Source organism: Mycobacterium sp. OAS707 (genome assembly GCF_014873705.1).
Lineage (GTDB): Bacteria > Actinomycetota > Actinomycetes > Mycobacteriales > Mycobacteriaceae > Mycobacterium.
Genome location: NZ_JADBDS010000002.1, coordinates 565,982 through 620,858 on the forward strand (window position 1 = coordinate 565,982; position 54,877 = coordinate 620,858).

Consider the following 54,877-nt stretch of genomic DNA (forward strand, 5'->3'; position numbering starts at 1 on the left):
GCGGCGCTCGACAGATTCGCCAAGGCGCTGCACGACAGCGGCTATGCGCCGTTGACCTTCGATGCCACCGACATGATGTGGGCGCAGGACCAACCCGGCAATGTCATCGCCAACATCACCATGAAGCCGGGTGGGCCGCAGGCAACCGGCAAGGACTTGAAGTTCCCGATGGAGTTCGCCCCGCAGCAGGACAACTGGCAGCTCACCCGGCAGACGGCGGACTTGCTGCTGCAGATGGGTCAGCAGCCCACGGTCGCCACACCGACGCCAACTCCTACCCGCTGAGCGGCCCGCCGTGTGGATCGGCTGGCTGGAGTTCGACCTGTTGCTCGGCGATGTGCACTCGCTGAAACAGAAGCGTTCTGTCATCCGTCCTGTCATCGCGGAACTGCAACGCAGATTCGCGGTTTCCGCCGCCGAGACGGGCGTGCAGGACTTGCACCGCCGCGCGAGCATCGGCATCGCGGTGGTTTCCGCCGATCGACATCATGTCGTCGACGTGCTCGACGCCGCCGAACGTCTGGTGGCGTCCCGGCCGGAGCTGGACTTGCTTTCGACCCGTCGCGCACTGCGACGTAGCAGCGACGACTAAATGCCGCCGCCCAGTTGACGCTTGCGCCGCAACGGCATCGGCGCGACGGCGCCCGGTGCCAATTTGCGCACGTTGATCAGAAACGCCGTATGCCCGCGCATCGTGTGCTGTGGGCGCACCGCGAGCCCGACGACATGCCAACCGCGCTGCATGCTTTCCCAGGCGCGCGGCTCCGTCCAGCACTGCTGCTCGCGCAGCGCCTCCACCGTTCGCGACAACTGCGTGACGGTCGCGACGTAGATCATCAACACCCCGCCGGCCACCAGGGCGTTGCCGACGGCCTCCAAGACCTCCCAGGGCGCCAGCATGTCGAGCACGACGCGGTCCACTTCGGGTCCGGCGTAGTCGGCGACATCGGCGGTGACGAGGTCCCAGTTGGCGGGTCGCTCACCGAAGAAGGTCTCGACGTTGCGGACCGCGTGCTGCGCATGATCGTCGCGGACCTCGTAGGACGTCACGCGACCCTCGGGCCCGACGGCGCGCAGCAGCGAGCACGTCAGCGCTCCCGATCCCGCACCGGCCTCCAGCACCCGTGCCCCTGGGAAGATGTCGCCCTCGTGCACGATCTGGGCGGCGTCCTTCGGGTAGACGACCTGAGCGCCGCGGGGCATCGACATCACGTAGTCGACGAGCAGTGGGCGCAACACCAGGAATTGGTCACCGCTGGTCGACTTCACCACGCTGCCCTCCGGCAGTCCGATCACGGTGTCGAGCGCGATGATGCCGCGATGGGTGTGGAATTCGCCGCCTGGCGTCAACAGCATCGTGTAGTGCCGGCCCTTCGCGTCGGTGAGCTGTACGCGATCACCGACTTCGAACGGTCCGGTTCTTGGCATAGCTGATCAGCCTGCCAGTTGACGCGCCGAGTCGGGTGCTCGGGGTTGTCGGACTGCGGTCATACGCTGACCTCATGAGCGATGAGACGGTTCCGCCCGTCCGTCGGCCTGCGTTGTCCCCGTCGCGGGCGAGTGACTTCAAGCAGTGCCCGCTGCTGTACCGCTTCCGGGCCATCGACCGGCTGCCGGAGCCGGCCTCGACTGCGCAGGTGCGAGGTTCGGTCGTGCACGCCGCGCTCGAGCAGCTGTACGGGCTGCCTGCAGAGCAGCGCGGGCGCGACACCGCGATGACGCTCGTCGGGCCCGCGTGGGACCGCGTGGTGGCGGCACAGCCGGAGTTGTCGGCCGAGTTCGAGCCCGCCCTACAGGCCGAGCTGCTCGACGAGGCGCGCGCGCTGCTGTCGGGTTATTACCGCCTCGAGGACCCCACGCGCTTCGACCCGCAAAGCTGCGAACAGCGCGTCGAGGTCGAGTTGGAGGATGGCACGCTGCTGCGCGGCTTCGTCGACCGCATCGACGTAGCACCCACCGGCGAATTGCGGGTCGTTGACTACAAGACCGGCAAGGCGCCGCCCGAGGCGCGGGCGCTTGCCGAGTTCAAGGCGATGTTTCAGATGAAGTTCTACGCGGTTGCGCTGTTGCGGTCACGCGGCGTGCTGCCCGCCCGGCTGCGGCTGCTGTATCTGTCCGATGGTCAGGTGCTCGACTACACCCCCGATCTCGACGAACTGCTGCGGTTCGAAAAGACGTTGATGGCGATCTGGCGGGCCATCCAATCTGCCGGTGTCACAGGCGATTTCCGGCCCAATCCGTCCCGGTTGTGTGACTGGTGTGCGCATCATGCGCTGTGCCCTGTGTTCGGTGGCACTCCCCCGCCGTATCCCGGTTGGCCGGAGGCACCCGACGAGGGTGATGATGACACCGTGCTGCACGCCTCGGAGCCTGCTGCATGATCGAATGCCTCTATCGGCGGCTGCCTGCCGACGGTGGATTCCAAGCGTTCGAATCCACTGACGGCACACGCAGCAACTGGGATCCCGAAATCCAGCACGGCTCACCGCCTCTGGCGCTGCTCACGAAATTGATCGAGGAGCTTGCCGCGGACTCCGGGCTGCGCGTCGGCCGGTTGACACTGGACATCCTCGGCGCCATCCCCGTCACGACGGTTCGCACACGGACGTGGGTCGAGCGTCCCGGCTCGCGCATTTCGATGATGGCGGCCGAGATGTTGGCGCCGCGACCCGACGGCGCCGAACGGGTGGTGGCGCGCGTGACCGCATGGCTGCTTGCCACGAGCGACACCACCGATGCCGTGACCGACCGCTATCCGCCGATCGTGGAAGGCGAGTCGCTGCCGATGCCCCACAACTGGGACACCAGCGGCTATCTGAGCGTGGTGAGCTGGCGCACTCAGCGGACCGCCGAGGACGAGTCGCACGTGGTCTGGCTCAGTCCTCTTGTGCCTCTTGTCGATTCGGAGCCTACGACAGAACTGCAGCGGCTGGCGATGGTCGTCGACTGCGCCAACGGGGCAGGCGCGGCACTGGACCCCGAGAAATTCGTCTTCATGAACACCGACACCGCCGTGCACATTCACCGCTTGCCGCTCGGCAGCGATTTTGCGGTCCGCAGCCGCGGCTCCATCGGCCCCGACGGGATCGGTGTGACAACTGCGGACATCTTTGACCGCCAAGGGTTTATCGGCACAGTGGCACAGACACTGCTGGTGCAGCGCCGCCCCTGATTTGTATATGTGCTTGCATCTATATAGACGGAGTGCAATACTCGTGGCATGGACGTCTTCGAAGCGGTCGCTGAGCCAAGCCGGCGTGCGCTGCTCGACGCGCTGATCGACGGTGAACGCACGGCCGGCGAGCTTGTCGCGACGCTGCCCGGCCTGACCCAGCCCACCGTCTCGCGGCACCTGCGGGTGTTGCGTGAGGTCGGCCTCGTCGAGGTCCGACCGGACGCGCAGCGGCGCATCTACGCGTTGCGTGCCGACGGGCTGGTCGCCATCGACGACTGGATCAACCGGTATCGCCACTACTGGGCCGACCATCTCGACGCCCTGCAGCGGCACCTCGAACGCAAGCACAAGGAGTCACGATGAGCGAACGCGACGGACGGCTCACCGTCGACGGCGATCACGCGGTGTTGAATTTCGAACGCCGCCTGCCCTTTCCGATCGAAGCGGTGTGGTCGGCGATCACCGATCCGCACGAACGAGAGCAATGGTTCGGCGAAACGACGATCGAGCCCCGCGAGGGCGGAACCATCGACATGGTCGCAACCGGTCCGCCGTTACCGCCCGAGCGCAAGCGGATGACCGGCCGCATCCTGGTGTGGGACCCGCCGCACGTGCTCGAACACGAGTGGAAGCAACCGATTGTCGAAGACGGTGTGGTGCGCTACGAACTCAGCGTCGACGGTGACGGCACGCTGCTGCGGTTCACCCACCGCGGGCTCGGCATCCGCAACGCATCGGGATTCTTCGGAGGCACCCACGCCTACCTGGATCGGCTCGAGGCCTACCTGTCCGGCGATGAGCTGCCGGACTGGACCACCCGTCGTCTTGAAGTAAACCAACGAATGGAAGCGAACTGACATGTCGCACAATGGTTCTGACATCGCCGCCCCGACCATCGCCATCGCCTACCACTCGGGCTTCGGCCACACCGCGGTGCTCGCCGAAGCCGTGGCCGAGGGTGCGCGTGAGGCGGGCGCCCATGTCCATGTGACTGCGGTCGACCGGATGACAGAAGAGGACTGGGACATCCTCGATGCCGCCGACGGCATCGTGTTCGGCAGCGCGACGTACATGGGCAACGTGTCGGCAGGCTTTCAGGCCTTCGCCGAACAGACCGGCAGGCGTTGCCTCAACGGCAGTTGGCGCGACAAGGTCGCCGGCGGGTTTACGAACTCCGGCGCCAAGAGCGGCGACAAAGTCAACACGCTGGTGTCGCTTGCGATCTTCGCTGCGCAACACCACATGCATTGGGTCAGCCTCGGTTTGGGCGCCGGCTGGAACAGTGCCGCGGGCAGCGAAAACGACCTCAACCGCCTCGGCTTCTGGCTCGGGGCCGGCGCGCAGACCGACGTCGACGCCAACGTAGACCAGGTACACCCTTCGGATGTGCAGACGTGCCGCCATCTCGGCTGGCGCGTCGCCGTCGTGACCCGGCAGGTAATGGTGGGCCGCTCCGCTACTCCAGCGGTGTCATCTCCTGCAGCATCGTCGGCACCAATTCACTGACCGTCGGGTGGATGTGCATCGTGCGGGAAATCGCGGTGTAGGGCTTCTTCGCGGTCATGATGTCGAGGATCGCGTGGATGACCTCGTCGCCGCCGACGCCGAGGATTGCGGCGCCGAGGATCTCTTCGGTCTCGGCGTCGACGACGACCTTCATGAAGCCCTGGGTCTCCCCCTTCTCCACTGCTCGCCCGACGCGTGTCATCGGTCGCTTGCCCACCAACGCTTTTCGGCCGGACTTGCGCACCTCGTCGACGGTCATGCCCGCTCGGCCAAGCGGCGGGTCGATGTACAGCGCGTAGGTGGTGACGCGGTCGCTCACCCGTCGCGGGTCATCGTCGAGCAGGTTGGCCGCGACGATCTCGAAGTCGTTGTACGACGTATGGGTGAAGGCCCCGCGACCGTTGCAGTCACCCATCGCCCAGATGTGCTCGACATTGGTCCGCAACTGATCGTCGACGACGATGTAGCCGCGAGCGTCGGTCTCGACGCCCGCCTGCTCCAATCCGAGGTCGTCGGTATTGGGCTGGCGTCCGACGGCCACCAGCAGGTGCGTGCCGGTGATCGGCTCGGCGCCGTCGGCAGGCGTCACCTGAAACCCGCTGTTGCGCTTGGCGAATCGGATCGCGCTGGCATTCACCACGACGTCGATGCCTTCGGCCTGCAGGATCTCCTTCACGGTGGCCGAGACGTCCTCGTCCTCCCGTGACGTCAGCCGCGGACCCTTCTCGATCACGGTGACACGCGCACCGAAGCGCCGGTACATCTGCGCGAACTCCAGCGCGATGTAACTGCCGCCGATCACCACCAAATGCTCCGGCACGGTATCCAGTTCGAGGATGCCGACATTCGTCATGTAGTCGATCTCGGAAAGCCCGGGCATGTCGGGCGCCACCGCACGACCACCGACGTTGAGGAAGATCCTGTCGGCTTCCAGCACGCGGCCGTCGACGCTGATGGTGTGCGGCCCCTCGAAGCGGGCGTGCCCGCGGATCAGCGTGCACCCCTTCATGCCTTCGAGCCATGACTCGACGCCACTTCGGTCGTCGAGCATGATCTTGTCCTTACGAGCCTTCACCTTCGCCATGTCGACGGTGATTTCGCCTGTGCCGACGCCGTATTCGGCTCCGCGGCGCGACAGGTGCGCGGCGTGCGCACTTGCGACCAGCGTCTTGGTCGGGATGCAACCGGTGTTGACGCAGGTGCCGCCGACCAGCTTGCGTTCGATCACCGCGACGGTCTGTCCGGCTTCTGTCAGTCTGCCGGCCAGCGGCGGTCCGGCCTGGCCGGCGCCGACGATGATCGCGTCGAATTTCTCTGGCATAGCCGGCTAGACGAGCGGAGCGAAGCTGACGAGGAACGCGATGAGGAAGCCGCCGCCGACAGCGATCACGTCTTCTCCGATCGCGACGGGCCGGTCCTTGCCACCGTTGGCGGCCACCAAGCGGCTGCGGCCTTCAGCACCGCCAAGGGTGCCGAGGACAGCGCCGATGATTCCGGCACCCATGCCGATGAAGGTGTGGTGGGACACGCTGCCGATGACCGCGCCCGCGAAAGCCCCTGTGATGAGTCGCGTGGTGAACTGCGGCGGGGTCCTGCGGCTCGGCGTCTTCGGCAACTGGTCGGTGACGAGCTCGACGAGCAGGAAGATGGTCAGCACGGTGACGGTGATCGGATGGGCGACCCATTCCGACCATTTGCCGTCGACGTCGATCCAGCCGAGAAACGCACCCCACGCGACCACCGCAGGGGCGGTCAGCGCGCGCAGACCGGCGATCACGCCGATCAGCACCGCGAGCACGATAACGACGACCTGCGTCATGGCAACCTCCGGAGCCGCGAAAAGGACACCCGGACGCTAACACGCACCCCGCGAATGATCCCGCCGAATCAGAAGCGGCAGAACCGGATGTCAGAGGCCAGAATCGCCTTGGCACCGATCGCCGCGAGTTCGTCCATGATCGCGTTGACATCTCGGCGCGGAACCAGTGCCCGCACGGCTACCCACTCCGGATCGGCAAGTGGGGCGATGGTTGGCGATTCGAGTCCCGGTGTCACCGCGGTGGCAGCGTCGAGCACGCTGCGCGGACAGTCGTAGTCGAGCATCAAGTACTGCTGCCCGAACACCACGCCTTGCACCCGCCCCGCCAACTGTTCTCGGGCCGCGGCATTCTCTTCGCTCGGCGTCTCGCTCTCGATGAGGACCGCCTCCGAATCACACAGCGGTTCCCCGAACGCGACGAGGTCATGCAGCCCGAGCGTCCGGCCCGAACCAACCACATCGGCGATCGCATCCGCGACTCCGAGCTGCACCGAAATTTCCACGGCGCCATCGAGCCGTATCACGGTTGCTTCAATCCCCCGCTGCGCCAAGTCTTTTCGCACCAGATGGGGGAAAGCCGTGGCAATGCGCTTGCCAGCGAGCTCCTCGATGCGCCACGGGTGCCCTGCGGGCGCGGCGTAGCGGAAGGTAGACGATCCGAAGCCGAGCGCCAGCCGCTCGCGAACAGGCGCGTCGGATTCCTGGGCCAGATCGCGACCGGTGATGCCGAGGTCGAGTTGGCCCGAGCCGACGTAGATCGCAATGTCCTTGGGGCGCAGGAAGAAGAATTCGACATTGTTGACCGGGTCGATGACGGTCAGGTCCTTGGGATCGGTGCGCCGCCGGTAGCCCGCTTCGGACAGAATCTCGGCGGCCGGGTCGGAAAGCGTGCCCTTGTTGGGCACGGCGACCCGCAGGTTTGCGTTTCCGTTCATAGCTTGGCGTACACGTCGTCGAGGGTCAGTCCGCGTGAGATCATCAGCACCTGCGTCCAGTACAGCAACTGGCTGATCTCGTCGGCCAGGGCTTCGTCACCCTCGTGTTCGGCGGCCAGCCACACCTCGCCGGCCTCTTCGAGAATCTTCTTGCCGAGCCCGTGCACGCCGCCGTCGAGCGCGGCGACGGTGCCGCTGCCCTGGGGGCGAGTGCGCGCCCGCTCCGTCAGTTCGGCGAACAGGGCGTCGAAGGTCTTCACGGCACGCGATTGTTCCACGTGCTGTTCGCAGCGGTCACGCGGGTTAACCGAGAAGTGTCATGTCTTCGCCGGGTGCGCGTCGTGATGCACCGCGTCGCGTTGCATGTCTTCGAGGTGTTTGCCCTTGGTTTCTGCGACCCACCGCCAAACGAAGATGAACGACAGCACCGCGCACAACGCATAGAACCCGTACGCCAATCCGAGCACGTTGCGCAGCCCCGGGAAGGTCACCGTGATCACCCAGTTGGCCGCCCATTGCCCGGCAGCGGCCAGCCCAAGGGCGGCACCCCGGATGCGGTTGGGGAACATTTCACCCAGCAGCACCCACACCACGGGGCCCCACGACATCCCGAAGGCCACCACGAACAAGTTGGCGGCGACGAGCGCGATCGGACCGGCAACAGGGCCGAGGTGAGGCTTCCCGTCGATGATCTCGGCTGTCTGAAAGACGACCGCCATCGTCGCCAACGTGACCGCCATGCCGCTGGAGCCGACCAGGAGCAGCGGTTTGCGCCCGACCTTGTCGATCAGCGCGATCGCGATCAGCGTGGTCAAGATGTTGGTGATCGACGTGATCACAGTGATCGTGAACGACGAGCTCTCCTTGAAACCGACCGCCTCCCACAGCACGTTGGAGTAGTAGAAGATCACGTTGATGCCGACGAACTGTTGGAAGACCGAGAGTCCGACACCGACCCACACGATTCCGTACAGGCCGCCGGTCGGCTTGCGCAGATCGCGCCACGACGGCGGCTTCTCGGACTTCAACGACTCCTGGATGCGAGTGATCGTGAGCTCCAGGTTCTTCTCGCCCAGCAACATCGTGAGCACTCGGCGGGCTTCCGGAATCCGGAATTTTGCAACGAGATAACGCGGCGACTCGGGAATCGTGAAGGCCAGTCCGCCGTACAGAACGGCAGGCACCACCATCACGAGGAACATCCAGCGCCACGCCTCCAACCCCAGCCACAACTCCTCCCGCGATCCTCCGGCGAGGTGGGCCAGCAGATAGTCCACCGCCAGCGATAGGAAGATTCCGGTCACGATCGCCAACTGCTGCAGCGAGCCGAGCCGACCACGGATGCGTGGCGGTGAGGTCTCGGCGATGTAGGCGGGGGCGATGACCGACGCGACTCCAACCCCGATGCCGCCGACGACGCGGAAGATCACCACCAGCCACACGTTGGGCGCAAGACCCGTGCCGATCGCACTGATCATGAACAGGACGGCAGCGATCTTCATGACGGACAACCGCCCGATCCGGTCGGCGAGCCGGCCCGCGGTGACAGCGCCGAGCGCGGCGCCCAGCAGAGCCGAGGCGACCGCGAAGCCGAGGGTGGTGTTGCCGATGCCGAAGTCCTCTTGAATGGACGAGACCGCACCGTTGATCACCGCGCTGTCATAGCCGAACAGAAAGCCGCCCAGAGCGGCGACGGAAGCGATCAACACCACCCGGCCGCTGTGTTCGGATTCTTCGTAGTCCAAGCCGGATGCAGAATCACCAACGGGCCCGTGAGTCATGTGACGCCCTTCCGCAGCATTGCGTGACGAGAATCACATTCAATCACTTACGCCCATGTCAGGCGGTGCGTTCCCCGAACTGTACGAGTTCTGCATGCACGCGCCGCAGATCGGCTACATCGATTCCGGCAAGCGAGCGAACGTGGCGGCGACGTGGACCGGTGGGCACAGCTACGTCGTTGGGCACCACCAAAACCGGACAGCCTGCGCCCTCGGCGGCCGCGGTCCCGGTCACCGAGTCCTCGATGGCCAGGCACAGATCGGGCGGCAGGTCCAGCAATTCTGCTGCCCGTAGGTAGAGATCGGGCGCGGGTTTGCCCTGTGGCACCTCGTCGGCGCACACAGTCGCCGAAAAGTAGTGGCGGCCAATGCTGTTCAACGCCCTGTCGGTGAGTGCCCGCGCAGTGTTGGTAACCAGCGCCATCGGGACTTCTTCTGCGGCAAGCGATTCCAATAACTCCTGCGCGCCGTCACACCAGGGCAGGCCGTGGTCGAACAGGTCCGCCGTGTAGTCGTGCAGCCAGCGGATGGAGTCCGTCACCGCAACCGGATCAGGTTCCAGGCCGAGGTCGGCGTACACGGTCTGCATCGTGTCTTCGGCCGAACCGCCGACCATCGACGTGCGCACTTCGTGGGACAGCGTGCCACCGAGATGGTCGTACAGCGCAGCCAGCGAAATGTCCCAGAGCTTTTCCGAGTCGACGAGGGTGCCATCCATGTCGAACAGCACCGCTTGCATGCCCCCGATTCTGTCAGAGGTCGTGCCTAGGGTGAAATCATGACCATTCTCGTGACCGGCGCCACAGGAAACATCGGCCGACGCACTGTCGATCATCTGATCGACCTGGGCGCCAACGACATCCGTGCTTTGACGAAGAACCCCGCGAAGGCGAACCTGCCCGAAGGCGTTACGGCAGTCACCGGATACCTCGGCGATCCAGACTCGTTACCGGCCGCGTTCGAAGGCGTCGAGCGTATGTACCTGGCTCCGCTGCCCGAAACGCTGGACGTCACGCTCGCATTGGCCAAAAAGGCAGGCGTGCAGTACGTCGTGGCGTTATCGGGAGAAGCGCACTGGCAGGCGCACGCCGACGCGGTGGCCAACTCGGGACTGGTCAACACCCAACTCGGCCCCGGCGAGTTTCTGGACAACTTCGGCATCTGGGCCGCGCAGATCAAGGCGACGCGCACGGTTCGCGAGCCCTACCCCACGGCTGTGGAAGCGCCCATCTCGATGGACGACATCGCCAGGGTGGCGGCCGCATTGTTGGCCAAACCCGATGAGGCCCACTTCGGCAAGATGTATCCCATCACCGGGCCTGAGGCGTTGACCCGTGCGCAGATCGCCGAACAGATCGGCATAGGCATCGGTGCACCGGTCACCTATCAGCAGTGCGACAGGGCCGAAGCCGAAGCGGCCTTTCAGGGCGCCCTCGGCCCGAATGCCGCGTGGTACCTCGACCAAATCGCGGACGCCGTGGACCATCCCCAGCGGGCCAACGACTTGGTCGCCGAACTGACCGGCGCGCCCGCCCAGTCGGTCGCCCAGTGGGCGGCGCAAAACGCCGAGCTGTTTCGGTGACTGCGGGTGCTCAGTCCTCCGGGTTGTAACCGAGATTCGGGGCGAGCCAGCGCTCGGCTTCGGCCAGAGTCCACCCCTTGCGCCTCGCATAGTCGGCCACCTGGTCCTGGGCGATCCGGCCGACCACGAAGTACTGCGACTGCGGGTGTGAGAAGTACCAGCCGCTGACGGCAGCCCCTGGCCACATCGCCATCGACTCGGTCAGCTCGATGCCGGTCCGCTTCTGGACGTCCATCAGCTCCCAGAGCGTCGCCTTCTCGGTGTGCTCCGGGCAGGCCGGGTAGCCGGGTGCAGGGCGGATGCCGACATATTTCTCACCGATCAGCGCCTCGTTGTCCAGATGCTCGTCGGGCTGATAACCCCAGAACTCCTTGCGGACCCGTTCGTGCATCCGTTCGGCGAACGCCTCGGCCAGTCGGTCGGCGATCGACTCCAGCAGAATCGCGCTGTAGTCGTCGTTGGCCGCCTTGAACTCGGCGATCTTGTCACCGCTGCCCAACCCCGCGGTGACGGCGAAGGCGCCGACGTAGTCCTGAAGGCCCGTTTCCCTGGGGGCGATGAAGTCTCCCAGTGACCGGTTCGGGATGCCGTCCCGATGCTCGCCCTGCTGGCGCAGGTTGCGCAACGTGGTCAGCACCTCGGTACGGCTGTCGTCGGTGTAGACCTCGATGTCGTCGCCGACCGCGTTCGCGGGGAAGAACCCGATCACCCCGTTGGCGGTCAGCCACTTCTCTTTGATCAGGGTGTCGAGCATCTCCTGCGCTTCGTCGTACAGCTTGCGCGCGGCCTCACCCGATGCGGGGTTGTTGAGGATGTCGGGGAAGCGGCCCTTCATCTCCCAGGCGTTGAAGAACGGCTGCCAGTCGATGTACTCGCGCAGTTCGGCGATGTCGTAGTCGAGAAATTCTCGTACTCCCGTACCTTGCGCGGGCACCGGCGGCGTGTAGCCGTCCCAGTCGATCGGCGTCCGGTTGGCCCTGGCCTTCTCCAGCGTCAGCATCGGCCGCTCGTTCTTCTGGGCGTGCCGTTCGCGCAAAGAGGCGTAGTCCTTCTCGGTCGCCTCCAGCAGCGCCGGCCGCTGCCTGTCGTCGAGCAGCGCGGCCGCGACCGGCACCGAACGTGATGCATCCTTGACCCAGACCACCGGGCCGCTGCGGCGCGGCGCCACCTTCACGGCCGTGTGCGCGCGCGAGGTGGTCGCGCCACCGATCAGCAGCGGGATCTCGAGGCCCTGGCGTTCCATCTCGACGGCGAAGTTGACCATCTCGTCCAGCGAGGGGGTGATCAGGCCGGACAGCCCGATGATGTCGGCGTCGTGCTCCTTGGCCGCGTCCAGTATCTTCTGGGCTGGCACCATCACACCGAGGTCGATCACCTCGAAGTTGTTGCACTGCAACACAACCCCGACGATGTTCTTACCGATGTCGTGGACGTCGCCCTTGACGGTCGCCATGATGATGGTGCCGTTGGTGTCCTTGGTGCCCTCGGTGCCCGACTCGACCTTCTCCGCCTCGATGTACGGCAGCAGGTACGCAACGGCCTTCTTCATCACCCGGGCCGACTTCACCACCTGAGGCAGGAACATCTTGCCCGAGCCGAACAGGTCACCGACGACGTTCATGCCGTCCATCAGCGGACCCTCGATCACCTCGATCGGGCGACCGCCTGCCGCGGCGATCTCGGCCCGCAACTCCTCGGTGTCGTCATCGACATGGGCGTCGATGCCCTTCACCAACGCATGCGTGATCCGCTCGCGGACCGGCAGGCTGCGCCACTCGGCCGCGGCAGGATCCTCGGTTTTCTCCGACTTGTTGTACCGTTCGGCGATCTCCAGCAGCCGCTCGGCCGCGTCCTCGCGGCGGTTCAGCACGACGTCCTCGATGCGGTCGCGCAATTCGGGGTCGATCGAGTCGTAGGGCACCAGCGCACCGGCGTTGACAATGCCCATGTCCAGGCCGGCCTTGATGGCGTGGAACAGGAACACCGCGTGGATGGCCTCGCGGACGGGATTGTTGCCGCGGAACGAGAACGACACGTTGGAGATACCGCCGGAGATGTGCACCCCGGGCAGGTTTTCCTTGATCCAGGCGCAGGCGTCGATGAAGTCGATGCCGTACGTCGCGTGCTCCTCGATACCGGTCGCCAGCGCGAAGCAGTTCGGGTCGAAGATGATGTCCTCGGCCGGGAAGCCGACCTCTTCGGTCAGGATCCGGTAGGCGCGACCGCAGATCTGCTTGCGGCGCTCCAGGTTGTCGGCCTGCCCCTGCTCGTCGAAGGCCATCACGACGACGGCGGCGCCGTACTTGCGGCACAGCCGTGCCTCGCGGATGAACTTCTCCTCGCCCTCCTTCATGGAGATCGAGTTGACGATCGGCTTGCCCTGCACGTTCTTCAGGCCCGCCTCGATGACCTCCCACTTGGAGGAGTCGATCATCACCGGCACCCGGCTGATGTCCGGTTCGGCGGCGATCAGCTTGGTGAACCGGTCCATCGCGGCGACGCCGTCGATCATGCCCTCGTCCATGTTGATGTCGATGACCTGCGCACCGACCTCCACCTGCTGCAGGGCCACCGAAAGGGCGGTGTCGTAGTCCTCGGCCTTGATCAGGTTGCGGAACCGGGCGGAGCCGGTGATGTTGGTGCGCTCACCGATGTTGACGAACAGGGAATCCTCGGTGATGTTGAGCGGCTCGAGGCCCGCGAGCCGGGTGGCAACCGGAATCTGCGGCACCTCGCGCGGCGGCTTGCCCTCGACAGCCTTGGCGATCTCGGCGATGTGCGCCGGCGTCGTTCCGCAGCAGCCGCCGACCAGGTTGACGAAGCCCGCCTCGGCGAAGTCGGCGACGTAACCGGCCTGGCGCTTCGGGGACTCGTCGTACTCACCGAAAGCGTTGGGTAGGCCAGCGTTCGGGTAGCAGGAGACGAAAGTGTCTGCGATCCGCGACATCTCGGCGATGTACGGCCGCATCTCCGGCGCGCCCAGTGCGCAGTTGAGGCCCACCGCGAGCGGCTTGGCGTGCCTGATCGAATTCCAGAACGCTTCGGTGACCTGACCGGACAATGTCCGGCCTGACGCATCGGTGATGGTGCCCGAGACGATCACCGGCCACCGGCGTCCGCGCTCCTCGAACAGTGTCTCGATGGCGAACACCGCGGCCTTGGCGTTCAGCGTGTCGAAGATCGTTTCGACGATGAGGATGTCGGCGCCGCCGTCGATCAGGCCGTTGGCGGCCTCCAGGTACGCGGCTGCCAACTGGTCGTAGGAGACGTTGCGGGCTCCGGGGTCGTTGACGTCAGGCGAGATGGACGCGGTCCGCGTTGTCGGCCCGAGCGCGCCCGCGACGTAGCGGGGCTTCTCCGGGGTGCTGAAGTCGTCGACGGCCTTGCGGGCCAGCGCGGCCCCGGCGTAGTTGAGTTCGTAGCTCAACTCCGCCATGTCGTAGTCGGAGAGCGACACCGCGTTCGCGTTGAACGTATTGGTTTCCAGGATGTCGGCGCCCGCCTCGAGGTACTCGCGGTGGATTCCCTCGATGATCTGCGGCTGCGTCAGCGTCAGCAGGTCGTTGTTGCCCTGAAGCGGGCTCGGCCAGTCCTTGAACCGCTCCCCGCGGTAGCCCGCCTCGTCCGGCCGGTCCCGCTGGATCGCCGTGCCCATCGCGCCGTCGATCACCATGATCCGCTGGCGCAGAGCAGCCGACAGTTCGTCGGTGCGGTCGGGACGGATGTTCGGCTCGAAGTTTGTCTCGACGGCGGTCACGTGCGTTCCTTCCTTAACGGAAGGCGTCCTTGACTCTGCCGAGCGTGGCGGATACCGGCAGGGACCGGGATCCGTTGCAACGCCTCTCGACGGTGAAAGTCTACGTCGTCGCCCGACAGACGTGTGGACGCCGGGTTTGTCGCCCCCGAGCCACAGCTCGCGGAACCAGTCGGCGATGTCGCGGTAACCAAGGTCAACCAGATTGCAGCCGAACGTATTTCGTCTCTGCGGAGTCGTGCGAGAGGTCCGTCGCCTGCAGCCGGCGGCTCATCGCGCCCTTGCCCACCATCACTCGCGTCGACAGCGTGTCGAGCAAATGGGTGTCGCAGGCCCGCTTGGTCACATCAGCCACAGATACAGGGTAGTAGTTCTATGCAAATCACTTCGTCGCGCGAGCGCGCCGATGCCCCTCACCCGCACGACGCAGGCCTTACGCTGAGGGTGTGACCCCGTCGGATGCGAGCGGCTACAAGCCGCCCGACCTGCCCAAACTCAACGACACCGTGATCGTCGCCGCCTTCGAGGGCTGGAACGACGCCGGTGACGCCGCCAGCGATGCGCTGGAGCACCTCGACGCGATATGGGAAGCCGAACCGATCGTCGAGATCGACGACGAGGCCTACTACGACTACCAGGTGAACAGGCCGGTCATCAGGCAGGTCGACGGCGTGACCCGCGAGCTTGTGTGGCCGTCCATGCGGATCTCACACTGCCGCCCGCCGGGCTCCGAGCGCGACATCGTGCTGATGCACGGTGTCGAGCCGAACATGCGCTGGCGCACCTTCTGCGCGGAACTGCTGGCGATCGCCGACAAGCTGAACGTTCAGACCGTGGTCATTCTCGGCGCGCTGCTGGCCGACACGCCGCACACCCGGCCAGTGCCGGTTTCCGGAGCGGCCTACTCCCCCGATTCGGCGAAGGCATTCGGACTCGAGGAAACGCGCTACGAAGGACCCACCGGCATCGCGGGGGTGTTCCAGGACGCGTGCGTGCAGGCTGGCATTCCTGCGGTGACGTTCTGGGCGGCTGTCCCGCACTACGTGTCGCAGCCGCCGAATCCGAAGGCGACGGTCGCGCTGTTGCGTCGCGTCGAGGACGTGCTCGATATCGAGGTGCCGCTGGCCGATCTGCCCTCGCAGGCCGAGGAATGGGAACAGGCCGTCACCGAGATGACGTCAGAAGACGACGAGATCGCCGAATACGTTCAGTCGCTTGAGGAGCGTGGCGACGCCGAGGTGGACATGAACGAGGCGCTCGGCAAGATCGACGGCGACGCGCTGGCCGCCGAGTTCGAGCGCTATCTGCGGCGCCGCGGACCCGGCTTCCGCGGCTAGCCGTTCTTGGTGCGGAACTGCCGTTCGAGGTAGCGGGCCTTCGATTCCTCGAACTTGGCAGCCTCGGCGTCCATTCGTTTGATGAAGACCGCAAGCTCATCGCGGCGCCGCGCGCCTTCGCCACGGAAGTCGCCGCGCTCGAAGATCCGCCATTTTCGCAGCACCGGCATCACGACGTCGTCCAGGTGCTGACGCAGATCGTAGATGCCGCCGACGGCTATCTTCACCGCGTTGCGACGGAAGTTCGGTATCGCGAACCCGGGCATCTGGAAGTTCACCAGTATTCGCCAGATGGAAACCATGGCCTGGTCGGGCGAAACATCCAGTGCTGCCGCACCGACGCCTCGATAGAAAATCATGTGCAGGTTCTCGTCAGCGGCGATGCGCTTGAGCAGTTCGTCGGCGACGGGTTCGGCGCACGCCCTACCCGTGTTCCGGTGCGAGACTCGGGTGGCCAACTCCTGAAACGTCACATATGACAACGCGTCCAGCATCGACTCCGGCCGTATCGCGCGCTGACCTTGCTGGCCGGGGGTGAAGCCGGCGGTCACTTGTGCAATCCGGGCTTGTTCCAACGCAATTGGGTCCACCGCCCTGGTGACGACGAGATAGTCACGCAGCGCGATGCCGTGTCGGTTCTCCTCGACTGTCCACCGATTCACCCATGCGCCCCAGGCATCGTCGATGCTGAAGTGTTCGGCAATAGCGCGGTGATAGGACGGCAGGTTGTCCTCGGTGAGCAGGTTGGTGATCATGGCTATCCGGGCGACTTCGCCGAGTCGCGATTGTTCTTCTGCCCAGTCCCGCCCGCCTAGCTGGGAGTAGTCGCTGCCATCCGACCAGGGGACATAGTCGTGTGGATGCCAGTTCTTCGCCGCCGCGAGATGCTGATTGAGTCCTGCTTCGGCGATCGGTTCGAGTGCATGGATCAGCTCGAGGTCAGTCAGAGTTTTCGCCATCGCACACCCGTCGTCAGGCGAAACGGTACCGCCACAACCGGGCGAACCCGGGGACGCACAACGGAGTGGCGCGGCCTAGACCTTCACCGCCTGCGGCGCCTTCCACGTGCCGTTGAGCGCATCCGGCTTCGGCCAGTACAGCCGCAACACCATCTGGAATGTCCCCTTGGGTGCTGGCAGCCAGTTGGCCTCCTTGTCGATGCCCGGTGACTGGTTCTGGACATAGAACGTGTAACCACCGTCGGGATCGCGCAGCAAGCTCGGCAGCATCGGCGAATTGATCAGGTAGCGGTTCATCGGGTTGTCGACCAGCAGGCTCTGTGGCATTTCGTACATGGTCAGTGACCAGAATGCGTTCACCGGCGGCAGCTGTCCCGGCGCGAACCTGACCGTGTAATTGTTGGCGCCCGTCAGCGGCGCACCCGAAGAGTCGGTGGCGATGACCGGGTAGAGCGCCTCCGCGGCGGTATTGCCGTAAATGCCGAACACCGCACCGGCCATGCGGTACAGATAGTTGCCCTTCAGATCCTCTGCGGTACCGAAGAATTGCGCCGAACCGACTTCGCCGGTGTCGATCTTGGTCTTCTTGAGATCGTCGAGCTCGGACCAGGCGTCGGCCATCCCGCCTTCGATCGCCGTTCGCATCTCAGGACTCAACTTGTCAGCGTCGAAGTCCCCGTCAGGCCCGATGCCAATGGTGGCGAACCGTGCCCGCAACTCCTTTTCGGTGGGCAGCGTCGGCGCGAACTTCAGTGCGAAGTCGAGGATCTCGAAGAACTGAGGCGAGGTCTTCTCCTGATCTCTGGTCAGGGGCGGCGCGAAGTCGATCGGTGGCGCGGGCGCGGGCGCCGGTTGGTTCAGGTAGGCCGACAACGGTTGCACCTGATAACCGGCCTGGATCTTTTTGACCTGGTCGATGTCCGACGGGCCGAGCAGCTGCGTGCGGTAGACCACCAGCGCCAGCTCGGTGTCGGACTGGATGACCCCGTTGATGCCGTCGGGCTTGGCGCCCTTCCAATTCGGGCCTGCCAGAAGGTATTTACCGCCGCTGTTGCCCGTCGTGCGGCTGCCGACGTAGGCCATGTTGTAGGTGTAGAGGTCGATGAACTGCAAGGAGTAGTAGCGGTCCTGCTCGATCGGCGGCACGGTCAGTACCAGCGGCTCGGTGCGCAGGTCTGCACCGACCGCCGAGTAAGGGGTGTCCGAGTTCGGCGTCTGAACGGCCTTGTCCTGCGGCGTGTAAACCCGTGCAGCGCTGTGGATTTCGTTCCATCCGCCCTTGTATTCGGGATCGTCCTTGTTGACGAAATAGGAGTACATCACCCGGTAGTTGTCGACCAGCGGGAAACCGTAGATGTAGGCGTCCTTGGCGATCGCCCTGGCCTGCTCCGGCGTGACGGCGGCCTGACTGGGTGGCGGTGCTTGCGACTTCGGTTGCTCCTCCGACCCTTTCGTGCTGCAGCCGGCGATGAGCGCCAGTATTGCCAGAACGACCCCGATGCGGCGGATCAATGCTTCTCCAGATCCTCGGTGCGAGCACCCATTGACCGCCCCAACGCGGCAACCTCCGCGTCCATCTTCGGCATCAACTCTGGGGCGGTCTTGCGCGTCGGCGCCTCGCCGATGCGGCTTGACAGCAGCGGTTTGAGCCAGCGGAACACCCCCACCCAGCCGGGACAGTAGATGCGGCTCTTGCGGGCCTCAATTCCTGCGACGAACGCCTCGCCGCACTTCTCGACCGATGTGGTCCTGCCCAGCGGGCCCGGCAGTGAGTTCAGCATCTCGCGGAACGCGGGCAGGTCTGCCTTGGTTTCGCGGACCAGCGGGGTGTCGATCCACGACATGTGCGCAGAACCGACGTCGACACCGAGGTGCGCGACCTCGAGGCGCAGCGAGTTGGCGAAGTGCTCGACGCCGGCCTTGGCGGTGTCGTAGGGCGCCATTCCCGGGGCCGCGGCGAAGGCCGCCAGCGACGACACGATCAAGACGTAGCCACGCCGATCGATGACCGACTGCAGCGCGGCCCGGACTGTGTGGAAGACCCCGACGACGTTGACGTCGATCAGCGTGCGAAACGCCTCAGGATCGACCGTCAGCACCGATCCGTACGTTCCGATTCCGGCATTGGCCATCACGATGTCGATACCGCCGAAGCGCTCGATGCCCTTTTCGACGGCGGCCTGCATCGCCGACAGATCGCGGACGTCGGCCACGACACTCAGCACGCTTTCCTCACCCAGTCGAGCCGACATCTCCTTGAGCAGCGCGTCGTCGATGTCGGTCAGCACCAGTTTGGCGCCTTTGGCGTGCAACCGGCGGGCCACCTCCGCGCCTACACCATTCGCGCCGCCGGTGATCAGGGCGACCTTTCCGTGCACAGAACTCATGGCCGTCAACGTACTCCACCCGGCGAACCAGTCCGACCAATCGACGGTCAGGCACCGACGAGTGGCGAAAGCGCGTCCAGAAGCGGTCGCGCGTCACCCGGTGCTCCGGTCTCGGCCCAGGTTCCCTCGAACTCCGCAACCTCGACACCGACAATCTCGTTCTTGGCTAAACGGTTTGCCACGCCAGCCAATTCAGTGAAACTCAGTCCATTCGGGACGCGGTAGTCGGTGGGCACCAGGCCGGGTTCCAGTACGTCGCAGTCGAGATGGAAGTACACCGGCAGGTCGCCGACCGCCGCATCGAGGTCATCCAACAAGTGCGGGCCAACGGGAACATGTCGCACCACGCCCTCGTCGATGAGCCGTCGCTCGAACGGATCCAGGTCGCGAGCCCCACCCAACACCACGTTGGCGGGCGTGATGCCCGCACCCAGCCCCGAGTCCCACAACCCCATCGGGCCCGACAGCGCGAGACCGCCGAGGAAAGCCGACGTGCTCGACTCGGGCGTATTGATGTCGCCGTGCGCGTCGAACCACACCACGAGTGCGTCCGGGTGGAAGCGGGCCACCACCGGCAGCGTGGCCAGTGCAACGGCGCAGCGGGTCAACGCGGTGACCGGCGTTTGGCCTGCGGCGTAGATGTCCTCGTAGCGCTGCGACATCGCCTCGAGAGTCGGTATGGCAGCGGTCAATTCAGCGCGCCACTGGGTGCTGAGCGCGGGCTCCGGGCTGCCGACGGTGGTAGCAGGAAGACCAAGCCGCTGTTGCCACTCGGCTCCGACCGCCGCTGCGCCGCTGTATGCGCGGTCGTTGTGGTCGCCTGCGCGGCCCTGAAACACGGTTAGCGCAAGCGTCATCGCGACAGCTGGACGCCAAGTAGCGCGTCGACCGCGGTGGCCACCGCCTGCGGGGCCTGGGTGTCGTGGCCGCCGTACTCCAGCGCATCGGTGGCCCAACCATCCAGTGCGGCAAGGGCTTTCGGGGTATCCAGGTCATCGGCAAGGTATTGGCGCACCCGCGCGATCACGTCACCCGCATCGGGGCCGGCGGGCAGCGTGGTGGCGGCCCGCCAACGGTGCAGCCGAGTGTTGGCGTCCTCGAGCACCTGCGGGCTCCAGTACCGGTCGTCGCGATAGTGCCCTGCGAACAGGCCCAACCGGATGGCTGCGGGCTCGACACCCTCGGCGCGCAGCCGCGACACCAGCACGAGGTTGCCGCGGCTCTTGCTCATCTTGTGCCCGTCCCAGCCGATCATCCCGGCGTGCACGTAGTGGCGCGCGAATCGCCGCTCCCCCGTTACACATTCGCCGTGTGCGGCGGAGAACTCGTGGTGGGGGAAGATCAGATCGCTGCCGCCGCCCTGAATGTCGAGACCCGTGCCGATGCGCGACAGCGCGATCGCAGTGCATTCGACGTGCCATCCGGGCCGTCCAGGACCGAACGGCGAGGGCCAGCTGGGTTCGCCTTCGCGTTCGGCCCGCCACATCAGCGCGTCGAGTTCGTCGCTCTTGCCCGCGCGGTCGGGATCACCGCCGCGCTCGGTGAACAGCCGCAGCATGGTGTCGCGGTCGTAGCCGGACTCGTAGCCGAACTGCTGGGTGGCGTCGGCGCGGAAGTACACGTCGGGATATTGCGGATCGTCGACGATGTATGCGGCGCCGGAGGCCAGCATCTTCTCCACCAGCTCGACGACCTCGCCGATCGCATCCGTTGCCGCCACGTAGTCGTGCGGCGGCAGCACCCGAAGCGCCGCCATGTCCTCGCGGAACAGCTGGGTCTCACGATCGGCCAGCGCGCGCCAGTCGATGCCGTCGCGCTCGGCCCGCTCGAAAAGCGGATCGTCGACGTCGGTGACGTTCTGCACGTAGTGCACGGCGTGCCCTGCATCCAGCCACACCCGGTGCACCAGGTCGAACGCCAGGTAGGTGGCGGCGTGACCGAGGTGGGTGGCGTCATACGGGGTGATCCCGCAGACGTACATGGTGGCCGTCTCGCCGGCAGACACCGGCCGGACCTGACGGTCGGCGCTGTCGTAGAGCCGCAACTGCGGACCGCGGCCCGGCAGCGCCGGGACGTCCGGAGCCGGCCAGGAATTCATAGCGTCGACTTTAGGCATCGGGGTGTGTGACATCGCGAGCGGCCGATTCATTCCCACCTCAGTGGTCGCGATACGCCGAACGGATGCCGTCGAGCAGGACATCGGCCAACTCGGCGCGGCACATCAGGAAGTCGGGCAGGTACGGGTCGCGTCGGTTGTAGATCAGCGGGGAACCGTCCAGCCGCGTCGCGTGCAGCCCCGCGGCCCGCACCACGCCCGCGGGCGCGGCCGAATCCCACTCCCATTGCCCGCCTGCGTGCACATAGGCGTCGACGTCGCCGCGAACGACGGCCATCGCCTTCGCGCCCGCCGAACCGATCCGCACCATCTGAATGTCCATCCGGTCGCGCAGCCGCCACAGCACCGCGGGTGGTCGACTGGCGCTGGTCGTGATGCGGATGGGGCCCTCACGTCGCGGCGGTGGCGGGGTGACGGTGTCGGTGCGGTAGACCTCGCCGCGCGCGGGCAGCGCCACCGCGGCGTCGGTGATCCCGCCGCCATGCGGCCCATCGTTGCGCTGCCAGAGCGCGACGTGCACGGCCCAGTCGGTGCGCCCCGGCCAGGAGAACTCTCGCGTGCCGTCGACGGGGTCGACGATCCACACCCGGTCGGCGTGCACGCGAGACACGTCGTCGACGGCCTCCTCGGAGAGCACCGCGTCGTCGGGCCGGTCACGTTTGAGCCTTTCGAGGATCAGCTCGTTGGCCCGCATGTCACCCGCGTCGCCGAGGTCGTACGGATCGTCGAAGCCGACCTCCTCGCGGACCGCGAGCAACAGTTTTCCGGCATCGGCGGCCACGTCCGCGGCCAACTCCGCATCCGTCAGGCGCATCAGAACGCCGGCCACGGGATGGGTCGGCGTCGGTCCGGGGTCGGCATCACTGGATTTTCCAGTAGCGCAACGGTTCTGGCGTGCAACGCGGCCACCTCGCGACGGGTGATGTGCGCACACAACTGGTCGCCCAGCTCACCACGCAGTTGATCGCGCAGCCGGGCCACGGCCTCCAGGCTCTCGTCGTCGACGGGTTTGCCCGACCAGCCCCACAGCACAGTGCGCAGCTTGTCCTCGACGTGCAGGCTCACCCCGTGGTCGACGCCGTACACCTGACCGTCGACACCGCACAGAATGTGGCCGCCCTTGCGATCGGCGTTGTTGATCAGCACGTCGAACACGGCCATCCGGCGCAGCCTCACGTCATCGGCGTGCACCAACGTCACCTCGTCGCCTGCGTAGTCGTAGGCCTGCAGCACGGGCAGGAAGCCGGGCGGGATGTGGCCTGCAGGCAGCAGGTCGACGAGATCGGGTCCTGTCGAGGGTTCGTCGCCGACTTCGTCACCGGGTTGGTCGACCCACAGCTGCAGCATGCCGATGCCTGCGGGGCCGTCGCGAATGATGGTGTAGGGCACGATGTTCCAGCCAAGCGCAGCCGAGACGAGGTAGGCACTGCGCTCGCGGCCTGCCAGGGTGCCGTCAGGAAAGTCCCAGAGCGGCGCCTCGCCCTTGACCGGCTTGTACACGCAATGAGCTTGCAGCTCACCAAGATGCGCTTCGCAGAGAAAGGTGGCGTTGCTGGCTGAGCGGATTCGTCCGATGACCGTCAACTCGCCGCGCTGCAGCACCTCATCGTTACGCGTCGGCGTCATCGTCGGACCCGGCAAGAGCGCCGCGCCGATAGCCGTTGGTGCGCACGCAGATGTGCCCCTCCGGGTCGAGCGGCTCATCGCATAACGGGCACGGCGGGCGGCCGGCCGAGATGACGCGATTGGATCGCGCCGCGAACTGGCGCGCCGATTCGGGCGTCAGAAACACCCGTACCGCGTCGGGTCCCTCCTCGGCATCGTCAAGCACGACCGACGCGTCGAACTCGGTTTCGGACACCGCGAGCAGCTCGACGACCACCGTCTGGGCCTCCGAATCCCAGCCAAGCCCCATCGTCCCGACCCGGAACTCCGCGTCGACGGGCGTGATCAGTGGGCTCAGGTCTTCGATGTCGCCGGTATCGGGCGGGATGGGTGTGCCGAAGCGGCGGTTGATTTCCAGCAGCAGCGCGGCGATCCGTTCGGCGAGCACAGCGACCTGCTGCTTCTCCAGCACCACCGAGATCACGCGCTTGTCGTGTACGGCCTGAAGGTAGAAGGTCCGATTGCCCGGCTGCCCGACTGTCCCGGCGACGAAACGGTCGGGTGTGCGGAAGACGTGAATTGCGCGGGCCATGGCACCCTCCAAAATACCGGCATCACCTCATCAGCCGTAATTGCGCGCCCGGCCGTCGACCGTCAACCGGTCGAGCCGCCGACCACAGCGTCTTCCGGAGGCACCTCGCCGTCCTTGCTGTCGGCTTCCCCGTCGGCCTTCGGTGGCTTGGCTAGCAATCCGGCGGTGAGCGCAGCACCAGTGTGGTTGACGTGGATGACGAATGGACGCAACGGCGTGTAACGGATCACACTCATCGACGCCGGGTCGGCGGTGATGCGCTGGAAGCTGTCGAGATGCGTGCCGAGCGCGTCAGCCACCACCGACTTGATCACATCGCCGTGCGTACAGGCCACCCATAGCGCGTCGGCCTCGTGTAGCTCGGCCAGCCTGCGGTCGTGTTCACGGACGGCCGCGACGGCGCGCGCCTGCACGTGCGCCAGCCCCTCGCCTTCGGGGAAGACGGCCGCGCTCGGCTGCTGTTGCACCACCGCCCACAACGGCTCCTTGACCAGGTCACCGATCTTGCGGCCGGTCCAGCTGCCGTAATCCACCTCCGAGATCCGCTCGTCGACCACCGGGTCAAGCCCAAGCGCGGCGGCCAATGGTTCGACCGTGCGACGGCACCGCAGCAGCGGCGAGCGCACGATTGCGCGGATCGGCAGCCCGGCCAGCCGCTCGACGATCGCCTGTGCCTGCTCGAGGCCCTTGTCGTCGAGGTCGACGCCGTCACTGCGACCGGCCAAGGTATGTGCGGTGTTTGAGGTCGACCTGCCGTGCCGCAGCAGGATGACCGTCATGTCGCGGAGACTACCCCGGTGGCGAGCAGCGCGATGACGACGGCGCCGAGAACAAGGCGGTAGCCGACGAACCAGTACATGCTGTGGCGCACCAAGAACCGCAGGAACCACGCCACGGCCAGAAAGCCGATGACGAACGCGATCACGGTCGCGACAAGCAGTTGCGGGCCGCTGGCGCTCATCCCCTCGCCGACGGGATGAAAGGCGTCGGGCAGCGAGAACAGGCCCGAGGCGAACACGGCGGGAATGGCCAGCAGGAAGCCGAACCGCGCCGACAGTTCACGGTCGAGTCCGAGGAACAAGCCGGCGCTGATGGTCGCACCGGAGCGAGACACGCCGGGTACCAACGCCAAACACTGCGCCAAGCCGACGATGACGCTGTCCTTCCACGTCAGCTGTTCGGCATGGCGGGTCTGCCTTCCGACGTATTCGGCGATCGCAATGACGACGGAGAACACGATCAACGCGCTCGCGATCAGCCACAGATTCCTTGCGCCAGTACGGATTTCGTCCTTGAACAGCAGGCCGAGCACACCGATCGGAATGGTGCCGATGATGACATACCAACCCATCCAGTAGTCCAGGTTGCGGTGCGCCGCGACGAACAACCCGTTGAACCAGGCTTTGAGGATGCGGCCGATGTCGCGCGCGAAGTACAGCAGCACAGCGAGTTCCGTGCCGAGCTGGGTGACCGCGGTGAACGATGCACCCGCGTCGTCGTCGAAGAAGATGCGCGAGGCGATCGCCAAGTGCCCCGACGACGAAACAGGCAGGAATTCGGTCAGTCCCTGCAACACCGATAGAACGACAACTTGCAGCCACGACATCGCAGGCGCGTCAATCACGCCGACGACCGTACCGTGGGCCGGCTGTCAGCGCGCTGTGCGAGGCACCGGATGCGCGTCGGCAACCGCGTCGCGCACCGCGGCTGCCACGCTGCGCTCGTCGGTGAGATCGATGTCGGTCAGCTTGCGGCTGGCAGTCGCGACCACGTCCTCGGCCTGCGGAACCGGACCTACGATGCGCGGCCGGTAGATCTCCACCACGAGCACGTGCTTCTCGACGTGGAAAGAGAAGGGCCGTCCGTCCCCCACCCGGCCAAATCCACTGGCGTGCAGACCTGTGGTGATGTCCTCAATAGCAAACTGTTGGTTATCCAAATCCCTGTCTGCCGCGAGGGTCATGATCGAACCATACCTCCGCTTATGCCGCCGGGCGTGGCGGACGTGGCCATTTGTGGATGGCGGGCCTGCCTACACTTGCTCGTCAAACAAGATCGAATTCGCACTCCCGAGAGCTACCCCTTGCCGCGCCACTTAAACGCCCCAGTTCAGCTAATTCGCGCCGCCGCTGTTGTGCTGGCAACAGCGGGATTGGTCGGTTGCTCGGCGAACCACGCCGAGGCCCCACCGCCGACCATCGTGCCCGCGCAGGCCGCGCAGTCGCCGCCGGTCACCAGCGCGCCCGCGGGAGTGGTGCGGCCGCTTCCCGGCCTCGCCCAGGCCGCGGTGTTCGACCCCGCGACGGCGTCGTTGGCGGTGCTCAGCCCGCTTTTGGAGAGCCGATCGATGGTCACGGTCGTGCCGGCGTCCGGTCCATCGCGCTCGCTGACGCTGCCCGCCCCCGCGACGGCGCTGACCGGCGATAACGAGGGCACGGCGTATGCGTCGGCGCGCGGGGGCTACTTCCGGATCGACCTTCGCGCCGCCACGGCCGACCGGGTGGACATCGAGGGCCAGCAGAGCACCGATTTCACCGCGATCGCTCGGCGTGCCGACGGGAAGCTGGTGCTGGGTAGCGCAGACGGGGCCGTCTACACCCTGAGCTCGGATTCGAAGGTCGGCGCATCGCTGAAGATCTTCGCGAAGGTCGATGCTCTTGTTGCACAAGGCAATACGGCCGTGGTGTTGGACCGGGGCCAGACGTCGGTGACGACGGTTTCGGCCGACGGGAAGGATGCTGAGCACGCCCTGCGGGCCGGCGAGGGCGCAACGACGATGGCCGCCGATTCGGCGGGGCGGGTGCTGGTGGCCGACACCAGGGGTGACGAACTGCTGGTCTTCGGCATCGACCCGTTGATGCTGCGCCAGCGCTACCCGGTGCGCGACGCCCCGTACGGGCTGGCGGGGTCGAAGAAGCTGGCCTGGGTGTCGCAGACAGCGATCAACTCGGTGGTTGGCTACGATTTGGCTACCGGTATCCCCGTGGAGAAGGTGCGTTATCGAACCGTGCAGCAGCCCAACAGCCTGGCCTTCGACGAAGCGTCTGGCACCCTGTATGTGGTGTCTGGCTCTGGAGCGGGTGTACAGGTGATCGCAGGCGCCGCGGAGATCAAATGACTGCTATGCAGCACGGCCGCATGCCCCAGGGCTGGGACAACGACCTGTCCGACGAGTATGAGTGGATCCCGCTACGGCTGCCGCCGGACCTGACCAGAATCAGCGCTTCCACCCGACTGTCGATCGAGGCCGAGTATCGCGGCTGGGAGCTCACCCGGGTCCGGCTGTATACCGATGGCAGCAGGCGGGTGTTGCTGCGCCGCAAGAAGACCGCCGTCGACCGGATTCCGGACCAGCCCGCGCTGTGATGTACCGCGCGCTGCGGCGGGCGCTGTTCCTGGTGGCCCCCGAACGTATTCACACGTGGGTTTTTGCGTTCTTGCGCGCGGTGACCGCCGTCCTTCCGGTGCGCCGGCTGATGCAGCGATGGCTGGCGCCACACGACCCCGTACTGGCCAGCACTGTGTTCGGCGTGCGCTTTCCCGGCCCGGTGGGCCTGGCGGCCGGGTTCGACAAGGACGGCAGGGGGCTGCACACGTGGGGTGCCCTCGGCTTCGGCTATGCAGAGGTCGGCACCGTCACCGCGCAGGCCCAACCGGGCAACCCGCAGCCGCGGATGTTCCGGCTGGCCGACGACCGCGCGCTGCTCAATCGGATGGGTTTCAACAACCACGGGGCAGGTGAGCTGGCGCTGCGGTTGGCCCGCCGCACACCCGAGGTGCCGATCGGGGTCAACATCGGCAAGACCAAGGTCACGCCGCCAGAGGGCGCCGTCGCGGATTACGCCGAAAGTGCGCGCCTGGTAGCGCCTTTGGCGGCCTTCCTGGTGGTCAACGTCAGCTCTCCGAACACCCCGGGGCTGCGTGATCTGCAGGCGGTCTCATCGCTGCGGCCGATCCTCGCCGCGGTGAAGGCGGAGACGGCGAAGCCCGTGCTGGTCAAGATCGCGCCGGACCTGTCCGATGACGACGTCGACGAGATTGCCGATCTCGCAGTCGAATTGGGCCTGGCCGGCATTGTCGCGACCAACACGACGGTGTCGCGTGATGGGCTCGCGACACCCGGCGTCGATGAATTGGGTGCCGGTGGCATTTCTGGCCCGCCGGTCGCGCGGCGCTCAGCGGAGGTATTGCGGCGGCTGTACAAACGCGTCGGCGACAGGCTGGTGTTGATCAGCGTCGGCGGTATCGAGACTGCCGACGACGCGTGGGACCGCATCACGTCGGGCGCCACCCTGTTGCAGGGTTACACCGGCTTCATCTACGGAGGCGGGTTGTGGGCCAAGCACATTCACGATGGCCTCGCACGTCGCCTGCACGAAGGTGGGTTTGCATCGCTGGCCGATGCTGTCGGCTCAGCCGCGCGCTAGCTTGAGCCGCACCATCGGAAGCTCCAGATCCGGCGTATTCAACGCGGCGGCCATCGCTTCGTTCAGCGTGCGCCATGTCCGGGGGTGGCGTTCGGCGTAGCGCTCGACGGTTTTCTCGACCGCCTCGGGTGCCAGCGGCGTTGCCGTCGCGGGCACGTTGCGCCGCAGGCCGACGCTGACGCGCACCCGCGGGTTCGCGATGACGTTGCGATACCACTGCGCGGTCTCGCCGAACCCCGACACGATGACGTACTCGTCGGCGGCGGGGTGATCGACGACCTCGAGCACGGCGTAACGCCGCGCTCCGCTCTTGCGTCCCACATGCTCGAGAAGCAGCATGCGGCGCCCGAACAGAAAGCCGAGATGTGCCCGGTAGAGCCAGATCGGAGCGCGAACCAGCGCCCGAGTCTTGAGTAGTCGCCCGAGAAGCGCGCTACTTCTGCTCATATGTGCCGTGGATGACGGCGCGGGCGATCGCGTTCATGAACAGGTTGAAACCCAAGTAGGCCGGGCTGGCGTCGCCGTCGAGTTCGAGTTTCGGCACCTTCACGGCATGGACCGCGATGAAATACCGGTGCACACCGTGGCCCTGTGGCGGGGCGGCGCCGATGTAGCGCTTGAGGCCCGCGTCGTTGGCCAAAGTCAGTGCGTCGCCTGGCAATCCGCTGCCATCGCCCGCACCTGCGGGCAGATCCGTCACGGTCGCGGGCAGGTTGGCGACTGCCCAGTGCCAGAACCCCGATGCCGTGGGCGCGTCCGGGTCGTAGACGGTGACCGCGAAACTCTGTGTCTCCTCGGGGAATCCGGACCAGGAAAGCTGCGGCGAGATGTCGTCGCCGCCCGCACCCATGATGCCGCTCACCTGCTCGTTGGACAGCGCCTGCCCGTCGCTGAGCGATTCCGACGTCAATGTGAACGACGGCAGCTTCGGCAGAAACTCGTAGGGGTTGTAGTCAAATGCCATTGGTGATCCCTTTCTGACGATCAGCTGTGGATGAGGAAATGTTCGAGCACCTGGGTGCCGAACTTCAGTGCATCAACGGGTACCCGTTCGTCCACACCGTGGAACAGCGCGGTGAAGTCCAAATCCGGAGGAAGCTGCAGCGGCGCGAACCCGAAGCAGCGAATCCCCAAGCGCGCGAACGCCTTTGCATCGGTGCCTCCGGACAACATGTACGGCACGATGCGGGCGTCGGGATCGACGGACAGGATCGCACCGTTCATCGCGTCCACCAGGTCGCCGTCGAAAGTGGTTTCGTAAGACGGCAGCTCGGTGACCCACTCCCGCGTCACATCGGGTCCGATGATCTCGTCGACCTCACGCTCGAATGCGGCCTGGCGGCCGGGCAGGATGCGACAGTCGACCACTGACTCCGCGGTGGCAGGGATGACGTTGGCCTTGTACCCGGCCTTGAGCATCGTCGGGTTCGCGGTGTCGCGCAGGGTGGCGCCGACGACACGGGCGATCGGGCCCAGCTTGGCGATGGCACCCGCCAGGTCGGGCGAGTCGATGTCGAACTGGTAGCCCGTCTCCTCGGTGATCGCCTGCAAAAACTGCCCGACGGCATCGGTCATCACGAGCGGGAACTCGTGGCGGCCGAGCCTGGCGGTGGCCTCTGCGACCGCCGTGACCGCGTTGTGTTCGTGGATCATCGAGCCGTGGCCGGCGAAGCTGCGCGCGGTCAGCTTCATCCACATCATCGACTTCTCGGCGGTCTCGACCAGGTACAGCCGTCGTTCGCCGCCGTCCTTGCGCGGCACGGTCAGCGAGAACCCGCCGACCTCACCGACCGCCTCGGTGACGCCCTCGAACAGATCGGGGCGGTTGTCGACCAGCCACTGCGACCCGTACTTGCCGCCGGCCTCCTCGTCGGAGAGGAACGCGAAGACCAGATCGCGCGGCGGCACGATGCCCGCGCGTTTGAAGTGGCGGGCGATCGCGATCAGCATGCCGCACATGTCCTTCATGTCGACCGCGCCGCGGCCCCACACATAGCCGTCCTCGACGGCGCCGGAGAACGGGTGCACGCTCCAGTCCGACGCCTCGGCGGGCACCACGTCGAGGTGCCCGTGCAGCAGCAGGGCCCCGCGCTCCGGGTTGGCACCTTTGAGCGTGGCGAATACGTTGCCTCGACCCGGGCCACCTGCCTCGACGTATTCGGTCGTGTAGCCGACCTCTTCGAGCTGTTCGGCCACCCAGCGGGCGCATTCGGCCTCCCCCTTGGTGGTTTCGGGCTCGCCGGTGTTGGAGGTGTCGAAGCGGATGAGCGAGCTGACGAGGTCAACTACCTCGGCTTCGGCGGTGGGGGGAGGCGTCACAGTCACCATTCGTACCATTGCAGCGGCCGCTGGGTTTGGGTCCGGGCAGTCCGATCCGATAGCCTAAGCTGCCCACAAACTGGTCCGAGTGGCGGAATGGCAGACGCGCTAGCTTGAGGTGCTAGTGCCCTATTAACGGGCGTGGGGGTTCAAGTCCCCCCTCGGACACTCTTTGGCTACGGCGCCTCGGCGGCCAGCCACTCCTCGAAAGTCGTTGGCGCCAACTGCGCGTCGGCACCAGGCAGCAGCACCTCACCGGCCATCGACACGTCGAAAAGCCCGTTGCGCCACGTCGGAATCAGTCGGATGCTCTGGCCGCGGGCCTCGAGGGTGCGGCGGGCCATGTCCACCAGGTCCTGGGTGTCGGGTCCGGCGATATCGCGGTGGCGCCCCTGCGGCGTTCCGACGGCGACGCGCGCGAGGATGTCTGCGACGTCGGCGGGCGCGATCGGTTGGACGAGCAGCGGTGCGATCGGGGCAGCGCCGTCCTGCTCGGTCCATCCCGCGATCATCGCCGCGAAATCATGGAATTGCGTGGCAGGAACGATGGTCCACGGCACTGGGCCGGCCTGCACCGCGGCCTCCTGTGCCCGCTTGCCTGCGTAGTGTGCGTTGCCCGGCACCTTGTCGATGCCCACGATCGACAGCGCGACGTGATGGCTGACGCCGGCACGCTGCTCGGCGGCTTGCAGATTCTTGGTCGCGGTCGTGAAGAATCCGACGGTCTGCGACTCCTCGGTCGACTCGTTGCTGCTGACGTCGATCACCGCGCTCACTCCGGTAAGAGCGTCGTCCAGGCCCGCGCCGGTGATCACGTCCACGCCGCGACTGCGACTGATGGCAACCGTGTCGTGCCCTTCGCGTTCGAGGGCGGTGACGGTCAGGGTTCCGATACGGCCGGTGGCACCGACAACTGCAACGCGCATGTGAGCTCTCCCTCTTCGATCAGCAATTATGGACATTTAACATCCATAATAGAGGTGATATTCCGTAGCCTGGGACCATGAAGCTTCCCGAGGGCACGGAGTGGGTGCTGCATTGCGCCGCGTCGCTGGCGCAGCTGGCGGACGGCGACGCCGCCAGCACGGCCCAACTCGCCGCTCATTTCGGTCTGCCACCGGCATATTTGGCTAAACACTTGGCGTCGCTTGTCCGCGCAGGCGTGCTGACCGGCACGACCGGTCCGCGCGGCGGATTCCGGCTGGCGCGCCCGGCCGCCGAGATCACATTCCTCGACATCGTCGACGCTGTGGACGGCGGCGCCGATCCGTACCTCTGTCGCGAGATCCGCCAACAGGGCCGCGGCGCCCTACCCGCCGAGGAGTGCCAGGAGCCATGCATCCTGGCCACCACCATGCGGCGAGCACACGAGGCATGGCGAACCAGCCTGGCCGCGTGCACACTCGCCGACATCATCAACACACTGCCGCCCGAAACTCCTGACCGCACACGCCGCTTGTTGTCACGCGAAAGCGCTTGAGGCGGTTCACACTTCGTTGGGCATATTGGTCCAGCCCTTGCGGTCGGCGCGGGCGTACCAGCCCGAAGCCGCCAGCGTGCCGCCGTCCACCGGGATCGTCTGCCCCGTGACGAACCGCGCGTCATCGGAAGCCAGGAATTCCACGACGGCCGCATAGTCGTCCGGCGTGCCGAATCGGCCTGCCGGGATCCAGGTCCTGATCAGATCGGGGTGGCGACCGCGCAGCATGAGTTCCGCCGGCGTCTGCAGGGTGTCGGCGAGGTCGGGCGCGATCGCGTTGACCCGGATGCCGTGTTGCGCGACGTCGACGGCCAGGCTGCGGGTGAACGCCACCACGCCCGCGTTGAAGGCCGCATACGGAGCGGCGTAGGGAATGCCGCGAAACGCCTCCACGGTCGCGTTGTTGACGATCGCGCCGCGTTCCCGCTTGACCATCGCGGGCAACACGGCGTGACACATGCGAAGCACATGGAGCAGGTTCAACTCATAGAGTGTCTGCCACTGCTCTTCGGTGCTGTGCAGGAAATCGCGGGCTGCGGGTCGGAAGTCGCCGACGTTGTTCACCAGGATGTCGACACGCGAATCATCAACGCAGTGCCGTTTCGGTCACGTCATTGATGACGTCGGGGTCCCGGATGTCACCTACAACAGGTGTACACCGGCCGCCCGCTGTGGTGATCTCCTCACGGGTGGCCGCTGCCGCGTCGGCGTCGATGTCGTTGAGCACCACGTGCGCACCCGCGGCCGCCAGCCGTCTGCTGATGCCGCCGCCGATGCCCTGCGCGCCGCCGGTGACGATGGCGACCTGTCCCGTGAACCGCATCGGGACAGCGTATTGGTCAGTACACGTCGCGCACGTAGCGTTTCGACGCGACGAGTTCGCGCTTGTACTCGTGGGCGTCTTCGTCAGACATCGAGCCGTGCGTCTTGATGATCGACGTCAGTGCCGCATCGACGTCCTTGGCCATCCTGCTGGCGTCCCCGCATACATAGAAGTGCGCGCCGTCGTCGAGCCAGCGCCACACGTCGGCGCCGTAGTCGAGCATCTTGTGCTGAACGTAGACCCGCTTCGCCTGGTCCCGCGAGAACGCCAGGTCCAGCCGGTTGAGGAAACCGTCGCGGACCATGTCCTCCAAATCGTCACGGTAGTAGAAGTTTTCGCTGCGATGGCGGTCGCCGAAGAACAGCCAGTTGCGGCCGCCGTGGCCGAGTGCCCGCCGCTCCTGCAGGAAGCCGCGGAACGGCGCGACGCCGGTGCCGGGGCCCACCATGATCATCGGCGTTGCGCCGTCCTCGGGTGGCCGGAAATACGGTGAGCGTTGCAGGAATACCGGCGCTGCGGCTGCCCGATCGGCAAGGAAGGTCGAGCACACCCCGCCGCGTTGACCGCCGTCGGCGCCCCGGTAGCGCACCACCGACACGGTCACCTGCACCTCGTTCGGGCTGATCAGCGGGCTCGACGAGATGGAGTAGTTCCGTGGAGTCAGCCGGACCAGGATCTCCTGCCACTCCTCGGGCTCGGCGCGAACGGCGAACTCCTGCACGATGTCGAGGCCGTTGCGGTCCACCAGCCACTTGCCGAGCTTGTCCGAGGGCGCCAGCAGCGTCTTGGTGGCCGCCTTGTCCCGGCACGATTCTGCGACGAACCGCAGCAGGTCGGGCGTCACGCGGCAGATGTCGTAGGAGACGATCAGCGCATCGCGCAGGCTCTGCTCATTACCGTCGACTTCCACCGAGGTGTCACCGCGCAGGCCGGTGGCGGTCAACCACGCATCGACCGTCGCGGGATCGTTCGTCGCGTAGACGCCCAGCGAGTCGCCGACCGCATAGCTCACGTCATATTCGGAGATGTCAAAACCGAACTGGCGCACTTCTTTTCCTGACGTCGGACCCGTCAGCACCGAGTTGCGCGACAGCGGCGCAAGCAGCGGCTTGGCGCGCGTGAACGGCTCCGTGCGCTTTGACTTTGCGACGGTCGACACGCCGGCGCTGTGACCATTCGATGGCACGGTGACGGTCGCGGCCAGAAGCGCGGTGACTCTCTCGGCCCAGCGGTCCATCGGCTCGTCGTCGTAGACCTCGCATTCGGTCCGGTCCAGCATGCGCGTGGCACCAAGTGCGGCCAGCCTGCCGTCGATCGCCTTGGCGTGGCCGCAGAAGTTGGCATACGAGCGGTCCCCGATGCCCAACACCGCATACCGCACTCCGTCCAACGCGGGTGCGTCGGCCGCATGCAGACGATCCCAGAAGCCTGCGCCGTTGTCCGGCGGTCCGCCGTCGCCGAACGTGCTGGTGATCACCAATACGTCGCGGGCCGCGGCCAGCTCGGCTAGCTGCATGTCGTCCATGTTGACCAGCTGCGAGTCACCGAGCCGCTCCGCAAGCCGGGCGGCGAAGTCTTCGGCGTTTCCGGTCTGCGACGCCCACAACACCAGCGGCCCTGCCTTGGTTGGCTGCGGCTCGGCCGTCGTTGTCAGGCGCGAGTAACGGCCAGCCAGCAGACCGTCGACCCACAGCCGGACACCGGTGGCGACGGGGGCCGACGCCGGCAGCACGGGCACTCCGCTGACACCCTCGGCGAGCCCACTGAAAAATGCTGCGAGATAGATCTTTTCGCTGTCGGTGAGGGTCGGCTTGCGCTCACCGAGGTCCAGTTCGTCGACAACGGGGTCCATCGTTTTCACCGGCCGAAGGCTGATCGCACACACCTTGAACTCGGGTTGCAGCGAGTCGGGGTCGACGGCGTCGTTGGTCAGCGCATTGATGGTCAGGTACTCACCGTGTTCGTCGTTCCAGTGAAACGGCACAAAGCAGTTGCCCGGCAGCACCCGGTCGGTGACGACTGCCGGCAGCACCGCCCTGCCCCGGCGCGATGTCAGCTCGACGGGCTGGCCGGCGACGATGTCGAGCGCGACCGCGTCAACGGGGTGAAGCTCGACGAACGGCCCGCTGTCGAGTTTGTTGAGCTTGTCGACCTTGCCGGTCTTGGTCATCGTGTGCCATTGATGTTGCAGCCGACCGGTGTTGAGGACCAACGGGAAATCGTCGTCGGGCAGTTCCCGCGCATCCATGTGCGGCCGGGCGTGGAACACCGCGCGCCGCGACGGCGTCGGGAATGCGAGCCGCGGGGTTTTTCCGTTCTCGTCGACGAAGAGGTCCTGGCTGATGCCGTCGTTGAGATAGCGGATGGGATGGCGATCGGCGTCGTCGGGCGGGCACGGCCATTGCAACGGCGTCTTCCGCAGCCGCTCGTAGCTGGCGCCTCGAAGGTCATAGCCTGTCTTCGGATTGGCGAACCGGCGGATCTCGTCGAAGATCTGCTCGCTGGACTGGTAGTCGAAGTGCTCGGCGAAGCCCATGTGCGCGGCTACCTGACAGATCAGCTGCCAGTCCGGGCGGGCCTGACCGGCAGGCGGGATCGACTGCTGCAGCAGCGTCAGGTTGCGCTCGGAATTGACCATCACCGCGTCGGATTCGGCCCACAGCGTGGCAGGCAGCACGATGTCCGCGTAGTTGTTGGTCGCGGTGGTGGTGTAGGCGTCCTGGGTGATGACGAGTTCCGCGTTCTCCAGTCCGTTGATCACGGTCTTCCGATTGGCAACGGTGGCAACGGGATTGGTGCAGATGATCCAGCACGCTTTGATCGTGCCGTCGGCGAGCTGTTCGAACATGTCGATGGTGCCGGGGCCGACATCACTGCGGATGGTGCCAGGCTCCAGACCCCACTGTGTCTCGACGAAGGTGCGGTCCTCAGCGGAGAGCACGGAGCGTTGGCCTGGCAAACCCGGCCCCATGTAACCCATTTCGCGACCACCCATCGCGTTGGGCTGGCCGGTCAGCGACATCGGCCCGCTGCCAGGCCTGCAGATCGCGCCGGTGGCCAGGTGCAGGTTGCAGATTGCGTTCGTGTTCCAGGTGCCGTGTGTGCTCTGGTTGAGCCCCATTGTCCAGCAGCTCATCCACTCCCCTGCCTCGGCGATCATGCGCGCGGCGGTGCGGATGTCGGACTCTGCGAGACCGGTGATCTCGGCGACCCGATCCGGCGGGTAGTCGGCGAGGAATGCGGGCATCGCGTCCCAGCCCTCGGTGTGCTCGGCGATGAATTCGGTATCGATATCACCGTTTTGGACGAGTAGGTGCAGGATTCCGTTCAGCAGCGCCAGATCGGTACCGGGCTTGATCTGCAGGAACAGGTCGGCGTGTTCGGCGGTCGTGGTGCGGCGCGGATCGACGACGATCAGCTTGGCGCCGGCCTTGAGCCGGTCGACCATCCGCAGGTACAAAATGGGATGGCAGTCGGCCATGTTGGAGCCGATGACGAAAAACAAGTCGGTGCAATCGAAGTCGGTGTACGCCCCTGGCGGCCCGTCGGCACCGAGCGACTGCTTGAATCCGGTGCCCGCGCTGGCCATGCACAGCCGCGAGTTGGATTCGATGTGTACGGTTTGGATGAAACCCTTGGCCAGCTTGGTGGCCAGGTACTGGGCCTCGATCGACATCTGGCCCGAGACGTAGAGCGCGACGGCATCAGGGCCGTGCTCGTCGATGATCGCGCGCAGCCGTCGGCCTGCCTCGGCGACGGCGTCGTCGACTGGGGTTGGCACGGGTTCGTCGGCGCGCGTGGGGCGCAACAGCGCGGATTTCAATCGGCCGTCGTCGGCCGCCATCATCTCGGCGTGGGTGGCACCCTTGGTGCACAGCCGGCCGAAGTTGGTTGGATGCAGCTTGTCACCGGAGACGCGGGCAATGACGGTCTTGCCGTCCTTTTCGGCGGTTTGCACCTCGATACCGCAGCCGACGCCGCAGTACGAGCACGCAGTCCTTGTCACCGCCACGAAACAATGGTGGTCGAGCAATGTTTCGTGCTCTTTTGCCGCGACGTTATCGCAGTGAAAACTGGTGCTCACCGCGTGGCAATCGGCGCGGTGAGGTGGTGACGAGGATCACACGAAATAGAACGTGAGTCCGAGGACGGCATAGATGGCCAGCAGTTGCAGGCCTTCGTACCACGTCGACTCGCCGCGTTGGGTGACTTCGTTGGCGATGATGACCGCCAGGAAAATGGCACCGATCTCAAACCCGTTGAACACCAACGCCATTGGGAACGGACCGATGAAGAATGACGCCAGCACCAACACCGGAGCCACGAACAGGGCGATCTGCGCGGCCGAACCGACGGCGATGTTGATGGAGATGTCCATCTTGTCGCGGGTGGCGAAATACACCGCGACCCAATGCTCGGCGGCGTTGCCGACGATCGCCACGACGATCACACCGACAAAGAACGGCGAGAGCCCGATGGCGTCGGACGCCTCGGTGATCGAGTGGACCAGGATCTCGGACATCCAGCCGACGGCGGCACCGGCGATGGCGAGCATGAGCACGCTTTTGCGCACCGACCACGGTTCACCGTCGTGATCGTCGTCCTCGTGCGGCGGATTGAACAGGTGAGAGTGGGTTTTCAGAGAGAACAGCAGCCCTGCGGCGTAGGACAACAGCAGCACGATCGCGACGCCGACCGACAGCGCCTCCAGATCGCCGGGAAACGCCACGGCCTTGGCCGTCGGATTGGGCAGGCCTCCGCCTGCGACCAGCTGAAATATCGCAGGCATCACCAACGCGACCGTCGCGAGCAGCAGCATCAGCGACTGGGCGGTGGCAGCGCGCAACTCGAAGTGTTGTCGCTCCCGCTTCAGGCCGCCCGCCAGCATCGACATCCCGAGAACCAGCAGGACGTTGCCGAGAATCGACCCGACGAGGGAGGCCTTGACCACCTCCTGCAGCCCTGCGCCAAGGGCGAACAACGCGATGATCAGCTCGGGGGCGTTGCCGAATGTGACGTTGAGCAGTCCGCCGATGCCCGGTCCCGACCGCGCCGCCAGCTCCTCGGTGGCCCGCCCCATCAGCGCTGCCGTGGGGATCACACCCAACGCCGAGGCGAAGAACACCAGCACGGCGTCGGCGTGCATCAACTCGAGCACGATCGCGACCGGAATGAATGGCACCAGAAGGTATGGCCAGCCCTCGCCGGTCATTAGGAACGATCGACGACGTTCGGCGGCCGGCGCCTCAACCTCCATGCGCTGTTCTTACAGCTCGTCGGGTTTGACCGCCAACACCGGCTTGGGGCACTCGAGCAGAAGCTGCTGCGAGAGGCTGCCGAGCAGGAGCTTGCCCACCGGGCTGCGGTGTCGGACGCCGATCACCAGCAGTTCGGCCTCGGGGCGATCCATCGCCTTGAGCAGTTCCTCGGCGGTGTCGACGCCGACGGGCTGGGTCAGCTCGAACTCCACGCCGCAGTTCGCGAGCCGTTCCTCGATGTCGTGCACTTCGCCCCGCTGCGCGAAGTGGGAATCGACGTAGGAATCTCCCGATGTCGAGTTGATGACCCGCAGGTTGGTCCCGCGCAGCTTGGCTTCGGCGATTCCGTGTTCGAGCGCCGCCCGGCCATACGGGTCCGCGCTGTATCCGACGACGATCATGCCTGGGCCGCCTTCTCTTTCTGGTCGGTATCGTCCTCGACGACGAGGAGGGTTTCCTCGCTGCGATGCATCAACCGCAGCACCAGCGGCGTCAGCAGCAGGATTGCCATCAGCACGTACACGACGATCGCGACGGGTTCGGTGAACAGGCTGCCCCATTCGCCGCCGCCGAGCTGAAGTGCTTGGCGCAGTTGGCGTTCGATGCGTGGGCCGAGAATGACGCCGATGATCAGCGGCAGTACGGGTAACCCGAACCGGCGCATCATCAGGCCGAGTAGCCCGAACACCAGCAGCAGCGCGAGATCGAGCGCTTGCACGTTCACCGCGAGCGCGCCGAGCGTCGCGAAGAACAGGATGCCTGCGTACAGGTAGGGCCGCGGGGTGCGCAGCAGCTTGGCCCACAGCGGCGCCAGCGGCAGATTCAGCACCAGTAGCATCAGGTTGCCGATGAACAGGCTGGCGATCAGCGTCCAGATCAGCAACGGTTCCTTCTCGAAAAGCGTTGGTCCGGGCTGGATTCCATAGGAGACGAACGCGGTGAGCATGACAGCCGCGGTGGCGTTGGTTGGCAGGCCCAGCGACAGCATCGGCACCAAAGTGCCTGCGGCTGAGGCGTTGTTGGCGGCCTCGGGACCCGCGACACCCTCGATGGCACCCTTGCCGAACTCATCCTTGTGCTTCGAGAGCCGCTTCTCGGTGATGTACGACAGGAACGTCGGCAGCTCCGCGCCGCCGGCGGGTAGCGCCCCGAACGGGAAACCGAACGCCGTGCCGCGCAGCCACGGCTTCCACGAGCGCCGCCAATCGTCGCGGCCCATCCACGGCCTGCCGACCGGAATGACATCGGAGGGACGGCGCCGCAGGTGGGCTGCGACCCAAAGCGCCTCACCGACAGCGAAGATCGCGACCGCGATGACGACGATGTCGATGCCGTCGGACAGCTGCGGCAGGCCGAACGTCGCGCGCGGCTGACCCGTGAGGAAGTCGATGCCGACGATGCCGATCGCCAACCCGAGGAACAACGAGATCGCACCGCGCATCTTCGAGGCACCCAGCACCGCGGTGACCGCCACGAGCGCGAACAACATGATCGCCAGGTAGGACGGGGCACCAAGCGTCACAGCGAATCTCGAGATCGCCGGCGCGAACGCGGCCAGCAGTGCGGTGCCGATCGCGCCCGCGACGAACGAGCCGATGGCCGCCGTCGCGAGGGCCTGGGCGGCCCGACCAGCCTTGGCCATCTTGTTGCCTTCGATCGCTGTGATGACCGACGACGATTCACCGGGGGTGTTCAACAGGATCGAGGTGGTAGACCCGCCGTACATACCGCCGTAGAAAATGCCTGCGAACATGATGAACGCCGCGCTGGGGCTGACGTTGTAGGTGACGGGCAGCAGCAGCGCGACCGTCATGGCCGGGCCGATACCGGGAAGCACGCCGACGGCGGTTCCGAGCAGTACGCCGATGACGGCGTACATCAGGTTGGTGGGCGTTGCGGCCTGCTCGAAGCCTTGGAGCAGCCAGTTCAGATTGTCCATCTACAGTATCCCGTCCAAAATGCCTGCGGGCAGCGGGATTCCGAGCCCGGAGTAGAACGCGTAGAAGCTGGCGACGGCCAGGGCCGCCCCGATGACGATGTTGCGGACGTAGTGCCGGTTACCAAGGATGGTGGCCGCGCCCGCGAACAGCAGCGTGCCTGCGATGACCCACCCAAGCGGGTTGACGAGCACGATCACCGCGACGAACAACCCGACCAGCAGTCCAACAGTGCGCCAGTCGCCGGGCGTGTTCGGGTCGACGTCCTCCCCCGCGTCCGCTTCACCGATGGAACCGCGAGGAATGGCGATGGCGAGCACGACGGCCAGCACGATGAGAACGCTGCCGATCGCGATCGGGAAGATCTTGGGCCCGACGGGATCTACTTTGGCGAACCCCGCTTCGAGGCTGAGCGCGTCATAGATCAGGAAGGCGCCGACGACGACCAGCACCACGCAGACGATGTACTGCGCCTTGTCAATTGTTTTCGACGGCGGGTTCGTCATACCAGCCCCAGTTCGGTCAGGGTCGACGAGACCCTGGTGTCCTGTTCCGTGAGGAACTGCTCGAACTGCGGGCCGGTGACGAATGCATCGGTCCACCCGTTCTTCACCAGCGCCTCCTTCCATTGCTGCGTGCCGTGCATCTCTTCGAGCGCTTTGACCATCGCTTGCTTGGCGTTGTCGGAAATGCCCGGTGGCGCAAGGACTCCGCGCCAGTTGGCGAAGGTGAGGTCGATGCCCGACTCCTTGAGGGTCGGCGCGTTCACGCCTTCGACCCGCTTGTCGCCGGACACGGCGAGCACGCGAAGCTGGCCGGCCTCGATCTGATCGATGAGCTCACCCGGGCTCGAGGTGCCGACGGTGATCTTCTTGCCGAGCAGCGCGGTCAGCAGGTCCCCGCCGCCGTCGTAGGTGATGTAGTTGACCGACTTCGGTTCTACGCCAACGGCTTTGGCCAGCTCCATCGGGAACAGGTGGTCGGGGCCGCCCGGTGAGGAACCGCCGCCGATGGTGACTTTGGCCGGATCGGCCTTCCACGCTGCGACGAAATCCTGGATCGTCTTGAACGGTGAATCGGCCGGTACGAAAACAGCACCGGGGTCTTCGATCAACTTGGCCAGCGCGGTCGCATCCGAAGCGCGTGCCTTGGACCCGTTGGTGTATGTGGCGCCGATGACGCCCAGACCCATCGTCATCATGAGGTCGTTGTTGCCTTTTTCGTTCATCAGACGGGCCATCGCGACGGTTCCGCCTGCACCGATGACGTTGAAGACCTCGACGCGGCCGGTGATCTTGTCGTCTTCCATGATTTTCACGGCGGTGCGCGCGGTGAGGTCGTAGCCGCCGCCAGGGCTGTTCGGCACCATCATCCGAAGTCGGTGCAAGCCCGTCTGTTCGCCACGCGTTACGCCGCACGCCGCGACCAGCGCCGCGATCAGCGCGAGTATTAGCGCGATCTTCCGCGCACGTGATTTCACGTCGTCCCCAATCGCTGGTTTGTGATGCTCAGCAATACTGGACCCCGACAGTGATGCAGGTCACTGATGAGTACGCAAAGGACGTATTGGTCATTGTGAACATGGTGCGGCCCCGATGGTCACCGGCACGCGGCTTTCGTAGCCTCGCCGGACAGTTCCTGGTGTTCCAGGTGCTGGTGGTGGCGGTCGTGCTGGTGGCCGTGGCGGCGGTGTCGGTCGCGCAGTCGACGCGGGAGTTCCGGGAGGTGCGCGGGCAGCGGATGATCGCGGTCGCCGAGAACATGGCGTCGACGCCGATCGTCCGCGACCGATACGGCGATCCGTTCGCAGGCAAGGTGCTTGCACCGGAGGTGGACCGCGCCGTGGCACTGTCGGGCGCGGGCTTGGCGGAGATCCTCAGCCCCGACGGAACCGTGCGGGTGTCCTCGGATCCGTCGCGGGTCGGCCAGCGGATGGATCTCGGCGTGAGCCGGGCCGATGAAGGCCGGGCATGGTTCGGCGACGACACCATCGATGGCGCGCACAACCTGGTGGGCCAGGTGCCGATTCTGTCCACCGACGGTGACGTACTTGCGGTGGCGTCGGTGAGCGAGGCGTATCCGTCGGTGTGGGAACTGCTCAGCGGGGCCGGCGAACGGTTGCTGATCTACCTCGGCCTTGGTGCGGCGCTTGGCCTGCTGGCGTCGTGGCTGCTGTCGCGGAGGATCAAGCGGCATACCCGCGGGCTGGAGATCGCCGAGATCGCGAGCCTGGCCGAACATCGAGAAGCGTTGCTGCACAGCATCCGTGAAGGTGTGGTGGCGGTGAACAACGATGGCGACATCACCCTGCTCAACGACAGCGCGCAGGACTTGCTGGGGGTCGGGCCGTCGGCGGTCGGGCGTAGCGTCGACAGCGTCGGCCTGGAACCGGCAGTGGTGGAATTCCTACTGTCCGGCGAGGACGGCCGTGATGTCGTAATCGCAACCAGGACAAGAGTTTTAGCGCTCAACCGACGGGCAGCGACCAGTCAGGGTCAGCGGATCGGAACCGTGACGACGATGCGCGACAGCACCGAACTCGCCGCATTACAGGGTCAGCTGTCGTCGCACAAGAGCGTGACGGACACGCTGCGCGCACAGACACACGAATTCGCCAACCAGCTGCACACGATCTCGGGCCTGGTTCAGTTGGGCGAATACGACTCGGTGCGGGATCTGGTCGGAGCGCTGACGCGGCGCCGCGCGGAGATCAGCGACGCGGTGACGCAACGGATTTCCGATCCGGCGGTTGCGGCGCTGTTGATCGCGAAGACGACGCTGGCCGCGGAGGGCGGAGTATCGCTGGCGATCGCGCCGGAATCGCATCTCTCCGCATTGGACCCGGCGCTCGCCACGGATGTGATCACGTTGCTGGGCAACCTGATCGACAATGCGGTCGACGTTTCGGTTGGCGCAGATCCGGCGAACGTCACGGTGGCTCTGCAGGACCACGATGGGCTGATGATTGCAGTGGCGGACTCCGGACCCGGCGTGCCAGAACATCTTCGCGAGGCCATCTTCGCCCGCGGCGTCACCTCGAAACCCGACGTGCCGGGTGGTCGCGGTATCGGCCTGGCGTTGGTACGCCTGGTCAGCGCGCAGCACGGTGGAACGGTGGAAGTCAGCGACAGTCCCTCCGGCGGTGCGCTGTTCGTGGTGCGACTGCCGGTCGCGACGGCCGCGGTGGTAGCCGAGAGGGCTGCGCATGCGTGACGTGCTGGTGGTCGACGACGACTTCATGGTCGCCGAGATACATCGCCGGTTCGTCGAGCAGGTTGACGGATTTCGCGCAGTCGGCGTCGCACGCACAGGGACCGAGGCGCTGTCGGCGGCCCGAGAACTGCAGCCACAGTTGATATTGCTCGACGTCTACCTGCCCGACATGACGGGCTTGGAAGTATTGCAGCGCTTGCGATCCGAGGGCGATCGGGTTGGCGTCATCATGATCACCGCGGCGCGCGAACTCGACACGGTCAAGGGCGCCCTGGACGGCGGGGCGGCGGACTACTTGATCAAGCCGTTCGAGTTTCCGCAATTGAAGGCGAAGCTGGATGCGTTCGCGGCGCGGGCCGATGCGCTGGAGTCGGCCGGCGGTGTCGACCAGTCATTGATCGACTCACTGTTCGGCGGACCCGCCGCCGCGTCGCCGCAAGACGTGTTGCCCAAGGGCCTCGGCGCCGAGACCGGCCGGCTGGTATTGGACGCGGTGCGCGACGCCGGGGAGGTATCGGCAGCGGAATGCGCTGACCTGGTGGGTATTTCGCGGGTCAGCGCACGCCGCTACCTCGAGCATTACCTCAGCACCGGCGCGTTGGAACTGCGACTGCAGTACGGCGTCGGGCGGCCAGAACGGCGATACCGTTCGGTGCGCTAGAAGGGTGGATCGTCGTCGACTGGTTGTGGGGCCGGTGGTGGTTTCCAGCCCGGTGGGAGTTCTTCGGGTTCGAAGGGGTCGTTGATCCAGGTCGAGAAGGGGCTGGTGCTGTGTTGTCTGCCTTTGAAGAAGATCAGCCAGCGCCGTGATTGGTTGCGCCACTTACGCAGTTCGATCTCGCGTTTGACGGCGTAATTGACCCGCCGATTCTCGGCGTTGATTGGCCGCTGCTCGCTGAGCTTGGCCCGTGCACGCGCAATGCGCTTGGCCTTCTCCTTCGCGTGGTTGCGTTTACGCGGAGTGGGCGCCCGACAAGCCTGACGCAGTTGCGGGAACAAGTCGAACCCGGCCGGGGTGGTGGTGTATCGGCGGCCGGTCGGTGAGGTCCATACGATGCTGCCGTCAGCCAACTGCTCATCACGCCAGCCACCGGTCCCACTATGGAAAGTTTTCAGCCGGTGATGGCCGCGGCAGTAACAAGCCAAATCCCAGAACACGGTCCATCCCCCGCTTCTGGGGTCGGCGTGATTGAACGGCACCGTGTGGTCGAGATCGCAGATCGCGGCCTTGCGGTCGCAACCGGGGAACCGACACGTCAAGTCCCGATTCCGAATCCACCGCTCCAACGCTGCCGAGGGCTGATAGCGCAACGCCTCTTCCACGGTGGGTGCTGGGCATTCCACCGGCCGGATCGATGCTGTCTCGGCAAGCTCGCGGACCTGTTCGGCGTCGATGACCCCGTAGCCCTCCAGATACCCGGGCTGCTCACTGTCACCAGCAACGGTGGCCTCGGTGGCGATCACATTCAGTACCGTGGCCACCCCGCCAACCGCCGACTCAGCCGCGGCGGCACGCGACGGGCAGTCGGGCTGCCCACAATCACAGGTCAGATTGCGGCGCTCGCACAGTGCGGTGATCGCATCGGCGCGGCGCTGGGTCACGGTGCGCGAATCGGTGGCACACACCGATGTGGCCAGCTGGGAGAGCGTCTGATCGAACAGTGCGGCGGCGGTGGCCGGCAGGCTGCCCCGGACTTGGGCGGTGCCGTCGGGCATTGGAGTAACCGTCAGGTGGCGTTCGTCATGGGCGCGTATCCGGCGTTCCTTGACCGCGGCGGGGTCGACCACGCGTACCGCGGCATCGACGGCGTTGATGATGCGCCGCCGCGACCAGCACTGCCATCTGCTGATCCGCTGCGCCAGCGCGGCATCCAACTCCGCCACCAAGACCGGGTCAGTCACCAGGTCGGTGCGCGCGATGATCAGCGCTACCGTGCGCCAATCAGTGGCACCTTCGGCCAGCAGCGCAGCGATCTTGGGCAGCCGGACATCGAGTGCCTCTGCTTGGCCGACGAGATGCTGCGCACTCATCGCCGAAAGGTTCATCGCCGCCGACACCTCGGCGGTGGTGCGGGCGAAGCCGGTGATCATCGACCACCCCGGATCCGGATCGGTGTCTTCGGCCTCGGCGGTGCGCAATGCCAACAGGGCCGCGATAGCCGCGCACCGGCGCGCCATCAGCGCCGACTCCTCACGCTGGCTTGCCTCGATCTCCCCGACCAAGGCGTCCGCACCAGCATCTTCGAACATGTGTTCGATTATGCCACCGCGGTCCGACAGAAATTGAGTGTCCACAACCTGGGCTAGAACATCGTCGGCCGCACGAACTGGCTCACAACCTTCCCGTGAGCCGATCGCGATACGACCGACCGTCGGGGTCGTAGATCATCCGATAAGCCGGCTCGGCCCACAGCCGCGTCAGTACGCCGAGCCGTTCGGCGTTGTGCGTTCGCAGCCGGCCCGGCGGCCGCGGTCCACGGCAACCGGAGGCGTACCACGCATCCAGGGCCTCGGCGGCAGCCACCATCGCGTCCACCGCCGCGTCCGTATCGGCCAGTCGATCCTCGTCGTCGAGATCCAAGTGTTCACGCATCAGCCGCAGGCGAAGATCACGCGCGAACTCGCCGGTGTCATCCAGTACTGCACAAGACAATTCGCTGTCATGCGTCCACGACCGCCGGTTGAAGTTGTCGCTCCCGACGCATGCCCAGACGTCATCGATTACGCATACCTTTGCGTGCACATACACCGGCGTGCCCTGGTGGTTCTCCACATCGAACACATGCACCCGCTGTGGACTGGCCGCCTTGCACGCATCGATCGCCTGCCGCCGGCCAATCATGTTGGGCGGCAGGGACAGTCGTCCATCGACATCCGGGAACCGCGGCACCACCGCAACAAGATGCAACTCCGGGTTATCGGCCAGCGCGCGGGCGAACAGCTGCGCGACCCGCTTCGACCACAGGTACTGATCCTCCAGATAGATCAGCCGCCGCGCGCGTCGCACCGCCTTGCTGTAGCCCCGCGCAACGCTGCGCTCCCCTCGTGGCGCGAAGTCGTATTCGAAATGCGCGTCGGGATAAGTGCGCAACACCTGCACAGCGTGCGGGCCGCACTCCGGCGGGTCCGGCGGCCGCTCTGGCAACTCGCCCGCCTTCAGATCCGCGCCGCGCAGCTTGTCTGTGATCCATGCGATCGGCGACAACGTGTCCAACGGCGCGGGATCGTTCCACCGTTCTCGAAAGGTCAGATCCAACGCCCCGACTACCGGCCCCTGCAGCCGCAATTGCACGTCGTGCCACGGTGGATGCTCGCCATAACGCGGCGACATCTGCACCGCCTGCCGGTCACCGCGATGCTCCGCATCGTCGCGGCGCGAGTGGCACAGGTCGATCCCCCCGGCGAACGCCACGTCCCGCGACGGGTCTTCCGGATGCCGCAGCACCACCAGCTTCTGATGGTGCGAGCCACCGAACCGGACCCGCTGATCGAGCAGCACCTCGCCCCCCGCCTCTTCGATCGCCTCGCCGAGGTGCTGGTTCTCTTCCTCGCTGTAGGCGAACTTGTCCAGGTGTGAGCGCCACACCAACCCCTTCACGACGACGCCGCGCTTGGCTGCCGCGGTGAACAGTTCCCGGATAGTCGGCCCGTCGTCGCGCATCTTCTGGTCCGGATCGCCACGCCAGTCGGTGAAGAACAGGTGGTCTCCCGCTCCCAGCGCCTCCACCTCGGTGGCCAGGCGGTCAAAGTAGGTCGCGCCGTGAATCAACGGCTCAACCCGATTGCCTTCACACCACGCCGGAAGCTTCGACGCGGGATTGCCGCGTTCTGCTTCCGTGAGAAACCAATCGGTCCGATCCGACATTTCGAAGGATTGCCCAATTGACGCCGAAGTTAACCGGCCGGATTCACAACCGGCGCCTCACGCGGTCGAGATACGACCGGCCATCTGGGTCGTAGAGCAACCGGTACACCGGTTCGGCCCACATGCGGTTGATCGGATGAAGCCGTTCGGCCTTGTGCACCCGCAACCGCCCCGGCGGACGCGGTCCCAAGCCGCCTGACTCATACCACCTGTCCAGCTCCTGCGCAGACGCGACGATCTCGCCGACCGCGCTGGCCGCATCGACCAAGCCGCCGTCCTCGCTGCCGTCGGCTGCCCGATCCAAATGCTCACGCAGCAATCGCAATCGAAGGTCGCGCGCGAACGCACCGCTTTCATCCACCACCGCACACGACAGCTCGCTGTCATGTGTCCACGACCGTCTGTTGAAGTTGTCGCTACCGATACAGGCCCACTCATCGTCGAGAACACAAACCTTGGAATGCACGTATACCGGTGTGCCCTCGCGGTTTTCGACGTCGAATACATGCACACGTCCAGGCCCTGCGCGGCGGCACTCATCGATCGCCAGATGCCTGCCAACCAACGTCGGCGGCCCGCCCAGTCCGCCCTCCAGGTCGAAGAAGCGCGGTACCAACGCAATTAGATGCAACTCCGGGTTGGCGGTCAGCGCGTCGACGAACAGCTGCGCGACCTCTTCTGACCAAAGATATTGATCCTCAAGATAAATCAAACGTTTCGCGCGCTGAACCGCTTTTGTGTACCCGCGTGCGATGCTGCGCTCCCCGCTCTTGGCGAACTCGTAATGGAACAGCGCGTCGCCGTACGTACGCAACACCTGCACCGTGTGCGGTCCGCACGGCGGCGGATCCGGCGGCTGCTCCGGCAACGGGCCCGGCGTCACGTCCGCGCCCTGCGCCTTGTCGCGTATCCATCCGATCGGGTCCAACAGATTCAGCGGCGCCTTCGAAGTCCACCGTTCGCGAAACGACGTGTCCAACGCGCCGACAACCGGACCACGGAGCTCCAGTTGCACGTCGTGCCAGGGCGGCGTGTCCCCATAGCGATTCGACATCCGCACCGCTTGCGGATCGCCGAGGTGCGATGCGTCGTCGCGGCGCGAGTGACAGAGATCGATGCCACCGGTGAACGCGACATCGAGCGTTGGGTCGTCGGGGTGCCTGATGACGACCAGTCGCTGATGGTGCGACCCGCCGATGCGGACGCGCTGATCCAGCAGCACCTCGCCGCCGGCCCGCTCGATCGCCTCGCCCAGATGGCGGTTCTGCTCTTCGTTGAACTGGAATCTGTTGGGATGTGACCGCCACATCAGCCCCTTGACGATCACTCCCCGCTCCGCCGCCGCACGGAAAAGTTCTCCGACCGTAGGGCCGTGCTCGCGCAGCTTCTGGTCGGCGTCCCCACGCCAGTCGGCGAAAAACAGATGATCGCCGGGCCCAAGCGCCTCGACTTCGGTGACGAGACGGTCGAAGTAGGCCGCCCCGTCGATCAACGCCTCTGCCCGGCTGCCCTCCGACCATGCTGGCAGGTCCGAGTCGGGATTACCGCGCTGCGATTCCGTGAGGAGCCAGTCGGTCAGCTTGGACACGCTGTTGGATACCCAGAAACGAGTAATCCCGCGCGCGGCTCTGCAAAACTCCGGACATGACCGCCGTACGGCGTTTTCTCGCGATCACCGGCGTCCTCGTCACACTGACCGGCTGCGTGCCAGGCGCATTACCGACCGCGACTCCGACCTCGACCACCGACACCGGCAAGGCCGACGCCGTGATGCGGATCGTGCGCGACACCATGGCCGAAAAACATCTCAAGGCCGTCATCGTGCGCGTGACCATCGACGGCAAGGAAGTCGTCACCCAAGCCGTCGGCGAATCGATGACCGGTGTGCCAGCGACGACAGCGATGCATTTCCGCAACGGCGCCGTCGCCATCTCGTACGTCTCCACGTTGCTGCTCAAGCTCGTCGACGAGAAGAAGGTCAGCCTTGACGACAAGCTATCGAAGTGGCTGCCGGAGATACCCAATGCCGACAAGGTCACGCTCGGCCAGCTCGCCCAGATGACGTCGGGCTACGTCGACTACGTCATCGGCAACACCGCGATGAACAACGCCCTGTACGCAAACCCGTTCCGGCGCTGGACCGTCCACGACCTCCTCGGTTATGCCGTCAACCAGCCGCTGCTGTACGCGCCAGGCACCAACTGGAACTACGCGCACACCAACTACGTGCTGCTCGGCATGGCACTCGAGAAGGCCACGGGCCAAGAGATGTCGAAACTGTTGTCGGACAAGGTGCTTCGTCCGCTCGGGCTGACGAACACGGACAACAACCTCACCCCCGAGATTCCGTTGCCCGTGCTGCACGCGTTCAGCTCCGAGCGCCGCGCCTTCCTCAAGATCCCGGCGGGCACACCGTTTTACGAGGAGTCGACGTTCTGGGACCCGTCATGGACCATCACCCACGGCGCCATCCAGACCACCAACATCTACGACATGGAAGCGACGGCGGTGGGCATCGGCTCCGGCCGGCTACTCAACGCCGACTCCTACAAGAAGATGGTGTCGACCGCCCTGCGCGGCAAGACCCACAAACAGGCCGGCTGCACCACTTGCGACGAGATGACCGATGCCTACACCTACGGCCTCGGCATCGTCATCACCGGCAACTGGCTGGTGCAGAACCCGATGTTCGGCGGCTACGGCGCGATCGAGGCGTACTTACCTTCTCAGAAGATCGCAATTGCCGCCGCGGTCACGTTCAACCCCGAAGCGTTCGACGACCAGGGCGACTACGACAACGCCGCTGACCCACTGTTCCGCAAGATCGCCGCCGAGCTTGCCCCCGAGGATGCGCCACCCCTGCCGCCAAAGAAATAATGTCCCCCGTGGCACCCAAGGTCCTGTTTCTGGTCAACGAACACCTCGCGACCGAGGCTCTACTCGGCGACGCGTTCACGGAATCCGGTTTCGACGTCGACACCTTCGAAGTGGTGCCTGCCGAACGCATCGACAGCCCTGCAGGCGACGTGACGTTCCCCGACCCGGCCGGCTACGACGTGATCGTTCCGCTCGGCGCGCGCTGGCCGGTTTACGACGAGGCGTTGCAACGCACGTGGGTGGGCGCCGAAACCCAACTCGTGCGCGACGCCGCCGATGCCGGGGTCGCGTTACTTGGCGTGTGCTTCGGCGGTCAGCTGCTCGCCCAGGCCTTCGGCGGCTCGGTGGCGCGGTCGACCGTGCCGGAAATCGGTTGGTACGACGTCGAAACCGACGACCCGGATCTGGTGCCGGGTGGGCCCTGGTTTCAATGGCATTTCGACCGGTGGACATTGCCGCCGGGTGCCACCGAGATCGCAAGGACGGCGAACTCGTCGCAGGCGTTCGTCCTCGGTCGTGCGCTCGCGCTGCAGTTTCACCCGGAGATCGACGCGAAGCTGCTCGACGTGTGGCTGGCCGACGACCGCGACGGCGAAGTGGTCCAAGCCGGCCTCAGTCACGACGAATTACGTAAGCGCACAACCGAACTCGCCGACGACGTCGGCAACAGAATCCGCGGCCTGGTACGCGGCTTCCTGACACACGTGGCGCGTCAGCCCTGCCCGAGTTCGTGAGCCAGCGCGTCGCTGAGCTTTGATCTCCGGAAGCGGTGGCCCAGCGTCGTCAGCTTCGTCGGCACCACCCGCTGACTGGCCTCGGCCAACTCGCGAGCGCCCTGCTCCCCCAACAACAGTCGCGGTCCCAGCGACGGCACCGGCACCCTCGCCGGGCGGTGCAGCACGCCTGCGAGCACTCTGGTGTAGTCGGCGTTGCGCACCGGTTCCGGTGCGACGGCGTTGACCGGCCCGCTCAACCGAGTGTCGTACAGCGCCCGGTGGTACACATCCAGCAGGTCGTCCAGCCCGATCCACGACAGCCACTGCTGCCCGCTGCCGAGCCGGCCGCCCAACCCCGCCGCGAACAGCGGTCGCATCAGCTTCAACGTGCCACCGCGCGCCGACTGCACGATCCCGGTTCGCACAGTGACCACCCGCAATCCCGCCTCTGCCGCGGGCGTCGTCGCCGCTTCCCAGTCGGACACCACGTCGGCCAGAAAGCCGTCGCCGCGCACGCTTTCCTCGCTCAACAGCGCGTCGCCGCGATCGAACCCGTAGTAGCCGATCGCCGATGCGCTGACGAACGTGGCGGGGCCGCCGTCGGCCGAACCTGCGGCGTCGGCGAGCCTGCGCGTCGGCTCGATGCGACTGTCCCGGATGCCGTCCTTGTGGCGATCGGTGAATCGCCCGGCGATCGACTCGCCGGCCAGGTGCACCACCGCATCGACACTGGACAGCAGATCAGGCGCGGGCTTTTCCGGATTCCATTGTCGCTCAAGGTTATTGCGGGCAGGTCTGCGCACGAGCCGAATGACGCGATGCCCACCCGTGCTGAGAAAGGCCGACAACGCCGAGCCGACAAGACCGGATGCACCGGTGATCGCCACCACCATCGGCGACAGTCCCGCATCGCGATGCGCGGCCAGATCCTGCGCCAGTTGCCGGTGCCGATAGACGAACGTCGAGCGCAGCGCCGCCGCAGGCACCGAGGTGTCGACGCGGTCGCGAACCCGCGTGCCGCCGGCCGCCTCACTGAACTCATGGGTGTGCCGCCACCAGCCGATCACTCGCGCCGGCCAAGACGACAAACCCTGCGAAGACAATTCGTCGACGAACCGGTGCGGCGGATCGAAAGCCGACGGATCGTGCTGCGCCACCCATCGCAACCCACCCGGTAGGCCGAGCACCGCGCGCCCGTCGCCCAGCGATGACGTCTCCGCCACGACGGTCATCGGCTGCCACGGCGGCACCAGCCGGGGCATCGCACCTGGGCGGCTGTGCCAGGCGAATACCTCTGCGAGCGGATGGTCGACGACGCTTTCGTATTCGATGCCCATATAACTGGGTACCCTGAAAAAACCCCCGATGTCGAAAGATCGCGATGAGCGGATGGAGCGGGCTCGCCCGACGAAATGCGCGGCGAACCTTCCGGGACCGCCGAGATGCCGGCCACGTCCTGGCTGAGGAGTTGGCGTCCTATCGGGGCACGGACAACCTCGTCGTGCTGGGCCTGGCCCGCGGAGGTGTGCCGGTCGGGTGGGAGGTCGCATCCTTCTTGCACGCGCCGCTGGACGTTTTCCTGGTGCGCAAGCTCGGTGTGCCGCAATGGGAGGAACTCGCGATGGGCGCCATCGCTACGGGTGGCGGCGTGGTGGTCAACGACAACCTGGTGCGCAGCCTCGGCATCAGCGACGAGCAACTGCAGGCCGCGATCGACCGCGAGACCGAGGAGCTTCATCGGCGCGAGAGCGCCTACCGCGGTGGGCGTGGACCGGTCGACATCGCAGGCAACACAGTGATCCTCGTCGACGACGGCATCGCCACGGGTGCCAGCATGCTTGCCGCCGTGCGCGCCGTGCGGGCAGCCGATCCGGCGCAAGTCGTGGTCGCAGTTCCGGTGGGCCCGGCGTCAGCCTGCCAGCAGCTCGCCGAAGAAGCCGACGACGTGGTGTGTGCGACGATGCCGCCCGGATTTGAAGCCGTCGGCCAGGTGTTCGAGGACTTCCATCAGGTCACCGACGACGAAGTGCGCGAATTGCTTTCGCGCGGCTGAGCCGCGCAATTCAACACTGCCCCAACGGTTTAACGGCTGTTGCTGCCCTCGTCGTGCTGTTCGACGGCGGTCGTCGCTGTGTCGCCGTTGTCGGACTCGTCGTCCTCGGCGACGGGCGCCTCTTCGGGGTAGTCTTCGGCGTATTCGGGTTCGTCGGCGTCCTCGGCGTCGTTGTCATCGGCGGCCTGCTCTGATACCTCGCCCTTGGACCGTTCCCGCAAGGCGTCGATAATCAGCAACACCACCCCGACCACGCTGGCCGCGATGCAGACCCAGGCGATCAGCTCATTGCTGGTGACCACGGCGGTGACCAAGGCCGCGAGGCCGATAACGGCGAGCACAAGAGCAACGATCAGCATTGACCAACCCTAGGTGGTAGTCGCGACGTTTTCGGGGAACCGGAGTACTAGTTGTTGCCCCGGTTGAATTGGTTGAAGCCGCCGCCGTCGTTGTTGGCGCTGGAATCGACCGGCGCGGCCGAACCGCGCTGGCCCAGCTCTTCGAGCTGCGATTCCAGATAGGTCTTGAGCCGGGTGCGGTATTCGCGCTCGAAGGTGCGCAGCTGCTCCAGCCGGCCTTCCAGCACCGTGCGCTGCTGGTTGATGGTGCCCATGATCTCGGAATGCTTGCGCTCGGCGTCGGCCTGCAGGGCGTCGGCCTTCTCCTGGGCCTGGCGCAGCTGCGCCTCGGACCGGGTCTGGGCGTCGGCCAGCATGGCGTCGGCGCGCTGACGGGCCTCGGCAACCGTGGTCTCGGCGGTCTGCCTGGCCTCGCTGACCATCGCGTCGGCCTGGGCACGGGCGTCGGCCAGCATCTTCTCCGACTCGGCTTTGGCGGTTCCGGTCAACCGGTCTGCGGTGTCTTGGGCCAGGCTGAGCACCTTGGCGGCCTTGATGTGGCTTTCCTCGCTGACCGGAGCGGCGGGCTGCGGCGGCGGTGCGTCATAGACGGGCTGCGGCGCAGGCGTTGGCGCCGGTTCCGGCTCGGGCTCGTAAAGCGGGATGGCCGTCGTGGGCTGCGCGCCGCCGCCCGCACGGGCGCTGGCCAACTCCTGGTCCAGCTCCGAAACGCGCTGACGAAGGTCGGCGTTCTCCTCGATGAGGCGGGTCAGCTCGTTCTCTACCAGATCGAGGAAGGCGTCGACCTCGTCCTCGTTGTAGCCGCGCTTGCCGATCGGTGGCTTGCTGAACGCGACGTTGTGGACGTCGGCTGGTGTGAGCGGCATTGTCTGCCCCCTTGAAGTTTCTGGACCGTCAACCGATCTCAAAGTGTAGAGCCTTACTGGAACGTAACTGGCGTCCATCCTGTCACACGCGACCCTGCGGTTGCAGGAGAGGATGAATTTTAAGAGCGAATTTCAATCATGGGACAGAGTTACACAGCCGGCTGCGCCGACGAAATGAGCCCCGGCAAACCCGCGGTACCTGGCGCCGCGATCGCCAAAGACCCGACGGCAGGCCAGTTCTCAGGTGGCGGCGCCGAACGCCAATTGCATGCCGATGAACGCCACCAACAGCAGCACCATGATCGAGAGGTCGAACCGGACCGCGCCTATCGTGAGCTGCGGGATGAGCCGTCGAAGCAATTTCACGGGTGGATCGGTCACGGTCATGATCAGTTCGAGGACGACGACCGTCAGTCCCTTGGGCTGCCAGTCTCTGGAGAACGACCGGATGAACTCGACGACGACCCGCGCGATCAGCAGCAGCCAGAACACGAACAGCGCGAAGCCAAGGATCTCGAAGAAGAGCGCCAACTGAAGCCGACCTCACTACGGGCAGATGTGTGACATTCGATACAGCGCTCGCAGCTGGTCAAATCGCGAAGCGCGACGCCAGCCTACCTGTCGATCGTCACCCTACTGATAGGCGTAGAAACCGGCCTCGGCGATGCGGCGCCGCTCATCGGCGCTGACGTCGACATCGGCGGGAGACAGCAGGAACACCTTGGTGGCGACCTTGTCGAATGAGCCGCGCAGCGCGAACGCCAACCCGGCGGCGAAGTCGACCAGTCGCTTCGCGTCGGCGTTGTCCATCGAGACCAGGTCCATGATCACCGGGGTGCCGTCGCGGAACTTCTCGCCGATGGTCCGGGCCTCGCTGTAGTCCTTCGGGCGCAGCGTGGTGATCTTCGACAGCGGGCTGCCCGCCTCGAACAGCTCGGCCATCCGTCGCGGGTCCATCGCGAGCGCGCCGCGGGTCGAGCCGCGCAGGGCGCTGAACCGTGGTGCCGGGCGCTCGAACTCCCTGGGGGCGCGCAGCCTGGCCTCGAAACGATCCTCGTCGCGGTATCCGCCGCGGTAGCCTGCCGGTTCGTCGTAATCGCGGGCGGCAAGCCGGTCGTCGTAGCCGCGGCCGTAAC

At 65.9% G+C, this 54,877-nt stretch carries 57 protein-coding genes, 1 tRNA gene and 1 pseudogene (2 of these 59 cut by a window edge); 19 read left to right on the top strand and 40 right to left on the bottom strand.

The genetic code is table 11. The features are described 5' to 3' along the window. Positions 1-285 carry the 3' portion of a hypothetical protein gene (locus tag GGC64_RS13545; RefSeq protein WP_192723024.1) on the top strand. 270 nt of this gene lie to the left of the window's left edge, so 285 of the gene's 555 nt are visible here — the last part of the coding sequence; its start codon lies off the left edge, out of view; it ends in the stop codon at positions 283-285. Between the two features lie 10 nt (positions 286-295). After that, positions 296-592 (top strand): DUF503 family protein, encoded by a 297-nt coding sequence (locus tag GGC64_RS13550; RefSeq protein WP_192723025.1) that lies wholly within the window; start codon positions 296-298, stop codon positions 590-592. Here the strand turns inward: GGC64_RS13550 and GGC64_RS13555 are convergent. Further along, positions 589-1,428: a tRNA (adenine-N1)-methyltransferase gene (locus GGC64_RS13555; RefSeq protein WP_192723026.1), complete on the bottom strand. Its 840-nt coding sequence runs from the start codon at positions 1,426-1,428 to the stop codon at positions 589-591. The two genes, GGC64_RS13550 and GGC64_RS13555, sit on opposite strands and share 4 nt — an antisense overlap. Before the next feature lie 74 nt (positions 1,429-1,502). Here GGC64_RS13555 and GGC64_RS13560 point away from each other — a divergent pair, with 74 nt between their 5' ends. From GGC64_RS13560 to GGC64_RS13580, 5 genes are read left to right on the top strand one after another with little or no spacing between them, the layout of a single operon-like run. Continuing rightward, positions 1,503-2,381, top strand: a complete 879-nt coding sequence (locus GGC64_RS13560; RefSeq protein ID WP_192723027.1) for a RecB family exonuclease — start codon at positions 1,503-1,505, stop codon at positions 2,379-2,381. Further along, a complete protein-coding gene (locus GGC64_RS13565; RefSeq protein WP_192723028.1) occupies positions 2,378-3,172 on the top strand; it encodes a thioesterase family protein in 795 nt (264 codons plus the stop codon). The genes GGC64_RS13560 and GGC64_RS13565 overlap by 4 nt, the downstream gene beginning before the upstream one ends. Positions 3,173-3,220: 48 nt before the next feature. Further along, complete coding sequence (locus GGC64_RS13570) at positions 3,221-3,538, top strand: helix-turn-helix transcriptional regulator (protein ID WP_192723029.1); 318 nt, start codon at positions 3,221-3,223, stop codon at positions 3,536-3,538. Beyond that, complete coding sequence (locus tag GGC64_RS13575; RefSeq protein ID WP_192723030.1) at positions 3,535-4,032, top strand: SRPBCC family protein; 498 nt, start codon at positions 3,535-3,537, stop codon at positions 4,030-4,032. The genes GGC64_RS13570 and GGC64_RS13575 overlap by 4 nt, the downstream gene beginning before the upstream one ends. Position 4,033: 1 nt before the next feature. Beyond that, positions 4,034-4,681: a flavodoxin family protein gene (locus GGC64_RS13580; RefSeq protein WP_192723031.1), complete on the top strand. Its 648-nt coding sequence runs from the start codon at positions 4,034-4,036 to the stop codon at positions 4,679-4,681. Here the strand turns inward: GGC64_RS13580 and GGC64_RS13585 are convergent. The 6 genes from GGC64_RS13585 to GGC64_RS13610 form a co-directional block, all read right to left on the bottom strand. Continuing rightward, complete coding sequence (locus tag GGC64_RS13585) at positions 4,632-6,002, bottom strand: FAD-containing oxidoreductase (protein ID WP_192723032.1); 1,371 nt, start codon at positions 6,000-6,002, stop codon at positions 4,632-4,634. The two genes, GGC64_RS13580 and GGC64_RS13585, sit on opposite strands and share 50 nt — an antisense overlap. Before the next feature lie 6 nt (positions 6,003-6,008). Further along, positions 6,009-6,500, bottom strand: coding sequence for a DUF4126 family protein (locus GGC64_RS13590; protein ID WP_192723033.1), 492 nt, complete (start codon positions 6,498-6,500; stop codon positions 6,009-6,011). A gap of 68 nt (positions 6,501-6,568) precedes the next feature. Then, a complete protein-coding gene (gene hisG / locus GGC64_RS13595; protein WP_192723034.1) occupies positions 6,569-7,435 on the bottom strand; it encodes an ATP phosphoribosyltransferase in 867 nt (288 codons plus the stop codon). Continuing rightward, positions 7,432-7,713 (bottom strand): phosphoribosyl-ATP diphosphatase, encoded by a 282-nt coding sequence (locus GGC64_RS13600; protein WP_192723035.1) that lies wholly within the window; start codon positions 7,711-7,713, stop codon positions 7,432-7,434. The genes hisG and GGC64_RS13600 overlap by 4 nt, the downstream gene beginning before the upstream one ends. Before the next feature lie 39 nt (positions 7,714-7,752). After that, a complete protein-coding gene (locus GGC64_RS13605; protein WP_192723036.1) occupies positions 7,753-9,216 on the bottom strand; it encodes a sugar porter family MFS transporter in 1,464 nt (487 codons plus the stop codon). A gap of 58 nt (positions 9,217-9,274) precedes the next feature. Then, positions 9,275-9,955, bottom strand: a complete 681-nt coding sequence (locus GGC64_RS13610) for an HAD family phosphatase (RefSeq protein ID WP_192723037.1) — start codon at positions 9,953-9,955, stop codon at positions 9,275-9,277. Between the two features lie 39 nt (positions 9,956-9,994). Here GGC64_RS13610 and GGC64_RS13615 point away from each other — a divergent pair, with 39 nt between their 5' ends. After that, the gene (locus GGC64_RS13615) at positions 9,995-10,798 is read left to right on the top strand and encodes an NmrA family NAD(P)-binding protein (protein WP_192723038.1); all 804 of its coding nucleotides are present in this window, start codon (positions 9,995-9,997) and stop codon (positions 10,796-10,798) included. A gap of 10 nt (positions 10,799-10,808) precedes the next feature. On the opposite strand, the gene metH is transcribed toward GGC64_RS13615, so the two are convergent. Together metH and GGC64_RS13625 are read right to left on the bottom strand one after the other, a co-directional pair. Further along, the gene (gene metH / locus GGC64_RS13620; RefSeq protein ID WP_255528901.1) at positions 10,809-14,471 is read right to left on the bottom strand and encodes a methionine synthase; all 3,663 of its coding nucleotides are present in this window, start codon (positions 14,469-14,471) and stop codon (positions 10,809-10,811) included. A gap of 277 nt (positions 14,472-14,748) precedes the next feature. Beyond that, entirely contained in the window at positions 14,749-14,907 is a 159-nt protein-coding gene (locus GGC64_RS13625; protein WP_192723040.1) for a hypothetical protein, read from the bottom strand. Between the two features lie 91 nt (positions 14,908-14,998). Here GGC64_RS13625 and GGC64_RS13630 point away from each other — a divergent pair, with 91 nt between their 5' ends. Further along, entirely contained in the window at positions 14,999-15,889 is an 891-nt protein-coding gene (locus GGC64_RS13630; RefSeq protein WP_192723041.1) for a PAC2 family protein, read from the top strand. Here the strand turns inward: GGC64_RS13630 and GGC64_RS13635 are convergent. From GGC64_RS13635 to GGC64_RS13685, 11 genes are all read right to left on the bottom strand, one after another. Beyond that, the gene (locus GGC64_RS13635; protein ID WP_192723042.1) at positions 15,886-16,848 is read right to left on the bottom strand and encodes an acyl-ACP desaturase; all 963 of its coding nucleotides are present in this window, start codon (positions 16,846-16,848) and stop codon (positions 15,886-15,888) included. The two genes, GGC64_RS13630 and GGC64_RS13635, sit on opposite strands and share 4 nt — an antisense overlap. Before the next feature lie 75 nt (positions 16,849-16,923). Then, on the bottom strand, positions 16,924-18,360 hold the full coding sequence (locus GGC64_RS13640) for a DUF1254 domain-containing protein (protein WP_192723043.1): 1,437 nt from the start codon (positions 18,358-18,360) through the stop codon (positions 16,924-16,926). Beyond that, positions 18,357-19,235 (bottom strand): SDR family oxidoreductase, encoded by an 879-nt coding sequence (locus GGC64_RS13645; protein ID WP_192723044.1) that lies wholly within the window; start codon positions 19,233-19,235, stop codon positions 18,357-18,359. Before GGC64_RS13645 ends, GGC64_RS13640 begins: the two co-directional genes overlap by 4 nt. Positions 19,236-19,282: 47 nt before the next feature. Continuing rightward, positions 19,283-20,092 carry an arginase family protein gene (locus GGC64_RS13650; RefSeq protein ID WP_192723045.1) on the bottom strand — a complete coding sequence of 270 codons (810 nt, stop codon included), beginning with the start codon at positions 20,090-20,092 and terminating at the stop codon, positions 19,283-19,285. Next, positions 20,089-21,333, bottom strand: a complete 1,245-nt coding sequence (mshC, locus tag GGC64_RS13655) for a cysteine--1-D-myo-inosityl 2-amino-2-deoxy-alpha-D-glucopyranoside ligase (RefSeq protein ID WP_192723046.1) — start codon at positions 21,331-21,333, stop codon at positions 20,089-20,091. The genes GGC64_RS13650 and mshC overlap by 4 nt, the downstream gene beginning before the upstream one ends. 58 nt (positions 21,334-21,391) lie before the next feature. Then, on the bottom strand, positions 21,392-22,165 hold the full coding sequence (locus tag GGC64_RS13660; RefSeq protein ID WP_192723047.1) for a 3'(2'),5'-bisphosphate nucleotidase CysQ: 774 nt from the start codon (positions 22,163-22,165) through the stop codon (positions 21,392-21,394). Continuing rightward, the gene (locus tag GGC64_RS13665; RefSeq protein ID WP_192723048.1) at positions 22,165-22,977 is read right to left on the bottom strand and encodes an SCO1664 family protein; all 813 of its coding nucleotides are present in this window, start codon (positions 22,975-22,977) and stop codon (positions 22,165-22,167) included. The genes GGC64_RS13660 and GGC64_RS13665 overlap by 1 nt, the downstream gene beginning before the upstream one ends. Then, positions 22,961-23,548, bottom strand: coding sequence for a DUF3090 domain-containing protein (locus GGC64_RS13670; RefSeq protein WP_192723049.1), 588 nt, complete (start codon positions 23,546-23,548; stop codon positions 22,961-22,963). Before GGC64_RS13670 ends, GGC64_RS13665 begins: the two co-directional genes overlap by 17 nt. A gap of 62 nt (positions 23,549-23,610) precedes the next feature. Beyond that, positions 23,611-24,327, bottom strand: coding sequence for a histidine phosphatase family protein (locus GGC64_RS13675; protein ID WP_192723050.1), 717 nt, complete (start codon positions 24,325-24,327; stop codon positions 23,611-23,613). Beyond that, on the bottom strand, positions 24,324-25,154 hold the full coding sequence (locus GGC64_RS13680; protein ID WP_192723871.1) for an undecaprenyl-diphosphate phosphatase: 831 nt from the start codon (positions 25,152-25,154) through the stop codon (positions 24,324-24,326). The genes GGC64_RS13675 and GGC64_RS13680 overlap by 4 nt, the downstream gene beginning before the upstream one ends. Before the next feature lie 45 nt (positions 25,155-25,199). After that, complete coding sequence (locus GGC64_RS13685; protein WP_192723051.1) at positions 25,200-25,511, bottom strand: hypothetical protein; 312 nt, start codon at positions 25,509-25,511, stop codon at positions 25,200-25,202. A 120-nt stretch (positions 25,512-25,631) separates the two neighbouring features. Here GGC64_RS13685 and GGC64_RS13690 point away from each other — a divergent pair, with 120 nt between their 5' ends. The 3 genes from GGC64_RS13690 to GGC64_RS13700 are packed head-to-tail and all read left to right on the top strand — an operon-like array spanning position 25,632 to position 27,975. Beyond that, a complete protein-coding gene (locus GGC64_RS13690; protein ID WP_370582084.1) occupies positions 25,632-26,666 on the top strand; it encodes a YncE family protein in 1,035 nt (344 codons plus the stop codon). Beyond that, positions 26,663-26,914: a DUF5703 family protein gene (locus GGC64_RS13695; protein ID WP_192723053.1), complete on the top strand. Its 252-nt coding sequence runs from the start codon at positions 26,663-26,665 to the stop codon at positions 26,912-26,914. The genes GGC64_RS13690 and GGC64_RS13695 overlap by 4 nt, the downstream gene beginning before the upstream one ends. Beyond that, on the top strand, positions 26,914-27,975 hold the full coding sequence (locus GGC64_RS13700) for a quinone-dependent dihydroorotate dehydrogenase (RefSeq protein ID WP_192723872.1): 1,062 nt from the start codon (positions 26,914-26,916) through the stop codon (positions 27,973-27,975). Before GGC64_RS13695 ends, GGC64_RS13700 begins: the two co-directional genes overlap by 1 nt. On the opposite strand, the gene GGC64_RS13705 is transcribed toward GGC64_RS13700, so the two are convergent. From GGC64_RS13705 to GGC64_RS13715, 3 genes are read right to left on the bottom strand one after another with little or no spacing between them, the layout of a single operon-like run. Next, complete coding sequence (locus GGC64_RS13705) at positions 27,961-28,422, bottom strand: nitroreductase family deazaflavin-dependent oxidoreductase (RefSeq protein WP_192723054.1); 462 nt, start codon at positions 28,420-28,422, stop codon at positions 27,961-27,963. The genes GGC64_RS13700 and GGC64_RS13705 overlap by 15 nt on opposite strands. Next, positions 28,409-28,939 (bottom strand): YbhB/YbcL family Raf kinase inhibitor-like protein, encoded by a 531-nt coding sequence (locus GGC64_RS13710; protein WP_192723055.1) that lies wholly within the window; start codon positions 28,937-28,939, stop codon positions 28,409-28,411. The genes GGC64_RS13705 and GGC64_RS13710 overlap by 14 nt, the downstream gene beginning before the upstream one ends. Positions 28,940-28,959: 20 nt before the next feature. Further along, positions 28,960-30,303 carry a M20/M25/M40 family metallo-hydrolase gene (locus tag GGC64_RS13715; RefSeq protein WP_192723056.1) on the bottom strand — a complete coding sequence of 448 codons (1,344 nt, stop codon included), beginning with the start codon at positions 30,301-30,303 and terminating at the stop codon, positions 28,960-28,962. A 73-nt stretch (positions 30,304-30,376) separates the two neighbouring features. On the opposite strand from GGC64_RS13715, the gene GGC64_RS13720 reads away from it, so the two are divergent. Further along, positions 30,377-30,462: transfer RNA gene (locus GGC64_RS13720), tRNA-Leu, on the top strand. 8 nt (positions 30,463-30,470) lie between these two features. On the opposite strand, the gene GGC64_RS13725 is transcribed toward GGC64_RS13720, so the two are convergent. After that, positions 30,471-31,220 (bottom strand): SDR family oxidoreductase, encoded by a 750-nt coding sequence (locus tag GGC64_RS13725; RefSeq protein ID WP_192723057.1) that lies wholly within the window; start codon positions 31,218-31,220, stop codon positions 30,471-30,473. A gap of 77 nt (positions 31,221-31,297) precedes the next feature. Between GGC64_RS13725 and GGC64_RS13730 the strand changes: the two genes are divergently transcribed. Next, positions 31,298-31,774 (top strand): Rrf2 family transcriptional regulator, encoded by a 477-nt coding sequence (locus GGC64_RS13730; RefSeq protein WP_192723058.1) that lies wholly within the window; start codon positions 31,298-31,300, stop codon positions 31,772-31,774. Positions 31,775-31,780: 6 nt separating this feature from the next. Here GGC64_RS13730 and GGC64_RS35035 read toward each other — a convergent pair whose 3' ends face one another. The 8 genes from GGC64_RS35035 to GGC64_RS13765 form a co-directional block, all read right to left on the bottom strand. Next, on the bottom strand, positions 31,781-32,338 hold the full coding sequence (locus GGC64_RS35035) for an SDR family NAD(P)-dependent oxidoreductase (protein WP_370582085.1): 558 nt from the start codon (positions 32,336-32,338) through the stop codon (positions 31,781-31,783). A gap of 22 nt (positions 32,339-32,360) precedes the next feature. Next, on the bottom strand, positions 32,361-32,597 hold the full coding sequence (locus GGC64_RS35040; protein WP_255528881.1) for an SDR family NAD(P)-dependent oxidoreductase: 237 nt from the start codon (positions 32,595-32,597) through the stop codon (positions 32,361-32,363). Positions 32,598-32,613: 16 nt separating this feature from the next. Further along, entirely contained in the window at positions 32,614-36,603 is a 3,990-nt protein-coding gene (locus GGC64_RS13740; RefSeq protein WP_192723873.1) for a bifunctional nitrate reductase/sulfite reductase flavoprotein subunit alpha, read from the bottom strand. Positions 36,604-36,717: 114 nt separating this feature from the next. Next, on the bottom strand, positions 36,718-37,854 hold the full coding sequence (cax, locus tag GGC64_RS13745; RefSeq protein WP_192723059.1) for a calcium/proton exchanger: 1,137 nt from the start codon (positions 37,852-37,854) through the stop codon (positions 36,718-36,720). Between the two features lie 9 nt (positions 37,855-37,863). Beyond that, the gene (locus GGC64_RS13750) at positions 37,864-38,256 is read right to left on the bottom strand and encodes a universal stress protein (RefSeq protein WP_192723060.1); all 393 of its coding nucleotides are present in this window, start codon (positions 38,254-38,256) and stop codon (positions 37,864-37,866) included. After that, positions 38,253-39,794: a tripartite tricarboxylate transporter permease gene (locus tag GGC64_RS13755; protein WP_192723061.1), complete on the bottom strand. Its 1,542-nt coding sequence runs from the start codon at positions 39,792-39,794 to the stop codon at positions 38,253-38,255. The genes GGC64_RS13750 and GGC64_RS13755 overlap by 4 nt, the downstream gene beginning before the upstream one ends. After that, complete coding sequence (locus GGC64_RS13760) at positions 39,795-40,298, bottom strand: tripartite tricarboxylate transporter TctB family protein (RefSeq protein ID WP_192723062.1); 504 nt, start codon at positions 40,296-40,298, stop codon at positions 39,795-39,797. Further along, positions 40,295-41,272 (bottom strand): Bug family tripartite tricarboxylate transporter substrate binding protein, encoded by a 978-nt coding sequence (locus tag GGC64_RS13765; protein WP_370582087.1) that lies wholly within the window; start codon positions 41,270-41,272, stop codon positions 40,295-40,297. Before GGC64_RS13765 ends, GGC64_RS13760 begins: the two co-directional genes overlap by 4 nt. A 101-nt stretch (positions 41,273-41,373) precedes the next feature. Here GGC64_RS13765 and GGC64_RS13770 point away from each other — a divergent pair, with 101 nt between their 5' ends. After that, positions 41,374-43,005 carry an ATP-binding protein gene (locus tag GGC64_RS13770; protein ID WP_192723875.1) on the top strand — a complete coding sequence of 544 codons (1,632 nt, stop codon included), beginning with the start codon at positions 41,374-41,376 and terminating at the stop codon, positions 43,003-43,005. Beyond that, positions 42,998-43,666: a response regulator gene (locus GGC64_RS13775; RefSeq protein ID WP_192723063.1), complete on the top strand. Its 669-nt coding sequence runs from the start codon at positions 42,998-43,000 to the stop codon at positions 43,664-43,666. The genes GGC64_RS13770 and GGC64_RS13775 overlap by 8 nt, the downstream gene beginning before the upstream one ends. On the opposite strand, the gene GGC64_RS13780 is transcribed toward GGC64_RS13775, so the two are convergent. From GGC64_RS13780 to GGC64_RS13790, 3 genes are all read right to left on the bottom strand, one after another. After that, complete coding sequence (locus tag GGC64_RS13780; RefSeq protein WP_192723064.1) at positions 43,663-45,255, bottom strand: HNH endonuclease signature motif containing protein; 1,593 nt, start codon at positions 45,253-45,255, stop codon at positions 43,663-43,665. The genes GGC64_RS13775 and GGC64_RS13780 overlap by 4 nt on opposite strands. A gap of 82 nt (positions 45,256-45,337) precedes the next feature. After that, complete coding sequence (locus GGC64_RS13785) at positions 45,338-46,870, bottom strand: phospholipase D-like domain-containing protein (RefSeq protein ID WP_192723065.1); 1,533 nt, start codon at positions 46,868-46,870, stop codon at positions 45,338-45,340. Between the two features lie 43 nt (positions 46,871-46,913). Continuing rightward, positions 46,914-48,458, bottom strand: a complete 1,545-nt coding sequence (locus tag GGC64_RS13790; RefSeq protein ID WP_192723066.1) for a phospholipase D-like domain-containing protein — start codon at positions 48,456-48,458, stop codon at positions 46,914-46,916. Positions 48,459-48,514: 56 nt separating this feature from the next. On the opposite strand from GGC64_RS13790, the gene GGC64_RS13795 reads away from it, so the two are divergent. Beyond that, entirely contained in the window at positions 48,515-49,747 is a 1,233-nt protein-coding gene (locus GGC64_RS13795; protein ID WP_192723067.1) for a serine hydrolase domain-containing protein, read from the top strand. Then, entirely contained in the window at positions 49,747-50,481 is a 735-nt protein-coding gene (locus tag GGC64_RS13800) for a type 1 glutamine amidotransferase (protein ID WP_192723068.1), read from the top strand. The genes GGC64_RS13795 and GGC64_RS13800 overlap by 1 nt, the downstream gene beginning before the upstream one ends. Here GGC64_RS13800 and GGC64_RS13805 read toward each other — a convergent pair. After that, positions 50,460-51,800 (bottom strand): TIGR01777 family oxidoreductase, encoded by a 1,341-nt coding sequence (locus GGC64_RS13805; protein WP_192723069.1) that lies wholly within the window; start codon positions 51,798-51,800, stop codon positions 50,460-50,462. The genes GGC64_RS13800 and GGC64_RS13805 overlap by 22 nt on opposite strands. Before the next feature lie 56 nt (positions 51,801-51,856). Between GGC64_RS13805 and GGC64_RS13810 the strand changes: the two are divergent. Continuing rightward, positions 51,857-52,516 (top strand): annotated as a pseudogene (locus GGC64_RS13810) (phosphoribosyltransferase); the annotation flags it as partial. 29 nt (positions 52,517-52,545) lie between these two features. Here GGC64_RS13810 and GGC64_RS13815 read toward each other — a convergent pair. The 4 genes from GGC64_RS13815 to GGC64_RS13830 all read right to left on the bottom strand — a co-directional run. After that, the gene (locus GGC64_RS13815) at positions 52,546-52,875 is read right to left on the bottom strand and encodes a DUF308 domain-containing protein (protein WP_192723071.1); all 330 of its coding nucleotides are present in this window, start codon (positions 52,873-52,875) and stop codon (positions 52,546-52,548) included. Between the two features lie 47 nt (positions 52,876-52,922). Beyond that, complete coding sequence (locus tag GGC64_RS13820; protein ID WP_192723072.1) at positions 52,923-53,741, bottom strand: DivIVA domain-containing protein; 819 nt, start codon at positions 53,739-53,741, stop codon at positions 52,923-52,925. Positions 53,742-53,981: 240 nt separating this feature from the next. Beyond that, positions 53,982-54,272: a YggT family protein gene (locus tag GGC64_RS13825; RefSeq protein WP_192723073.1), complete on the bottom strand. Its 291-nt coding sequence runs from the start codon at positions 54,270-54,272 to the stop codon at positions 53,982-53,984. A 102-nt stretch (positions 54,273-54,374) separates the two neighbouring features. Beyond that, positions 54,375-54,877, bottom strand: the 3' portion of a protein-coding gene (locus GGC64_RS13830) for a cell division protein SepF (RefSeq protein WP_192723074.1). 142 nt of this gene lie beyond the right edge of the window; only the last 503 of its 645 coding nucleotides appear in the window; its start codon lies off the right edge, out of view — the gene reads right to left on this strand; its stop codon occupies positions 54,375-54,377.

What these genes read in the sequence shown, in the direction of transcription:
- GGC64_RS13785 (WP_192723065.1), bottom strand. Translation starts at nt 46,870, where the DNA reads ATGTCGGATCGGACCGATTGGTTTCTCACGGAAGCAGAACGCGGCAAT.
- GGC64_RS13575 (WP_192723030.1), top strand. Translation starts at nt 3,535, where the DNA reads ATGAGCGAACGCGACGGACGGCTCACCGTCGACGGCGATCACGCGGTG.
- GGC64_RS13700 (WP_192723872.1), top strand. Translation starts at nt 26,914, where the DNA reads ATGTACCGCGCGCTGCGGCGGGCGCTGTTCCTGGTGGCCCCCGAACGT.
- GGC64_RS13605 (WP_192723036.1), bottom strand. Translation starts at nt 9,216, where the DNA reads ATGACTCACGGGCCCGTTGGTGATTCTGCATCCGGCTTGGACTACGAA.
- GGC64_RS13685 (WP_192723051.1), bottom strand. Translation starts at nt 25,511, where the DNA reads ATGACCCTCGCGGCAGACAGGGATTTGGATAACCAACAGTTTGCTATT.
- GGC64_RS13760 (WP_192723062.1), bottom strand. Translation starts at nt 40,298, where the DNA reads ATGACGAACCCGCCGTCGAAAACAATTGACAAGGCGCAGTACATCGTC.
- GGC64_RS13805 (WP_192723069.1), bottom strand. Translation starts at nt 51,800, where the DNA reads ATGGGCATCGAATACGAAAGCGTCGTCGACCATCCGCTCGCAGAGGTA.
- GGC64_RS13770 (WP_192723875.1), top strand. Translation starts at nt 41,374, where the DNA reads ATGGTGCGGCCCCGATGGTCACCGGCACGCGGCTTTCGTAGCCTCGCC.
- GGC64_RS13820 (WP_192723072.1), bottom strand. Translation starts at nt 53,741, where the DNA reads ATGCCGCTCACACCAGCCGACGTCCACAACGTCGCGTTCAGCAAGCCA.
- GGC64_RS13680 (WP_192723871.1), bottom strand. Translation starts at nt 25,154, where the DNA reads ATGTCGTGGCTGCAAGTTGTCGTTCTATCGGTGTTGCAGGGACTGACC.
- GGC64_RS13755 (WP_192723061.1), bottom strand. Translation starts at nt 39,794, where the DNA reads ATGGACAATCTGAACTGGCTGCTCCAAGGCTTCGAGCAGGCCGCAACG.
- GGC64_RS13725 (WP_192723057.1), bottom strand. Translation starts at nt 31,220, where the DNA reads ATGCGCGTTGCAGTTGTCGGTGCCACCGGCCGTATCGGAACCCTGACC.
- GGC64_RS13650 (WP_192723045.1), bottom strand. Translation starts at nt 20,092, where the DNA reads ATGACGCTTGCGCTAACCGTGTTTCAGGGCCGCGCAGGCGACCACAAC.
- GGC64_RS13705 (WP_192723054.1), bottom strand. Translation starts at nt 28,422, where the DNA reads ATGAGCAGAAGTAGCGCGCTTCTCGGGCGACTACTCAAGACTCGGGCG.
- GGC64_RS13560 (WP_192723027.1), top strand. Translation starts at nt 1,503, where the DNA reads ATGAGCGATGAGACGGTTCCGCCCGTCCGTCGGCCTGCGTTGTCCCCG.
- GGC64_RS13675 (WP_192723050.1), bottom strand. Translation starts at nt 24,327, where the DNA reads ATGACGGTCATCCTGCTGCGGCACGGCAGGTCGACCTCAAACACCGCA.
- metH (WP_255528901.1), bottom strand. Translation starts at nt 14,471, where the DNA reads ATGGTGATCGACGGCGCGATGGGCACGGCGATCCAGCGGGACCGGCCG.
- GGC64_RS13800 (WP_192723068.1), top strand. Translation starts at nt 49,747, where the DNA reads ATGTCCCCCGTGGCACCCAAGGTCCTGTTTCTGGTCAACGAACACCTC.
- GGC64_RS13695 (WP_192723053.1), top strand. Translation starts at nt 26,663, where the DNA reads ATGACTGCTATGCAGCACGGCCGCATGCCCCAGGGCTGGGACAACGAC.
- GGC64_RS13585 (WP_192723032.1), bottom strand. Translation starts at nt 6,002, where the DNA reads ATGCCAGAGAAATTCGACGCGATCATCGTCGGCGCCGGCCAGGCCGGA.
- GGC64_RS13775 (WP_192723063.1), top strand. Translation starts at nt 42,998, where the DNA reads ATGCGTGACGTGCTGGTGGTCGACGACGACTTCATGGTCGCCGAGATA.
- GGC64_RS13555 (WP_192723026.1), bottom strand. Translation starts at nt 1,428, where the DNA reads ATGCCAAGAACCGGACCGTTCGAAGTCGGTGATCGCGTACAGCTCACC.
- GGC64_RS13795 (WP_192723067.1), top strand. Translation starts at nt 48,515, where the DNA reads ATGACCGCCGTACGGCGTTTTCTCGCGATCACCGGCGTCCTCGTCACA.
- GGC64_RS35040 (WP_255528881.1), bottom strand. Translation starts at nt 32,597, where the DNA reads ATGCGGTTCACGGGACAGGTCGCCATCGTCACCGGCGGCGCGCAGGGC.
- GGC64_RS13750 (WP_192723060.1), bottom strand. Translation starts at nt 38,256, where the DNA reads ATGATCGTCGTCGGATACAGCGCGGACCCGTATGGCCGGGCGGCGCTC.
- GGC64_RS13665 (WP_192723048.1), bottom strand. Translation starts at nt 22,977, where the DNA reads ATGACGCCGACGCGTAACGATGAGGTGCTGCAGCGCGGCGAGTTGACG.
- GGC64_RS13660 (WP_192723047.1), bottom strand. Translation starts at nt 22,165, where the DNA reads ATGCGCCTGACGGATGCGGAGTTGGCCGCGGACGTGGCCGCCGATGCC.
- GGC64_RS13570 (WP_192723029.1), top strand. Translation starts at nt 3,221, where the DNA reads ATGGACGTCTTCGAAGCGGTCGCTGAGCCAAGCCGGCGTGCGCTGCTC.
- GGC64_RS13580 (WP_192723031.1), top strand. Translation starts at nt 4,034, where the DNA reads ATGTCGCACAATGGTTCTGACATCGCCGCCCCGACCATCGCCATCGCC.
- GGC64_RS13590 (WP_192723033.1), bottom strand. Translation starts at nt 6,500, where the DNA reads ATGACGCAGGTCGTCGTTATCGTGCTCGCGGTGCTGATCGGCGTGATC.
- GGC64_RS13670 (WP_192723049.1), bottom strand. Translation starts at nt 23,548, where the DNA reads ATGGCCCGCGCAATTCACGTCTTCCGCACACCCGACCGTTTCGTCGCC.
- GGC64_RS13615 (WP_192723038.1), top strand. Translation starts at nt 9,995, where the DNA reads ATGACCATTCTCGTGACCGGCGCCACAGGAAACATCGGCCGACGCACT.
- hisG (WP_192723034.1), bottom strand. Translation starts at nt 7,435, where the DNA reads ATGAACGGAAACGCAAACCTGCGGGTCGCCGTGCCCAACAAGGGCACG.
- GGC64_RS13645 (WP_192723044.1), bottom strand. Translation starts at nt 19,235, where the DNA reads ATGAGTTCTGTGCACGGAAAGGTCGCCCTGATCACCGGCGGCGCGAAT.
- GGC64_RS13715 (WP_192723056.1), bottom strand. Translation starts at nt 30,303, where the DNA reads ATGGTGACTGTGACGCCTCCCCCCACCGCCGAAGCCGAGGTAGTTGAC.
- GGC64_RS13815 (WP_192723071.1), bottom strand. Translation starts at nt 52,875, where the DNA reads ATGCTGATCGTTGCTCTTGTGCTCGCCGTTATCGGCCTCGCGGCCTTG.
- GGC64_RS13780 (WP_192723064.1), bottom strand. Translation starts at nt 45,255, where the DNA reads ATGTTCGAAGATGCTGGTGCGGACGCCTTGGTCGGGGAGATCGAGGCA.
- GGC64_RS13565 (WP_192723028.1), top strand. Translation starts at nt 2,378, where the DNA reads ATGATCGAATGCCTCTATCGGCGGCTGCCTGCCGACGGTGGATTCCAA.
- mshC (WP_192723046.1), bottom strand. Translation starts at nt 21,333, where the DNA reads ATGAATTCCTGGCCGGCTCCGGACGTCCCGGCGCTGCCGGGCCGCGGT.
- GGC64_RS13635 (WP_192723042.1), bottom strand. Translation starts at nt 16,848, where the DNA reads ATGGCGAAAACTCTGACTGACCTCGAGCTGATCCATGCACTCGAACCG.
- cax (WP_192723059.1), bottom strand. Translation starts at nt 37,854, where the DNA reads ATGGAGGTTGAGGCGCCGGCCGCCGAACGTCGTCGATCGTTCCTAATG.
- GGC64_RS13710 (WP_192723055.1), bottom strand. Translation starts at nt 28,939, where the DNA reads ATGGCATTTGACTACAACCCCTACGAGTTTCTGCCGAAGCTGCCGTCG.
- GGC64_RS13610 (WP_192723037.1), bottom strand. Translation starts at nt 9,955, where the DNA reads ATGCAAGCGGTGCTGTTCGACATGGATGGCACCCTCGTCGACTCGGAA.
- GGC64_RS13730 (WP_192723058.1), top strand. Translation starts at nt 31,298, where the DNA reads ATGAAGCTTCCCGAGGGCACGGAGTGGGTGCTGCATTGCGCCGCGTCG.